This is a genomic window from Arsenophonus apicola (assembly GCF_020268605.1).
Lineage (GTDB): Bacteria > Pseudomonadota > Gammaproteobacteria > Enterobacterales > Enterobacteriaceae > Arsenophonus > Arsenophonus apicola.
Genome location: NZ_CP084222.1, coordinates 519,045 through 576,715 on the forward strand (window position 1 = coordinate 519,045; position 57,671 = coordinate 576,715).

Below are 57,671 nucleotides of genomic sequence, written 5' to 3' on the forward strand. Positions count from 1 at the left end.
GTCGTTTTGTACTTTCTTCATCTATTACAATCGTACCGGGCACTAATCGCTCGTCACTTTCGACTAAGATCTCCATTTGCGTACGAATATCAGCGCGGAGGGTTGGGCTTCGCTCTGCCACTAATTGTGTTGCTAGCCCACTTTCAATGATACTGTGCGCCACATCTTGTGTGATTGACTGTCGGTTATTACACAACTTTGGCTCATTGCCGGAGTTGAGCGTAAAGTTTCTGTCAGTAATTAATAAATCAAAGTAGCGTAAATTATCCATTTTCAAGCGCAGTCCATTCCGCTAAATCCGAGGGTGACATTCCATTTGTCACATTGATATTTACTGTATCGTATCGCTTGCTATTATCAACCGATTGGGTTCGGTTATTGCTGATTTGCCGACTAATGCCACCTTTTTCGACGTCTTTTAGTTGGCCACCAATCAATAAACCTGCCGCGCTGGCTGTGGCTGGCGCACCGTCAACGGTTCCGGTTAATTTGGTTCCAATATTGATACCCGGCAAGTAATTGAGTTTTTCAACAATGCTGTTCCATATCCCTGAAAAAGTATCGGTTATTGATTGCCAAACACCTGAAAAAATGGCTTTAATGTTGTCTCCCATCGCTGCAAATACAGTATCTATAGGGGAATTACTGAAGAAATCACAAATAGAATTCCAATTTTCATAAATATAATTACCCACTTCGAACATCATGTTACTTAATTGCCTAAAGGCATCAAAAACCAACGAAAAAGGAAGGAGGATCACTTTAATTGCACTCGCCACGATAAAACCAAACGAACTGCCCGCTTCTGTGACGCCTTTTAGTTCATCTGAGGTGTATTGAATGGGTTTAAGTAACCGAGTGAACAAAGAGAAGACGTACTTAATCCCATCCCATATCAACTTTATTGCGCCACTGATTTCAACAAATGCATCAGAAATAGGGGGCAGTACGCCAAATGCTTTACGAAAGCCCTCAATAAACCCAGCAATAAAGGCTTTAATGGGTTGCCAGAATTGCACAACAGCCACGGTTAATGCTGCTATAACAGCAATAATGGCAAGGATAGGCCACGAGATAGCTGTAAATCCTGTTGCAGCACCCAATGCCGCAAACTTTATTAAGTTAAGCAAAGGCAGTAAGCCCGTCATAATGAACTTTGAAACCCCCATCACGATATTGGCAGATGCGCCAGCCGCTGCAAAAGCGAGCATTCCCATCGTAAGATATCCGACCCATCGCGCAATATTGGGGAACAAGGTAAACCAACGCACAAGGGTTTGAGTGCCCTCCGCCAATTTATTGATTAGCGGTGTAATGACAGGTAATAGCGTCATGCCGATAGCAATGCGGATGGATTGCCAAATTGACATAAGCCGTTCCCAAGGGTTGGCTAACTTTTCCGCTTGTTCCGTCGTGCGTTTCATACCATCACTCGCACCCAAGAAACCGATATTTTTACGCAAAATATCGACATTACCGTAAAGCCGTTTAACGACTACCGCTGAATCACCAAAGGCGGCTTCAATTTCTTTTTGGGCTTTTAAATTGCCCTCAATACTTGCGCCATATTTGGTTTGTAATTTATCCAACATTTCAGGCATTGAGAGCATTTGGCCAGAAGCATTGACAAACGATAGTCCTAAATTTCTAGCACCATCAGCCGCCGTTTTCATAAAGGCTTCATAAGCACTGGATGACTCGCCGCCAAGGGTTCTTTGTAGCTCCCCAAGTACAGCCAACTGTTCATCAATGCCGACACCAAATTGTGTCCCTGCATTTTTTGCGCCTTCCATGAGTCCGGTAATGTCTGCCATGGACACGCCAAAGGCTTTCGACATAGTCACGGCTTTTCCCGCAAATTCTTCCGCAAATTGCACTTGACCCACTTGGTTCGCGTAACGTTCAAATTGATTGAACATTTGCCCCATGTATTGGGATGCTTCCTCCGGTGTGCTTTTGAGTGCGGCGGCAGTCGTGTTGGTAATACGAGTGAGTTGCGGCAAATCTTGCTGAGTGACATTGTTTATCGCTCGGCTTATTGCGGTTGTGGAGTGAACAAAATCAATAGACGATTTCCCGTATTGCGCCGCAAATTTTAGGGCATCTTTTGATATTTTATCCATGACACCGCTATCAATACCCTGTAATGATGCAGTCATCATGGCATCGTTCATTTCAATGGCCGGGTCAAGAATACTTTTAACAGACCAAAAAGCCCCGGCAAGACCTGCTCCGCCCACGGCAATTTTGCCAAATGCGACTTGGCTATCACGGGCAAAGTAGAAACGGCAGATTGTACCTGCCGAATGGGTTTTGTGATGTTGTCGATAAGACTGAGTGTGAAATCTAATTCGCTCATGAATCCCCCTTAAAGGCGGTTGTTATGCCATTTGCGATAGATATTCTGTGGTTTTCCCAATAGCGATTATCTAGCCAAATCGCGGCGGCAATATTATCTTCCGTGTCTGGTTCATGCGGTAAATACCGCTGTCGCAGGATTAAAAACTGTTGCAGCGGATTATTTTCAATCGCAGTGACACGGTTGGTTAGTTTTTTACGCTGATCTCCAGTTTAGGCGCATATTCTTTGTTAACGGATTCAACGATTTGCATTGCTGCACTTGGAATGGCAAGTAATTCATCCAATAATTCTTTGCTTTCAGGGCAAACAATACGTTTTAGATAAGTGGTGACGGGGGCGACTTTATTATCCATGGCCATATCATTAATCATGCTGTTATACGCGGTGATGTTTGGCTCAAAGCTAATGTCTTTTTCGTTAATCGTTAAAGTGATAATTTTTTTAGTCATGAGACAATTCCTTTCTCTGTTTAATTTCGTCCGTTAATACATTATGTCGTGCGGCGCATTCGCCATATAAAAAAGCTAAATCTATTAACGCTATTGATAAATCACAGCCTGTTGTTCCTGTCAACTTCGGGATTTCTGTCGAGCATTTTTTTAGCAGGTTTTCCTGATAATTCACGTCCGATAATGTCGAGCGTTTTGTTGTACATGCTGACAAACTCATCACTAACACAAATGTTAGTAAATACAGGCTTAATAATCTCAGTACGTATTTCTCTAGGGGCAGCATTGGCGATCCCCTCCAATTTTGTTTCTAGCCGTTGGCCTGATTGGCTAGAAATTTCTTCAAGGTTAAGACGGGTCTTATCAGCCACTTTTTGAGCGGTCAGTTCTAAGCTGTCGTGATAAAGCCCGTTGACCTTCCAACCCGCACCAAAGGCACAGAGCAATAAAGTCATTATCAGTGCGAGTTGTTTAGTCATAATAATGCAAATGCCTTTTCAAAAATCTCATCATCGTAAGGCTGTTGACCGTTTTCATGAAAGATGATCGCTTTTGCCAACTCTATTACAGTTTTATTATCAAATGGGTTTACACAATCTGTTGGTTTAACATTTAGAGCTTTGGCTACACTATAAATATAACTATGCGTTTTATTTTCAACGGGCGGTGCCCATCGATTAATCATCTTTTCAATGGTATTGAAACCGGAAAGATTATAATTTTGAAGCAATTTCATTAAAGCTCGAATACCATATTCAGGACTAACAAAACGACAAAAACGTGATTCAATACTTTTATCTACGGGCAATTGTCCTTGCCATTTATTTACAGGATTGTAATCAATATTACCGGGATTATTATTTCGAATTCCTCGCGCTGCTTTCACATTCATTGTTTAAATTTTCCTTTTAATAGTGCGCTTCCACGTTTTTTTAACCACAGTTCAATTAATTGATAACCAACGATGCCAAATGCTGACCCAAGGCCAGTAATCGCAAGCGGTGAAATATCCGGTATCCAAATTAAAACTGCGCCTGCTAACATTGAAACTGCCGACCCCAAAATGACCCGACCAAAAAACAGGCGGGTAGTAATTTGCTCTTCACTGGTTAAGATTTTACCAATCGCAATAAATATACCGATAAAAAATAGCGCAATGAATGTCTTTTCGTGCTCTTCCATGAACAGTTTTCCTTATCCAATAAGGGATTGCGTCAATTCTGATTCTAAATAGGAAATCCCATTGATGCGCACAAAGTCAGGGCTAGTGACCAAGAATTTGATTTTATGGGTAGTGACCGCACCACCTTTCGGATCAATATCTAAAATATCACTGACAATTAATTTGCAACCAAACGCTTCCACTTTCATTTCTTCATTGCCAGCCTTGGCATACCAAAGAAAGTCTTGCGGTTTAATACCACGCCATGACCCCGCCGCCCGTGCTTTTGCGGTAATAATCGCAAAATATTTTGCGGTTAGTTCTAGCTCACCCTCTGCGCTCACATCACCCGAGATAAAACCGTCAGGCATGCCGCGCGTTTGAGCTGCTGCTGAATTATCCGTAATAGATAAATTTATTTTTTCGACGTGAATTAAATCACCGTCGATATTAACGTCAAAACTTTGACCCGATAAACGCTGGCTCATTAATTCGCCTCCAAGCTGGCATCCAGTAAGATGCTGACGGTAATCCCTTTCGGACATTCATAGGTACGCACAGTAATATAAATTTCCACTGTTTTTTTGGTTTTCCACACAATGACGACATCATCATCACGCGGTGGCAGACATTCGCCGGGGAACGTGACACCGTTAATTTCTGCACTGCGTGACATTTCACGTAGGGTACGTGAGAAATAGGACTTATGACTTTCAATGCTGTTTGGCGTGCTGTTTAAGCTACGATCTGCAATTTTTGCGATGGCTTGCAAACGTACACGACGCGCGACTTTATCGACGATGCGTAGACTTTCGATAGATTGATAATCGCCTCCCTCAACATCTAACGTTCGCCCATCTGACCAATACATACCGTCATAATCTGAGTACCACATCGGCACGCTATAACGCAGTTTTTCCAGCGCTTGAAGCGTGGCCAAATCAATTTCGACACCTTTACTGTCTTTGGGTAAATCAACTCTACCTAAATCAATTAACGCGCCTGTTTTCACTCGCGCCGGACTATCGGCGATAGTTACCGCACGGTTACATAAACGACCCGCTAATACTCCTGCCTCATGCCCCCAAATGATCGGCACGAGTTGAATAGACGATTCGGTTTCGGTTTTTTGCAGATCACATAAACGGGTCAATGCTGTTTGCCATGTTTCTTTATCTTGTAACCCTGCAACAGACAATAGCGCCCACACCCAACGTCCATATTTAGCCAGTAACGTTGCTCTGAGTGTTTGCGCGGCCTTGATGGTTTTTTTGGTAGTTTCCCCAATGTAAACATAACCCTCTACACTGGCGATTAACTGTGCTTTGAGCACACCATCGACAAAATCGGTGTCAGTGGCATTTGCGGGAAGAATATGAACATAACCAAACCAGTTCTGCCCCGCATTCGCCATTGCTGCCTTGATATTCGACTTTAAAGGGCTATTTTCTGCTCCCAATAACGTGTCTAAATCCGTTTGAGTATTAATAGCTAAGGTTTCACCAATATGGTTTTTCCCTTTGCCCACAAACAGCAAAACACGTTCAATTTCTTTGGATTCGCCTTGTAACTGATTGACTTGATTAACCCGAACATTAGGCCACATAGTTAAGTCCTTTTATTTGATATCTTGCGCTTTGACATCCCAGCCAAAGCCTATTCCTTGTAACTGCCTTGCTAAGGTTTTATTAAAATCCGCATCATTAATGCCTAGAAATGGTCTTGCAGGAACTTTTACACGCCACGATTTTTTTGTTTTTTGGTTTTTCATTTTCCTTATAATGACCCCCGCTTGTTTATATGTCATTGTGGCGGCAATTTTCTTAGCGGAAATTGTTTTAGTTTTTGCCTGCGCTAACTTTATATCCAAGCGCTCTTAATCGTCTAGCTTGTTTGTCTGTAGCCATTTTACCGCTTTTTTGGGCACATCTTTGTCAGACTTGTTTTTTGTCTTCAAGCTCAGTCTTTTTTTTATTTTTTTTATAACTATTACTTGAAATCGTGACATCCATACCATTTTGCTGAGCATAACCAACAACACCTGCTGGCACGGGTTTTTTACCATTTCTATAGCCACCCCCTTGCATATAAATTTTTATTGCGCTGATAGCAGGCATTTCTTTAATGTGAAGGTGTGTCGGTAATTTCCTGAGCATTTTTACTCGCCATGGAGATTGCCTTGCAGCCCATTTTTTACCGTCAGGAGATTGTTGTTGTTTTGCATACCTCTTTGACGATGCGATAACGCCCATTTTTCCCAGTCGCCACAATAACCTTTGTTTTTTTTGCAGGGGAAATTCAAGGTCTTTCAATAATTTTTTAAGTTTTTTTAGTTGTTCATCATTGAGTTGACCATTAATCATTATGTTTCTATCTCACTATAAATTTCCGCCTGTTCAGCTAGCCACAAATCAGTTTTAGTTAAAGACCAGCGCTTACCATCAAACGGGACGATTCCTTTTTGGTCTTCCTTCATTACTATTGGTTCAGAAATCGACAAAGAAACGATAATTTCTGCATGCTCCCCATCTATGTCAATAGCCATACTGGGTGGCTCTTGTGCAATATTACTATCGCCTAATTCGTTATCTTGCTTTGCAAACCACGCATCAATCAAAAGGGGTATATAACGTGGATCAAGCTCACGATATGGGAATCGTCCCCACGCAATTATTGCAATATATTGCTGTATCATCATTTGATACTGTTCTAAGCCTAAATCTTTGTGAGCCGGAATGAACTGTATTTCATCCATTTCGCTGCTAAACTCGACCTTACAGACGCGGTCCGGCAAATTGGTTTTTAAAAATTGGGTGAGACGTTGTAATTTACTCATATCATTGCTACCGTTACACGTTTTAAGCCTTTCATATTACGAATAACAAAGGCGGCTTCTGCGAGTAATCTAATGCGGACTTCGGGGCTTTCTTGCTGTTGATTAGGTGCTCGGCTCACAATTGAAGTGTATTCGCCGATTAAATCCGCTTTGGCTCGAGCATAGACCGCTTTTTTATACTGTGCAGAAAGCGCATTTTGTCCATTGGCTTTTACACCTGGCACGTCATTAGCTGTTTTATACCCCATTACCATTAACTGCGATTTCAATGACGCCAGCGATAAATTAATCTCGGCAGCACTGGCTAATAGTGAGTCCGTTAGCAAATCGACATCTAAATCCAAGGGCACCTGCCGTTGTTTTTGAAAATCTTCCAAATTCAAATCAGGCCAAAAACCATCATTAATAATCGGATTATCCTGATAATTTAAGTCGTTGCCGTTAAACATAACACTCCTTGTAAAAAACGGGCTGTCCGGTTTCCATGGTCAATCGCAATCAATTTGCTTTGCCTCCACCGCGCCCGTTTGGCTTGCGGTAGTCGTTTTTATTCGGCGGTTAATGCTCGAATGCGCATAGCTATTCGTTTTAAGTGCGTATTAACACCCACTTTAGGATTAAGCTGTCGTGCTTTTGCATGTATGATGCGGCTTGTTCCAATGTATCAACACAATCAATGGCACTGGCTTTCGCATTTTCATTGATATTGCTTCTTAGCAAATTCAATGCTGCAAATTTGTAGTATTTTGCCCTGATTTTTTCATGCACCTTCCACTTTTCAGTGACATTTTTAAATGTGCGTGAAAAATAAGGTTCGATACTGTTCCCCGTTTCATTTTCTAAGTGTGCCCACGCTAATATGGTATCAGCGACAAAGGCCGGAAAATTACTGCGGAAATTGTCAGGGGTGAGCTGTCCTTGCTCTATAGCGATATCCGCCCAGTCCAATCCTTTATCGAACGCCCCCACATCAAATAGCCAAATTGTGCAGTAAGCAAAAATCGGGTTTCGATACACTTCGCCCTCGGACAAATAACGTTCAGCGGTGGGAAGATAAGCGGGGAGTAACTCCTGCTTTTTCATCTCTATTCTGTCTGCTGTTGTCGGTTGCTCACGCAGTCTTTTGACATCCCGCTCAATCGCCCTCGCTTGTAAGTGCATACTGCCACCATCGAAGATAGTGACGGCTTCTTGCCGTTCTAGCTTTTGGCGTAGCTCTACAGCTTGGCGGTGGCGCTGTGCGGGTGATAGCATTACTCTACGGTTTCCTTGGGTTCTTCTAATTTACCAATGGTTACCGCACTTTCATCATAAGCACCGTACAACTGCGGATATTCAAGCGCATACCCTTCATTACGCAGATATTTATTTTCAAATTGCTTGCGGTCTTCAACAAATTCAGCCTTACGCTGACCGGTACCACTTTGCGTGTACAGATGCAAGTTAGCTAATGGTGTAACTACCATACGTTTACCCGGCATAAATGGCGGAATAATGGCTGTACGACCTGCAATGGTTGAACCTAGCATTTGTGCCGCAATCTTCTCTGTTGGACGGTCTGCCGCTTGGTATAAGCGATATTGTTCTGCCGCGACCAAATCAGCCCCGACAAGTACTACCAAACGCGGGTCATTGCGAAACTCTGCTGGAATGCAGCTATTGACAATATCCTGTGCCATTGCATCCAACGATTTAAAATCACCTTTTTCATCTAATGTAATAGGTGTTGTGATAACTTGTTTACCACCATCCCATTTCTTAGCGATAGCATGCCAACCGATATTAACATCCTCACCGTTTGGATATTTTTTTCGGATCCGTATCATCGGCAACATGTGTTCCATTAAAACCAATACGTAATTGATCTAATGCAAAGGATTTCAGTGTAAAACCTTGCATTTTTTGGAAAAACTCATCTTCACTACCTGAGTTAGCCCAAACAGACAATAAATGCCATGTTAGCGCAGCGCACGAATCTGTTTCATAAAGTTGATAAGTATTACCATCAACATCTAAGTTACGTGAGAAACGACCAGATTTACGACGCCCTGTGTAAATACCGGGGTTACCTGTGGTCACTACTTGGCCTTGCAGCTGGTCGACGTATTGCACGTTGATCATGCTAAGAAAATCAACTGACTCTAACAACGCATCGCGCAATTGTGTTTCTTTTGGGTCAGTAATTGCAAAATAACGCGATACATCATCAACGCCAACTTCGCTAGCTAACGCAATTGCATAATTATGTAGAAACTCACGCGCTTTTTGGTTTAATAACATGGAAATCCCTCTCCTAATTTTTCCAATTTCAAATTTTTAGTTTAATTAAGCAGCATTAAACTAAGTGATTGAAACGTTTTTCTTTATTTTTATCACCGCGCGGGTTTTTGCTGGGTAACCTCGTTACCTTAGAGTCTAGTTTACTGAAATTTCTAACAATATTTGAAATATTGTCTGTTAACTGCTTGAATTCTGCGGTATCAACAACGTCTTTGACGACTTCAATGTCTTCTTGAACTTCTTCAACATCGGTTTCTGTTGTAGAAAGGCGCTGTTCAATTGCAATCAATCGTGTGTGGAGATCCTGAATTGCTTCTTTAATATTTTCCAGTGTGATTTCATCGGTAGAAGATGAACCACCATCGTTTGAATCTTCAATATTGAAAAAACTTTTCCAACCGCTTTTTTTTCTCTTTAGCCATTTTATTTTGTCCTTAAACTGTTTAACTTCATCGATAACAAGCGGTTTCAGTGAGCCGTATCGATATTGGTTTTTTCCTGATTTAAAGCGTAATCGTGTTGTTCCAATACTTGCGGGAGAACAGGTAACACCAAGCCCCTCTAAATACGTTTTGCCTGTGCCTCTAAAGTTACCATCAGGTGTAAACTCTGCAGAGGTAAATAGAAGTTGCCCGTCGCGATTGGCTTGTAATAGATGGTGATTTGGGCACAATTGAGCATATAACCTTAATACCCCATCTTTATCTCTCTCAGCCTTAACGGCTAATACCTCACCCATTGAACCAAAATAGCGCTCATGCTCAGGCCAAATACAGGCGGTATATACATTCGCATCGTAAAGTTCAGCGGCTTCCGCTATCCATGAAGCCTCAATTTTTCGACCGTCAACCGTGTCACCCTCAGTCGCGATGCAAATCCAATTTGTCATTAATTGAGACATATTTACATGTTGCTCCCATCCATGGGTAAATTTGCTTCCATTTCGTTAGGTTTTTAGTATCGCCCACATTTCTTTCACTGGCGACCCGTTCAATTCGGTTATAAATCCTTTGCCGAAAGCATCTTGATGCCAGCGATTAAAGGTCGAGGCACAATGTTTGCATTATGGCTAAATATAACGATGCAAAAATACAAGTCGCTAAATCCCTGTATTTACGACATTACACGCCTGCTGAAATTGCGGACGAATTAGGCTTGCCCAATCGACGGATCGTTTACTATTGGGCACAAAAATGGGACTGGGCAGCCATGCTCAGTCATGAAACGGTTATTGAGGCAATTAATCGTCGAATTGTGCTTTTAACAGGCCGTGATAAAAAGACAGAGTTAGAACAAGACGAACTCGATCGCCTTATTGCCCATCACGTTAAATTAATGGCGCAAGCCAATAAGCACACGGAAAAAATAGTTGCACTCAAAGCACAATCGGATGAAATGCAAGGGCGTGGCGATTATTTGTTGGATAGTGACGATAAACCTAAAAAGAAAAAGCGGTACAGGAAAAACGATATATCCGGTATTACTGAGGAAGATTTTCAGAAATTCGCTGATGAAATGCTATTTGGTTATCAAAAACATCTGCGCATTAACATTACAAAAGCGATCCGTAACATTCTAAAAAGTCGTCAAATCGGGGCGACATGGTACTTTGCTTTTGAAGCGTTTGAAAATGCCTGTTTAACGGGTGATCCGCAAATCTTTCTATCTGCATCACGCCCACAGGCCGAAGTTTTTCGGTCTTATATTGTCAATATTGCCGAGAAGTTTTTTGGTGTGACATTAACAGGTAACCCCATCCGATTAAGTAATGGTGCAGAGTTACGCTTTCTTTCTACCAATAAAATACGGCTCAATCTTACAGTGGTCATTTGTACTGTGATGAATACTTGTGGGTGCCTGATTTCAAACGCTTAAATGACGTTGCATCAGCGATGGCGACACACGACAAATGGCGTACTACATATTTATCAACACCGAGTTCTAAAACGCATGCAGGTTATAAATTTTGGATGGGTGATGAATGGCGCGGCAATGATCCAAAGCGTAAAAAAAGTTGAGTTTCCAAGTGAAGATGAAATGCGCGACGGTGGTCGTGATTGCCCTGATGGTCAATGGCGCTATGTTATTACCCTTGAAGATGCAATTAAAGGCGGCTTTAACTTAGCATCGATTGATAAATTACGCCAGCGCTATAACACTGACACCTTTAACATGTTGTATATGTGTGTCTTTATCGACAGTGGCGCATCCGTTTTTAAATATGATCAACTCGAAAAATGCGGTGTAGATATTAATTTATGGGAGGACCACAAGCCAAAAGAACCGCGCCCATTCGGTAACCGCGAAGTGTGGGGCGGCTATGACCCGCTCGCTCTGGCGATACCTCAACATTTGTGATTGTAGCGCCACCGATAATGGCACCGGAAGTTTTCAGAGTATTAGCGACATTTTACTGGCAGGGCTTTAGCTGGCGACACCAAGCCAAACTAATTGAAGATTTAACAAAGAAATATCGCTTTACTCATATCGGTATCGATACAACAGGGATAGGTCAATCTGTGTATGAAATGGTACAAGATTTTGCACCACGGATCACACAACCTATTCTTTACAGCTTACAAATGAAAACACAACTTGTCATGAAAATGATAGATATCGTTGATGAGCAACGTATCGAGTGGGATAGGGATCAGAAAGAAATCCCTGCGTCATTTTTATGTATCAGACACACCATGACGGGCAAAGGGGGCGCAATGACTTTCGTTGCCGATAGAACACAGGAAACAGGCCACGCTGACGTTTTTTGGGCAACGTCTCACGCCGTGATCAAAGAGCCGCTTAATACGGATAAAAAGCGCAAATCTAAATATATTTTATCGAAGGCGGCATAATGAAAAAGAAACGGAATTCAAATACTCAAATGGTGCAGTCAAAAAAAGCACCATCAAAAGGGTTTAGTATCACACTGGGTAAGCCTACGCCCATTCTAACAACGCATACTGACTATAAAAATATTTGGTATGACAACGAGTTTGACCACTGGACACCCCCGATTGACCGTGAAGCACTCGCACAGCTCGTTAATTTAAATGGACAGCATGGCGGTGTGCTTTACGCTCGTCATAATATGGTGACGAGTGACTATATCGGCGGTGGCCTAACTCATGAGCAATTAAAAGCGGCCGTTTTTAATTATTTTCTGTTCGGTGATGTGGCAATTTTAAAAGTGCGTAACGGTTGGGGGGAGATAATCGGATTAGCGGTTTTACCCTCACTTTACTTGCGACGCCGCAAAGATGGGGATTTTGTCATTTTACAAGAAGGTGAGCCGCTGGCTTATAAGCCTGACGATATTATTTACATCAAAATGTATGACCCACAACAGCAAGTCTACGGTTTACCGGATTACATCGGCGGTATTCATGCGGCATTACTAAACAGTGAAGCAACCATATTTCGTCGTCGTTATTACCACAACGGTGCACATACAGGCGGTATGATTTATTGCAATGACCCAAACATGACTGATGAAGTTGAAGAACAAATTATTCAAAAACTCAGCCAAAGTAAGGGAATCGGCAATTTTGAAACGATGTTTGTTAGTGTGCCAAATGGTGACCCTGATGGCATTAAATTTATTCCCGTTGGTGATATTTCAGCAAACGATGAATTTAGCAATGTAAAAAGTATCAGCGCACAAGACGTTTTAAATGCACATCGTTTCCCTGCTGGGCTTGCTGGCATCATTCCCGGCTTAGGCTCTGGCGGTTTAGGTGACCCATTAAAAGCAAGGGAAGCCTATCGACAAGATGAAGTAATCCCTGTTCAAAATCTATTCATGAATGCCATAAATAATGAAGTCGGTAGGAATGAATCACTTAAATTAATTTTTCGTCAAAATATCACCAAGGAAAATGAATAATGTCTAAAAATAAGGTAAAATTAAGTCGTTATTATCAATCGGAGGTCTGGAACGTGAGAGTATTAAAAATATTCTGCCCCATTTGCGGACAACGTGCGACAATTCGCAAATCAAATCGTAAACATCGTGAAATTTCAGACCTTTACTGCGCTTGTAATGATGTTGAATGTGGTCACACTTTTGTTTTAAATCTGACATTTAGCCACACGATAAGCCCTAGCGCCCATTCTAATGACTTGATTCAATCAATGATTGAGAATTTTAATACTAAACAGCGCCAGTTGGCGCTGGACTTGTTAACATCAAAAACTGCATGATTGTTTTATGCTTGATTCAGGACGGCTACAAAGCCGTCTAAATTTTTGGTTGTTCTTTTTGACTATTTTTTCTCTTGCATTGTCCGCAAGCTCGGTAATCAGTATGAGTACAACTTGACGCTCATAATGGTTGCAACACTCTAAACTCGCCAGTTTTGCAATAACACTAATACGCTCAAACACGACTGACTCTGAAAAAAAATCGCTCATACTCAAATTCCCATTTTTATACTGTACATATATACAGTATACATAAATAAAGTCATTAGAAAACACTATATTACAGAAATTAATAAAAATTTGTGCTAATTACAATTTCATATAATTTATTAATAAACTATCTGTTTTGTGACACGTCTAGACAAAATTATCTAACCTCAATTCAAGCTAACCTTTTGTTAGCCAACAAGCTGAATATACTCATTCATTTCGTAAGGCTATCGCGATGGTCTGCGGATCGCGCAATTATTTTTCAACATTATCTTTTTGCTTTTTACGTTGCTCTGCTATGCACTCTGATGTTGTTTTTGCCATTTTCTTCGATCCGTTGTTGGATACGAGCCATTGCATTAGTTAATTTCTCGCGGATTTTTAGCTGTTTATCTGATTTAATAACTATTTTTTGAATGTGGCCATTCGCATGAAACCTCACTCGCTGACCATTTCCAGTACAAATTGCCCCTCTGGCGACTGCATGGATCATAAATTTGTCCTTTTCTGGGTCTAAAATGATGCCAATTTCCTTCGCTTTTCTCACAATTTCCGTCACAGCATATTTTTTATCTTTAACTTTACTTAGAACCCCCGTACAGTTATTGACAGAACTCCTAGGTGATGCATTCGCATCACTAAAAGCAGACTCCGCTATCGCTTCGTCTAACTTCTTAACAATCTTCCAGCTTTTGAGTCGGGTGATAATGGGGCTATCAGAACCCACTAAAGACGAAAACACACCTTTTACCCGTATGATTTCCTCACCGTAAGCGTTGGTTTCTTCGCTTTCTTGATACCATAAACGAGCAATAAGATCGTCACGACGCACAAACGGACCACCTTGTGCGTTGATATAACCCGCCCAATCGCCTGAATCAGCAGCATCATGTACAGCGGCAAATTCCACATCTAGCCCCACCGCAGTATCATGATCGGCCATCTTGCGTAATTCACGATAAACGGTAACAGGTGCGCCACCAATAAATTGAAACTGACGTATTCGCCAGCGACCAGCCCATGCAGCGGCAGCCATTGCCGCTTCTTTCATAGGGCGTCCACTTTCATCGTCAAGCTCGCCGTCTAATGCGTAACCATCGACATTTTTAGAAATGTATTTAGCAACATAACCGGTTGCTGAACCTTTATCGGGATCAATGGCCTCAGCATGGAAACGTGCTTTCCTCGCTTTAAGGGTAGAAAGCTCGCTTTCATCTTCTTGGAATGCATATTCTCTGAGAATTTCACGGATACTATCCGCTTGTTCAGGCAACATAAAAAGGAGCATGTGCCAATGGGGTGTTGCATCATGATGGGGCTCTGCTACGCGAATACCAAAGATCCGTAAATCCTTACGATGCAATTTCGCTCTTATTTTACTCCATACTTGACTTAAATAGCGTTGAGTATCCGCAGGGCTACTACCGTTCCATTTTCTATTGCGATGACCATGGATCGTTGTTGCATGATATTTTGAAGGGGCGGTCAGTGTATAGAATTCAGCGATATAACCGAGTTCATTGCAGATATTTTCAAAACCACGAATTCGTACCATCATTTCAGTACGACGAATGGCAGGATTTGCTACGCTGCCATAGTATTTATCAATCAAACTAAAGCGATTACCTTCCTCGTCCTCTAATTCCATGGATTTTAAAAATTCACGGGTCCGCCGTTTCTGTTCTTTCCACTCACTCTTCGTCATCGCGCTTGCATAAATGCTGGTACGCTTGCTGACGTTTGTTAGCGCAATTTGTAAATGTTCTCGCCACTTTGCCGCATGTTTACGCAAACGGCCTAACCACCATTTTTCAGACGTCATTTGCGCAATAGCGATAAAAGCCTCTTTTTCGTTAAAACATTGTTTTAATAATTTAGCTGCGCGAGGGGGATCTTGACGGTATGCGCGTGTGATTGTCGCGGCTTCAAGATAAAGAAGATAGGCTATTTTCAAATCGCTTTCTTCGGTTCGGTTTTTACTGATATTAGTGAGTGCCAAAAACACAAAACCCGACAGATCAAACGCCAATGATTCTAGTGATTTTCGGGACATATCGGGTATCAGATTGAATCGACTGAAAAATCGATAAGTTTCTGCATTTTTTTTCCTTACACAATAACGATTAGTGACAAGTTCTATTCTTGGATATATCCGTTCACAAAAATTTTTAGCAAGATAAGCATTCGCACGCTCACGACCTTGTTCTTTTAATAACGTATCAAAGCGTTTATTAACGGTAATTTGAACAATTTTAGGTTGTTCTGAAAGTAGCGTTTGCGCATTTGCTAATGCTTTGGCTCTTTTTTCTTTTTCATAAAGTTCTGGATAGGTCGGAAATGGCCTTTTAATGGGTTTTAAAGGCTTGTAATAGGCAGTTTTCTTAACATTATTCATTGAAACGTTAATCATTTAAATCTCATGAAAATGAAAAATGGGATATTTTAAGTAGGTTAAGCGGCATAATATTTGTTATGCCGCTATTCGTTTTTGATGACGAGGTATTGCATGAGCAAATCTGATTACCTAACGCCTCTCATATTTTCCACATGATTAATTTCACTTTCTAATAACTGACTTATAGCCACATAATCAGGTTTTTCATTCAGCACATACATTTGTAATTTACGCAGGCGTGACGCATAACGGTCATTACAAACTTTGCGTTCATCTTGACGATTACAGTTAATGCAATCATAAATTAAAAATGCATCTGTTGAAGCGGCATCTAATACGGGGGTAAATGTTGGTTCTGTTATATTCATTTATTTATTTTCCTAAATTTAGCGTGTAAAAAGCTCTGACAAATCAATGTCATTAATTCTTTTCGGTTATTTAACTAAGGGGTAAGGCTAAGTTTTTTGGTAAAAATGCGCTAATGGCTTTTATATGATTAATGGCTTTGACGATATTAAAAATCTCTTTAGTGGTGAGATCTTCAAATTGGCAATCGTGGCGGCTTTTATCAATATTCGCCATATAGAAAATAACGCCTAAAAACTTTTTATTTTCTTCGTGATGCTCATTAAAACGGTCGCGCATTTCTTTTATAAAATATTTCAGCTCATCATTTTTTAAACCAAAGTGTTTTGATTTAATTTCTGATGTTTTATTAAGCCCATTAATGCGCTGGTCTAATTGCATGTATTGGGCGCGTTGTTCTAGCTCTATCGGGTTCTGGTACATAATTTTTCCCTATATTCTTGCTAGTAAATAGATAGTGGCAAAAACAATTACAGGGATGATCACTTTTAAATCATTGTTAGATTTTGTTTTAAATGAATCGCCTGTAACTTTGTATTTATATTGTTGCTTGTGTGCTTGAGTCATATTGTCCTCTCTTATGAATAAAGTGCCGGATTTTAGCCATGTCCGGCTCATGTTTTGTGGTAAGATTGAATCGCTTACAAACAAACCTACCAAAGGAAATACTTATGTCAGAAGACCGTAAGGATTATCATCGTATTCACCGTCCCGCTCCGGCTGAACAAGCACCACCTAAACAGCAGCAACAGCCAACCGAGGAGCAGGATAAAAAATAAGGATTTATCATGACCAAACAACCAGAAAGAAACCTCGTTTTTGAAGCTAATTACTCTCTTTACCTTGAAGAAATGACGGGTACTTTTAACCGCCGATGTAATCAATTTTGTTCTTTTACCCAGTTGTTTCTTGGTGCTTCTGTTTTCGCAAGTACACAACTCGGATGGCTGTTTGGTTTTATTATTGCTTTTGTCTCCGCGATGCAATTTGGTTTCAAATTTGGCGAAAAAGCGGGTAATGCCAAGGCTCAAGCGAATCGTTACCGTATTTTGATTGATGAAATCCCTCATCTGTCTGAAAGTGAAATCATTAAACAAATACAAACTATCGAAAAAAGCGATACGCAAGTGTTGACTTCTCTCTATAACCCCGCGAGAAAAAGAGCCAGTATTGCTATACATGGTTATGATTTGGAAAGTAAATATCCCCTCACGACATGGGAAAGAATCATTTCTATCCTCAGTGGTGGAATTCCTAAATAGTATTGTCATAATCACACCATTAATTGACTGAATCCCGCAACCGTATCTATTGCAGTAACAAACGCAGGAGATGATTGTAGACGAGCTGAAATTGTCACACCGACTAATGCTAAACAACGGATCGCATTATTAACACTCTGTTTAATTTCAGCGGAACGGGCATTATTAATTCGACCTGCCAAAACTACTTGGCTTGCTAGCTTTCCAACTTCGGCTGTTGCATTTAAAATATATGTAGGGAAATTTCCCCCACTGGCATTATTTAAAGGTACTGACGGCTGACATTGAAGTTGCTCTAACAAACCATCAATTAAAGTTGCATCTTCTGTTGCATCCGTTACGCTTACAATATCAGCACAAGTAAATTGATGCGGTTGTTCAGGATTTAACTTATTACGCAACATTTGCGCATTCATGCCGATTGCTTCCGCTATCTGAACAAGATCGCCTTTATGAGCAATCGCAAAAGCGCGACACGCATTATCAAAGTGATTTTGTTTGGAAACCTGATAATCAAACATAGATTTTACTCTTATCCAAATTCACTATTAGTGAATACGTTAACCACGAAACGTGAGGTAAATTAGATGTACCACTCTTTATAGTACGCATCCCAATCAATATATACTCGTTCATGAGAACTTTTTTTGGGTTTGATTTTTAGCTTTCCGTTACTCATCCATGTACGAGCAGTGCGAATTTTGATATTTTCACGCTCACAGAACTCAGATAACGGAATCCAGCGACGCTTGTCGCTCATATCTGTTGAACATTGTGTTTTCATGAGGCAAACTCTCTTGTTAACTGTAATTTTCGTTAGATATCGACAGATATCGTTATATTTTCGATATGAGAAATTTACTTTACGAATCGTGAATTGTCAACTCGATTTGTATTTTTAATTTCTTTAAGTGATAAATTCGGAGTGCTTGATGAGTGAATCTTTTGATTTTATTTCATGCCCAGACAATGCAAACGTCTTAGATAGAATAATGGAAGCCTATGGTTTTTCATCAAAATTAATGATGGCTGAACATTTTAACATGGGTGCCAGTGGAATATCAGGCCGCTATAAACGCGCTGTTTTTCCCGCAGATATGGTTGTTCGCTGTTCAATAGAAACGGGGGCAAATTTAGAATGGTTAACATTTGGTAAGGGTAAGCCATTTGATAATGAAAAAGTAGATATTCTCAAACTGCCTAATTTTCGTTTAGTGAATGGTGAATTAATACCTGCTAGCAATGTAATGTTTGATAAGGCGATGTTCAAGAATACCGCACCACTACCCGACGAACCAAAATCAATACAAGAAGATAACACTTACTACATCATTGATAATAAATTCAGTGATATTTTTGACGGTAAATGGTTAGTGGATATTGAGGGAAAAATCAGTGTTCGCGAATTGACTCGAATACCAATTAAGAAAGTTCGCGTATCGGGAGTTGGCATACCTTTTGATTGTGATTTAGAGGACTTAACTGTGTTAGGTCGTGTTATTACTATTATCGAAAACCAATAATAAAATGACTGTTAGAAAAATTGAATCTGGTGAATGGCTCTGTGACATTCGTCCTAATGGTGTTAATGGTAAGCGAATACGCAAAAAATTCGCCACGAAAGGTGAAGCTCTTTATTACGAGAAATATATTCTCGGGGAAATGGAAAATAAACCTTGGCTTGGTGAAAAACAGGACAACAGACGGTTATCTGATTTAATTAATCAATGGCATGATTTATACGGTAGGACATTAACAGATGTAGACCGTATGATGTCAAAGCTAAAAGCTATCTGTGCAGGGCTAGGCGATCCAATCGCATCACAACTAACCGCATCTGATTTTAGTTTATATCGTGAGGGTCGCTTAAAAGGTGAAATACCTGATGTTAATGGGCGGTGCATGGAAATAAAGCCTGTTACGGTTAATCATGAACAACGCAATTTATCAGCAGTCTTTGGTACTTTAAAAAAATTAGGTCATTGGTCTTTACCTAACCCTCTTGCTGGCCTACCTACTTTTAAAGTTGATGAAAGCATGGTCACTTTTCTATACAAAGACGAAATCAAAGTTTTACTAGATGCCCTTGCTGAATCTAAAAGCGATAGCGTTTTAATGATAGCAAAAATATGTCTTTCAACTGGCGCAAGATGGAGCGAAGCTGAAAACTTAGAAAGTAGCCAAGTAACTCCATATCGTATTACTTACAAAAACACAAAAAGCAAAAAAGTAAGAACTGTTCCTATTTCAAAAGAACTTTATAATGAAATTCCCAAAAAAAGGGGAAAGCTATTTACCCCTTGCCGTAAAACTTTCGAAAGAACAGTAAATAAAGTTGGCATCGAACTACCAGAAGGACAATGTACACACGTTTTACGCCATACATTCGCAAGCCACTTTATGATGAACGGGGGGAATATTTTAGTATTAAGAGATATTCTTGGGCATTCCGATATAAAGATGACAATGATATATGCTCATTTCGCCCCTAGCCATTTAGAAGATGCAGTCACTAAAAACCCACTATTTTTACTGGATGAATAATCATTGCTTTTAACATCGATTGCAATTTATTATGTCCACTTAGTGTCCATATAACTAATTAATTAACGCTAGACGTCGTTAGTTACCGTCAGTTATCGGTAGTTAAATAATTGATTTTTCTAGTAGCTCATTGTTTTACCTATACCTCTTTAGAGAATGTAGAAATTTCGGACGCGGGTTCAACTCCCGCCAGCTCCACCAAAATTCTCCATCGGTGATTACCAGAGTCATCCGATGAAGTCCTAAGAGCCCGCATGGTACAAGCCCTGCGGGCTTTTTTGTATCCTCAATTTGTCCAGCTAAGTCTGAAGCCAACTAATTAAATCCGAACCTTTTAGGCCCATAGTCCCAACGATAAGCTATAAGGTCTTCATTGGGTCTAAAGCATTGAGACTCATCATGGTAAGAAAAACTAAACCGTCAGGATACGGAAAACAAAATAGCTAAACCTAAAGATGCTGACTATATTCTGTAAAATGAGATTGACTCATTTTGCTTGTTAAATATAGCGGTAGTAAACTCTGGCAGTTCCGATACTACGATCTTTGACAAAGATGAAGTTGTCTCCTTTCTGGAAATGACGAAACCACTGAGTAATAATCAAAATTTATCTTTCCCAACCGCATCAAACCGGCTCAGTCCATTAACAATTAACAATCAAGTAGTAAATTTCCGCCTGATGTCATTGAAATAGCGCTTGCTCTTATAAACAAAAAAGAGGTATGTAGTGTTTATAACTGCAGCGATTACCTTTAACAGCGCCGTCCGATGATACAATGGTGGGCTGATTTTGTTATGGCTACGGATCGTGGAAATATGTTTGTGGGTGAGATGAAGGAAGGCAGCTTGTTGGATGATGTGTGTTAACTCTGTACTAATCTGGCCGTGTTTTGCGGCCAAATCAGACTGTCGGCTATGAACGAGGAGCAAACTTAATCATAAATTGAACTCAAATACGGAAAACATTAGACGACTTTGCTTTTCATTGATTTCTTCCAAGTAGCTAATACAACTTTCTCAGCGGAAAGTCCAAAAAGTGAGGTTAATTTCTGACGTTGAGATTCATTTTCAACATAGATATATCTTATATTAGCCAAAAAAAATCTGAGTGCATAAGGTGCTATTTTTTCATTGTATTTTATTTTATCTTCATTATATTTAGAGAAGTCCAATGATATTCTTCCACCCTTAATTTGCTGGATTGTTGGAACAAACCGCCACTCGTTCTCATACTTAAAATCAAAGTCTTCTTCACCAAAGTAACTATTGTAACCAGAGACATGCTTTATAAAACACTTCAACTGAATAACGGGAAGTCGAAGGTGTTTCGGTAACGTACCAACTTGGCGAGATCTTAGTAAAGCTATAAGTCCTAAAGCCGCTGGAGAATTTTTTTCAATATAATTTACAGGTGATAATCCATTTTGCTCAGCCCATTTTTTGCATAGAGCAATTCCATATCTACCGTATGTTATTATTTTTTTATATAATTCATTATGTTCATACTCACTAAATGAAACCATAGGGTGAGCAGATCGAGAAACTACTTTCCCTCTTTTATCACCAAAATATTCACCACAATAATGCAGTAAAAATGATTTAGATGAAATAATCGAAATTAGATTTTCAAATCTATTAGTAAAGTGAATGATCATGATCAATCCGTTTGTTCATCTTATTTAATTAAAATACCGAGAGTTAACTCTTTTGAAATTTGTTCATTAGCGATAGGTTTACTAGCGTCTGTGATAATCCTATTATCATTTAAAATAACGAATGATGAGTACTCTTTCAATGCTACTTTATCGAACTCATAGATTAATTCTCGCACCGGCATTTCTCGTGCTTCAATATTTACTCATTAATTGAATTGGTTGCATCACAGCATTAGATACAGAGTCTTGTATCTTGCCGTTTGAGAGCTCTCAAAGAATCACCTGAAAGTATGGTCATAAATTAGGACATAACTCAGTTTTCTCTTCTCTTTTATTTAGCGATAGGTATGCAGTAAATTAAGTCAGAAAGGTTAAAAGCACCGAACATTATGATAAATTTCTCACGATATATAGAGCATTTGAAATTTAAATATAGTCCGCGCATTGCCAGTTGGTTGATTTATCTTTCAACCTATCGTGCCCAATGTGATTTAAAAGCAAATGGCCCAATTGGTGTATTGGTCGATAATACAGTACTTGCGCATGCGACAACTCATAAAACAGCTTGGGTTTCCATGGGCCAGAAACTTTGGGGCAAGCATTCTATCGAAACTGGGTACTTAGCACGAATTCCGGTTCATCCAGTTAATACTAAAGTGCGCGAATATGATGAGATCGTCTATCTTCCGGGTCTCATCTTTCTTCAAAAGGCGGGATTCTTAACTCTTTATTCGTCTGCTGAACTATATAACGAGCAATTCTATCAGCCACTTGGGCGCTTTCGAAGGTGTGGGTATTTTGACTATAACCTGTTTGAGAACGTGTTGCTGGAGAGTATTGACGACCATATGTTTTCTTCTCTTGGCTCATCGTGGATGAGACCTCCAGATCAACGCGAACAACTATTCCAGCTGCTAAAGAAAATGGAAGCTGAAGATCCTGAATATGCATCCCTCGTTGCAGTCCTCGGCAAAAAAATAGTCAAGACGCATGGCATATACGGACCGCAGAAAAGTACAACCTTTTCTGCTTTCTCACGATGGATTTCAAGCTAATTAAAACCCTAAATGCACAACGGAACTCGCCACGAATTCAATCTTTGAAAACATCTGTTATGACGCCTGCCATGTTAGGAAAACGCCTGCGCCTTTTTCCAATAGCACCTCACATCCTGAGCTATAACAACGCGACTTTTCCTGTACGGAACGATTTTGTATGTATTGATTGAAAGCAGATAAAGACAGTATTTGCTTTTATTGAAATAGATATTTGATTTTTACCATTACCAAAAATGATTGCTTATTCCGCTGAAGTATTATTTAAAAAAGCTAAATTAAGGTTATCTAAACGATAAAAATCTTCCCATATTCTCATAAGACATCTCTATTTTTATGATGATTATTAGTATGTTAGATATTTCAGAATATCATCACTAAATAGAAGGAAGTATTAATTTTAATGAAAAAGATAAAGCTTAATAGGCTATTTTTGTTTATTTAATTTAAGCTAATTTTAATAAAAATTATTTGTTTAATTAATATTAAATTTACTAATAAATAATTTAATTTTGTTTAACTTGATGCTGTTTTTGTTGCCACACAAAATTCGTTAGCATTACCAAGCTGGCCACTTAAGCAATAATTATTTTATTTTTTTCAACGGAAAAACTTACTAACTACAAATTTAAATAACACTAATATATTGATACGAACGTTCATTTGAAGCTACCAATTTGCTCAATTAGCATAATAACCACACAAACAATAACCACCAAAACAATTAACATAAATGTTAATTTTATGTTAAGATTATAAGTGTGATATATATCATAATTTTTACCTATCTATCGGAGGATTAATTATGAAATCAACTATTAAAATTCTCATTATTACTACACTTTTGTCATCTAACTTTTTTGCTTTAGCCGGTGACAAAACACCTAGCAGTAGCACTGTAAAAGATAAAGATGCAATCTATTTTAAAGGTAATGATAAAGCAGTAGGTGATGATAACGCAGTAGATGATGATTACGCAGTAGAAAAAAACTGCAATCCTCCCACTCATGAATATAGCGGCGAAGGCTGTATTGATATTCGATAGTAAAATTTAATGTAAAGTTAAATAATATTAAGCAGACATTAACAGAGATAAGGCAAAACTTATCTCTGTCTTGAGCATTAATAGCTGGTAGCCTAATTAGCTATCTCTATTTAACTTGTTAAGTAATATCTTCTATTTTTCGCTGGAAAACTATCCACACAACAAAATAGTAATGAAAATGTTAAAAATATAATTATTATCAGTATTCATTTTTACGCTTTTAGGAGGATAGACGATGAAATGGCGATTGAAAATTTTTACTATTAGCTTGTTAGTCGGTTTTAACTCACTTTCTTTGGCAAATAATAGCGATACATTAATTTATACTACTGATAATCAAAATGACGACGTAATAGAGATAATAAACTTAAAAGAAAGTAAACGAGACGAAATGAAAGACCTGTGTAAGAAGAAATTTAAAAATTCACCAGAATGTGATAAGCAAAAATTTATTGACCGCTACGCCCTATTCCTAGAAAACTTTCCTGACAAGAAAGAGAATAATTAAAGCAAGCAAAATCGAAAAAAAAGCAAATTGGGTCAGTATTTGGCTAACTTGATTAATTGCAGTCCGATACAATTTTTAAACTAACAAATATAAACAACCCCAATTGGGGTTGTTTATCTGATTAAATAAAACCGTCAATCTTTATCTAACCTAAAGCGCTTTCACGCAGTTGTTTTTTCAACTTATGATATTCATCAATCACATATTGTTCAGCAGCACGTTGATCGGCGATAGACTCCAATCGAACAGCGCTGAATTTAAACTCTGGTGTTTTAGTTATCGGGCTTAAATTTTCCGCCACCAGTTCATTGCAAGCGCCAATCCACCACTGGTAAGTCATATATACCGCGCCTTTATTAGGACGCTCACTGACTTGCGCGCGGGTGATTACTTTCCCTTTTCGTGACTGGATCCAAACCAAGGCTTGATCTTCAATACCCAGCTTTTTAGCATCCGCGGTGTTAATTTGTACATAACCCGGTTCATCAGCCAAAGCGGCCAGTGCCGCGCAGTTACCAGTCATTGAGCGGCAGGAGTAGTGCCCCACTTCACGCACGGTGGAAAGTACCAGTGGATACTCTTCGTTGATGCGATCTAAGGGCGGCGCCCAGTCACAAGTAAAGAACTGTCCCAAGCCGTTGGGTGTGGAAAATGTCTTTTCAAACAGGTAATCTGTTCCCTGATCATCATCAGATTCACTACGACACGGCCACTGGATATAGCCTAGTTCACCCATTTTTTCATAAGTAGCACCATAGAAATCCGGGCATAAACGCCGCAATTCATCCCAAATTTGTTGCGTATTGTTGTAGTGCATCGGATAACCCATGCGAGTAGCAATTTCGCAAATAATTTGCCAGTCGGTTTTTAGATCCCATTTTGGCTCTACCGCTTTAAAAAAACGCTGAAAACCCCGATCTGCCGCAGTATAAACACCCTCATGCTCGCCCCAAGAAGTTGCAGGCAAGATCACATCTGCTGCCGCAGCGGTTTTGGTCATTGAAGATATCCTGCACAATGACCAATTCTAAATCAGCAAATGCTTGACGTACTGCTGGTAACTCAGCATCAGTTTGCAATGGATCTTCACCCATAATATAAGCGGCACGAACTTCGCCATGTTCCACTCTATGAGGTAACTCACTAATGCGATAACCAACATTTGCCGGTAGGCTCTCAACCCCCCAGGCTTGAGCAAATTTTTGCCGATGTTCTGCTACATTAATATACTGATAACCGGGATAGGTGTCCGGCAATGCTCCCATGTCACAAGCACCTTGCACATTGTTTTGCCCACGTACCGGATTGACACCAACACTGGGTTTGCCCAGATTGCCAGTTAGCAGTGCCAGGCTGGTTAGTGATCGCACGGTTTCTACCCCTTGATAGAACTGGGTTACTCCCATACCCCAGAGAATAGTGGCTCGTTCCGCTTGCGCATAGAGCCGCGCGGCCTGGCGAATATCCTGCGCGCTAACCCCGGTGACCACTTCTACTGAATCTGGCGTATAACCGGCAACAATTATACGATATTCGGCAAAACCTTCCGTTCGCGCAGCAACAAAGGCATGGTCGTAAAGATCTTCTTCAATAATGACATGGCCAATTGCATTGAGTAATGCGATGTTAGAGCCATTTTTTAATGCCAGATGCATATCGGCGATACGGGCAGTTTCAATTTTCCACGGATCGCAAACAATAATCTTCGCTCCTTTTTGCTTAGCTTTGATCACCCGATTAGCCACAATAGGGTGAGAATCAGCTGGGTTATAACCAAAAACAAAAACTAAATCAGTATCTTCGATACCGACAATAGAATTACTCATTGCGCCATTTCCGACCGACTGGTGCAGACCTGCAACCGATGGGCCGTGTCAAACACGCGCACAGCAATCAACATTATTAGTGCCGATAACCGCACGGGCAAATTTTTGCATAATGTAATTGGTTTCATTGCCTGTGCCACGGGAGGAACCGGTAGTCATAATGGCATCCGGCCCATATTGAGCTTTAATAGCACTCAACTTGTTGGCAACATAGTTCAGTGCTTCATCCCAAGAAACAGCTTCCAGCTTAGCGCCCCGTTGCCGACGGATCATCGGTGATTTCAGGCGCGGGGTAAGGATTTGGGTATCATTGATAAAATCCCAACCGTAATAACCTTTTAGGCATAAATTACCTTGATTGGTTTTCCCCTGCGCCGCCTCAGCTTTGACAATTTTGCCTTTATCAACCATCAGGTTGATTTTGCAACCTGATGCACAGTAGGGGCAAACCGTGACGACTTTTTTCATCCGTATTACTCCTGTTAATTTCATCATTGGAAAAGGATTAAACATTAAGATGCATGAAGCATGCCACACACACCAATATAATTAACTAAATGGAAAATAAAGAAAAAATATTCATTTTTACTAACAGTGTCATTCCTTTGACATAAATGACATGACAAACCAGCCACTAACAAACTGCCCTTATGTCAACGAGAATAAAAGCGCTATTATTATCACCTCACTGGCTGGGCAATCTTTTGACGTTTTGCACCGGGTATTAAGTAAATTTTGCTGCTGCAATCAGCGCTTGACCAAAAGCAATGGCGCCATCACCGGCAGGTAAATTCATCGGCAACAATAGTTGAAAATCAGTTAACCAAAACTTTAGCTGTTGCCGCAGTAAGCGGTTATGCCATACACCGCCACCACAAACAATGGTGGAGATTTTTCGCCACTGCGCATGATGGGCAGCCAAATCTGCTAATCCTTTCGCCAACGCATCATGAAAGGCCCAGGCACGCCAAGCTTTCGGTGCCTGCCAATCCAGCCATTGTTGCCAAAATGTCACCATATCTAATTGGTTATCTTTGACCGGTAGCGTCACTGGGTGATTGATATGATTTACCGTTAGCGCCAGAGCCTCCAATTTGCTAGCTGCTTCGCCCTGATAACTCTGTTGCGCCGGAGCACAATCTAGTGCTGCCGCAATCGCATCAAATAAGCGTCCGGCAGAAGAAGCCGGCGGGGCATTGATCCCTCGCTCTATTGCCCGTGCTAATGGCGGCCAAGGTTTATCGGCTAATATTTTGGCTTCCGATCGCATTTGCCAGTCTGGTACAAATGCCAACCACTGAGCCAATAGATTTCGCCATGGTTGACATGCGGCCAAATCACCACCCGGCAGCGCGACTGCCGGCAATCCTGCCAATTTTTCACATGCGTCATAATTGACGCGTAAACATTCCCCGCCCCATAACTGATCATGCTCTCCCCAACCAATTCCATCGAGGATCAATGCGATAACATCACCTGCATGCCGTGGCCAAAGATGCTCAGCCAAACAGGCGACGGCATGAGCATGGTGATGCTGCACCTTTACTATCGGCAAAGCCATCTGCTGCGCCAGTTGTTGTGTTCGATAGGCAGGATGTTTATCATTAACGATTTTTTGTGGCGTGAACTGCCAAATTTGTTGCATCCTGGTCACTACCTGCCACCACTGTGCTTACACATTTTGCTCATTGAGATCGCCCAGATGCTGGCTGAGTATCGCCTGTTGATCCCTTATCAGGCAGAAAGTATTTTTTAGATCAGCGCCTAAGCATAACAACGGCGGTACATTGCTAAAACCGGGCGGTAAAGACAAGCTGTCTGGTACAAAACCTCTGGCTCGACGCAGCATTTCACCGCAGGCGCGCATAACGGAATCATCCATCCGCTGTAAAATATCCCGATTGTGTAATAGCCAGCCGTCAGCAATATCAATCAGATCCGTCAATGCTTGTTCATTATTCAATGCCGGCGGACAGCCACTGAGATTGCCTGAGGTCATCACTAATGGACGCGCGACAGCTTGCATTAATAGATGTTGTAAGGGATTTGCCGCCAGCATGACACCGACTTCGTTAAGCTGTGGTGCTATCTCATCAACTAACGATAGCCATTGTTTATCCACTAACACAATTGGTGCCGCGGGCAGTCGCAAAAGTGACTGAGTCTGTTCAGGCAGCAGGCTGGCCATTGCATCGGTGATCATCACGGCTAAGGGCTTTGACGGTCGCCGTTTACGCTGACGCAAGCGCTTTACTGCCGTTCGATTGTTGGCATCACAAGCCAGGTGAAAACCACCTATCCCTTTGATGGCAATAATTTTACCCTTTTTCAATGCGCTAATAGCTGCCTGAATTGCTGCCTCTTTTTCTTGTCGCTCATTTTCCGCCAGCCAAGCTAGCTGCGGTCCGCAATCAGGACAGGCAATGGGTTGGGCATGGAAACGGCGATCAGCAGGATCACGATATTCTGCTGCGCAAGGCGCACATAGCGGAAAAGCAGCCATAACGGTAAACGGTCGATCATAGGGTATCGCGCGAATAATCGTGAGGCGCGGCCCACAATGAGTACAATTAATGAATGGGTAGCGATAACGACGTTGGCTTGGATCATTCATTTCTTGCAAACACGCCGGGCAAGTAGCCGCATCGGGAGCAACTTGGGTTGCCATCGTTGCCGGCACGCTATGCTGGATAGTGAAATCCTGCGGCAATTGACGCCAGTGCCAGGGAAATTGCTGCACCTGATCGATACGAGCTAAGGGTGGGCAATCGATTGGCAATAGATCAAGTAATCTATTGGCATCGCCAACAATACGCACCACCACGCCGGCACCGTCGTTATAAACCTCCCCTTTAAGGGTTAATCGCTGTGCCAATTGCCAAATCCAGGGCCGAAATCCGACCCCCTGAACTTTGCCATAGATCCGCAATAAGGTACCATTTTCACTCTTCATATTGGCTAATATCGCGCTGGCTAGTTAGAAAATTTGGTTAGCCATACCATTTAACGCCGCCCGCCGACGCTTCTCAAGATTGAGTTGTTCCAGTTTGTTACGATCAACACACATAATTGCGTTGGTAGGACAAGCCTGAATACAAGCCGGCCCTTCAGACCGATGATGGCAAAGATCACATTTATTTGCTTGCGCCTTCTCAACCACAACATTCAACCCAGCCCCACTATTGCGTACTACTGGCCGTAAAACCACCTCCATCGCACCATAAGGACAAGCGACAACACAAGTCTTACAGCCAATACAACGCTCTTGATGAACGTGAACAAAATCGCTCTCGCGCATAATTGCACTATTAGGACAAACATTGGCACAGGGCGCATCTTCACATTGGCGGCAGGTAGTGGCGGTAGAGACACTAACACCTTTAATAACTTGACATCCTCCCCCACCTTCACACTTCGTGACTCAGGAGGGGGATTCCCGTTAGTCGGAGACTATCTGATCGCTCAGAAGCCTGGTTCCTGCTGCTGACGGCATTACTGCACCGTTCACTTCACAGGCTAACACGGCATGTCCTGCCGCTAAAATGTTACGAGCTCCGTTGATATCTGCGTTCTCTGTATACCCGCACTCAAGGCACTCGAATCTACTTTGTGATTGACGATTTTCTTTCGCTGTATGACCACAACATGCACACCGTTGACTTGTATATGCCGGAGGCACAGCTAATACCTGACCACCGCGCCATAGCTGCTTGTACTCAAGCTGACGGCGCATTTCATACCAACCCTGATCCAGTATCGAACGGTTAAGTCCTGATTTTGCCCTGACATTCCGTCCGTGCTGCTCTTGTGTACCTTTTGCCGATTTCGACATGTTACTGACCTTTAAGTCCTCAATGACGATCATCGCGTGGTTTTGCTGATTTCACTGGTGACTTTGTGAAGGTAGTCTTTGCGGATATTGGTTATATGCGAGTGGAGACGTTGGATTTTTCGCTTCTGTTTTTCCAGTTATTGCTGAATTTAACTTTACAGCTTAACTGACGCTGGAATTTCGCCAGCTTTTTTTGGTTGGTTTTAAAACTGTTTACAGGTTCAAACACTGTGCCGTCTGACAGCGTGGCGAGTCTGGTTACACCTGCATCCAAACCAATCATTGTTGCTGACGAATGAGGCTGAATGTCCATTTCCAGTTCGACCTGAAACGATATATACCAGTGTCCCGCATGTTGGCTAACGGTTGCGTTTTTAATCTTACCGTACAGCTTTTGCGACTGCCGGAACTTTACCCATACCAAACCTGACGGTAATCTCACTCTGCCATTATCGAGCTGACAATATTTATCAAAATTAACAAAACGAACTGAATCACGCCCGTCATTTTTCCTTTTAAATACAGGAGCTTTTGCTGCCAGTTTTTTATCAAAGCAGCGTTTCCATGCCCCGTGCAGATCTTTGAGTTTCTGCTGAAGATTATCCGTGTAGGCTTCTTGCAAAAGGAATGTTCCGGCTTTTTTTTCCATTCTGTGAGCATCCGATTTAGTTCAAACGCTGACGGTAGTTTACCGCCGGATTCAATAATGCGTTGCGTCTCTGCTAGCCCGTAATTCCAGATAAAACGAGCGCATCCGCACAACTGCCGCAAACGTTGCGACTGTTTTTCGGTTGGTTCGAGTCTGAATTTGTAGGCTTTTAGAATTAGCATTATTACTCAGTGTGTAGTAAATTATCTCACTATCTTACCGTATATCCGGTTAATTTCAATGCAAAAATATAAAATCAACCGTTCAAGACATGCAGCGTTTCTTTTACATGTTCACCTTGTCTTTGTGACTAAGTACCGAAAGAAAGTACTCAGTGGCTTGCACTACAAAGCATTTCATCAGTATGCAGGTGAAGTGTGTCGCGACTTTGGGGCTGATTTAAAGGAAAGTAACGGAGAGTCCGATCACGTTCATATGCTGATCGAGTACCCGCCCACAGTGCAGTTGTCAGTACTAGTAAACTCGCTGAAAGCGGTAACGTCTCGTCGTCTGCGTAATGAGTTTCTAGACTTGCGTGGGGCTTACGGCAAGCCAGTGTTGTGGTCTCGATCATACTTTGCAGGTTCGTGCGGGGGAGCACCGCTGGAAGTTGTTAAGCAATACATTCAAAATCAGCGTGGCTGATCATTCTTCGGGCTTTTCAAGCCCGACCAAATTCCCCTCCCACCTTATGTCGGTGGGAGTACCCTTTGGAGGTTAAGATGGATAATATTTTTTAAGCTCTTTCGGTGTAATTAAAATCTTTTCATCAGAAATATTAACATTATTAAGCTCATCTTTTTGCATGATCATTTTCTTTACCTATTTAACTTTTTATCCTGCATTGCATTACACCGATTTGAGGTACAGCTATACGATAACATGAACTGTAAATATTACAATCCATTGGCGACAACATATAGTAACATTTGCTTTACTAATGAAATTAAAGCGGAAAAAAAATATATAATTGAATGAAAATAAACAAAAAAAATTATACCTACATTAAAGAAAAATATTTTTCTGTTTATAAAAAATTACACAAAAGATTTAATAAAACAATGTTTGATAATGTAATTAAGCTGAAAATAGATAATAAAAAAGCTCGCAAAAACTGCGAGCTTTAAAGATTGTTAGGATGTAGCGAAGAGCGAATTATTTAGTATTCAAGCGCTCTTTGATACGAGCAGCTTTACCCGAACGCTCTCGCAGGTAATACAATTTAGCTCTGCGAACAGCACCACAACGTTTAACTGTGATACTATCTATAACTGGTGAATGTGTCTGGAATACCCGCTCGACACCTTCACCATTAGAAATTTTACGAACCGTAAATGCTGAATGCAAACCGCGGTTACGAATAGCGATAACCACGCCCTCGAATGCCTGCAGACGTCTTTTAGAACCTTCAACCACCCATACCTTAACTTCTACGGTATCACCTGGACGAAATGAAGGAATATTTTGCTTCATTTGCTCTTGTTCAAGCTGTTTAATAATGTTGCTCATAATTACTCTCTTACCCTAGGTAAACTGATATATACAAGACAGTGTGATACAGTGTCTCAATTAATACGTTGTTGTTCTTCATATTCCTGTTGGAATTCTGCCAACAACATTCTCTGCTCGTCAGTCAGAGCTAGGCTTGTTAGAAGTTCAGGTCTTCTAAGCCAAGTTCGGCCTAGTGACTGTTTTCTTCTCCAACGCTCTATTTCTGCATGGTTGCCCGACAATAAGACACTCGGAACTTCCATACCTTCTAACACCTCAGGACGGGTATAGTGAGGACAATCAAGTAACCCAGTCATGAAAGAGTCCTCTTCCGCTGATGCATGATGACCTAATACACCAGGAATAAACCGGGAAATTGAATCGATCATTAACATTGCTGGTAATTCTCCTCCACTAAGAACATAATCACCAATTGACCATTCTTCATCAATTTCGGTTTCAATGATCCGTTCATCAATACCTTCATATCGACCACAAACTAAAATAAGCTTTTTATTTGCCGTTAATTGGCAAACTCCTTGCTGATTAAGTTTGCGCCCCTGTGGTGAAAGATAAATTACTTTAGCATCTTCACCGATCACAGATTTTGCTGCATGAATGGCATCTCTAAGAGGCTGCACCATCATCAACATACCTGGACCTCCGCCATAAGGGCGATCATCTACAGTGCGGTGCCTGTCGTGAGTATAATCTCGCGGATCCCAACACTGTATATTCAATAGGCCATTTTTTACTGCGCGACCTATCACCCCATACTCGGTTATTGCGCGAAACATTTCTGGAAACAGGCTAATAATCCCAATCCACATCTTGCGTTCCACTCATAAAACCTGCAATTGGCGTTTAAAAACCAGGATCCCAATCTACTTCAATTGTCTTAGTAGTAAGATCAACGTTTTTGATCACCTGCTCATCAAGAAACGGTATTAACCGCTCTTTAATACCGAATGCATCTTTCAGATTTGCTTTAATTACCAGCACATCATTTGAGCCTGTTTCCATTAAATCCTGAACATAACCCAAACTATAACCTTTAATAGTTATGACCTGGCAACCAATCAGATCTTTCCAATAATACTCATTACCTTCAAGTACAGGTAGTTGCGCTGAATCAACGATAATTTCGCAATTAGTCATTGAATTAGCCGCACTTCTATCATCAATATGCTTTATTTTGATGATAATATCTTGGTTATGATGTTTCCAACCTTCTAACTCCAGTCGTTGCCACTGACCAGAACGTTGAATAAACCAAGGCTGATACTCAAAAATATCTTCGGTATATTCGGTGGATGAAAAAACTCTGAGCCAACCACGAATGCCATGGGCAGAGCCTAATTTTCCTAATACAATAGGATTAACAGGGATCTTAAGGCAAACCTCTTTGCTCATCACCACCACCGTAGTAAATTAAGCTGCTTTTTTTGCTTGTTTGATCAGTGTTGAAACACGATCAGAAACTGTTGCACCTAAACCAACCCAATGCTCAACACGATCTAAATCTAAACGCAACTCTTCCGCATTACCTGATGCGATAGGGTTAAAAAAACCTATACGCTCAATAAAGCGACCATCACGTGCATTACGGCTATCTGTGACAACGATTTGATAAAATGGACGCTTCTTTGCGCCACCACGAGCTAAACGAATTGTTACCATAACATCCTCATTAGTTAACAAAACAACCAGACCCTATCGAGGAATAGAGTCTGGTTGTTATATAAAAAGCCCCAAGATTCTACTCTTTTTAAGATAAAAAGCAATCAAAAGTACGAATTGTTTATTTAATGTTGGTTGTTAAGCACCAGGGAAACCCGGTGGCATCATCCCTTTCATTCCACGCATCATCTTAGCTAATCCGCCTTTTTTCATTTTCTTCATCATACGTTGCATATCATCAAACTGCTTAAGTAGCCGATTAACATCCTGTACTTGTGTGCCAGAACCGGCTGCAATGCGCCTCTTGCGTGATCCTTTAATAATTTCGGGTTTTTGTCGTTCTTTAGTAGTCATTGAGCTAATAATTGCTTCCATTCTGACCAACATTTTATCATCCATTTGTGACTTAACCGCATCAGGAACTTGGGATATACCTGGCATTTTACTTAACATACTGGCCATACCGCCCATATTGCGCATCTGTTTAAGCTGCTCAAGAAAATCATTTAGATCAAAACTATTCCCTTTTTTAAGTTTATGAGCAAGCTTCTCCGCCTTTTCACGGTCAACTTTGCTTTCTATCTCTTCAATCAGCGATAAAACATCTCCCATACCAAGGATACGGGAGGCAATCCTGTCAGGATAAAAAGGCTCTAAGCCATCAATTTTCTCCCCTATTCCCAAAAATTTAATGGGTTTACCAGTAATATGGCGGATTGATAATGCGGCACCACCACGAGCATCACCATCAATTTTCGTTAATATAACACCGGTTAATGGCAATGTTTCATTAAAAGACTTAGCAGTATTAGCCGCATCTTGCCCAGTCATTGCATCAACAATAAATAGGGTTTCAATTGGATTAACAGCACGATGGATTGTCTGAATTTCTTCCATCATGGCTTCATCAACATGCAGACGCCCAGCGGTATCGATGATTAGCACATCATAAAATTTTAATTTTGCATGTTGTAACGCATTAATCGCAATCTCAACGGGTTTTTCGCTTGAGGTGGATGGAAAAAAATCAATTCCTACCGTTTGAGTGAGTGTTTCTAATTGCTTAATGGCAGCAGGACGATAAATATCAGCAGAAACGACTAACACTTTTTTCTTCTGTTTTTCTTTTAATATTTTACCTAATTTAGCCACAGTGGTGGTTTTACCCGCACCTTGCAAACCCGCCATAAGAATAACAGCCGGAGGTTGTATGGCTAAATTTAAAGCGCTATTCTCCTCACCCATTGCTTTGGTGAGCTCATTTTGCACAATTTTAACAAATTCTTGCCCTGGTGTTAGACTTTTATTGACATCTTGACCTACTGCACTTTCTTTTACCGATTGAATAAATTCGCGTACGACTGGCAAAGCAACATCCGCTTCTAATAGCGCCATGCGAACTTCACGTAAGGTTTCTTTAATATTGTCTTCAGTCAATCTTCCACGGCCACTAATATTGCGCAAGGTACGCGAAAGTCTGTCAGTTAAATTATCAAACATGTGCTTAACTCAATTCTGTTAAAGGGATCTGCTGTCAGTTAATTTTTTATTATAACACGATGATAATTCAATCTCTGCATCGAGTTTAATAAGAATAGTGAACAACAGTTGGAGGCAATGCTGGCAAACGCTATACTAACTTACTCACATTTAATAAATTAGCTAACAAATAAAAACATTATGTCAGTATTCGCTATTATCGCCATTAGTACCTATTTTTTGAGTGTGCTACTTATTATGCCAGGTTTAGCTGGTAAACAAAAAATTTATGCCAGGCTGACTCTGGTATTAGCAGTTATTGCTCTGCTAAGCCATGGTATCGCATTAAAAACATTGATCTTTGTTAGCGGAGGTCAAAACTTAACCTTATTAAATTTAGGCTCTACCGTCAGTTTGTTAGTCAGTATCATTATGACCATTGTTGCTTTTAACGGTCGCGCCTGGTTTCTACTACCGATCGTTTATAGTTTATCTATTATTAATTTACTATTAGCAACCATTATGCCTGGTGAGTTTATTACCCACTTAAAAGCAAGTGTGACTACTTTTATTCATATCGGGTTAGCATTATTAGGCTATGCAACCCTGATTATTGCTGCTTTATATGCCCTACAATTAGCTTTATTAGATTATCAATTAAAAAATAAAAAATTAATATTTACACCGGATATACCACCATTAATGGTTATTGAACGTAAAATGTTCCATATTATCCAAGTTGGGGTCATTTTACTCACTCTCACCCTCGGGACAGGAATGATTTTTATGGATAATGTTTTTAATAAAGAAAACATCCATAAAGCTATTTTATCCATTTGTGCTTGGGTTATTTACCTTATTTTGTTATGGGGTCACTTTCATCACGGATGGCGCGGTAGAAGGGTTATCGTGTTTAATCTGATTGGCGCTTTTATTTTAACATTGGCTTTTTTTGGTAATCGATTGCTACAGCATGTAGTAACCATTTAATTTTTAGACTATTTTACAATTAACTGATGAACAATATAGGAATTTTACCTTGGAGCAAGTCTCAACCAGTACTTTAATCATTATACTTATAGTCATGATTATTTTATCAGCCTATTTTTCTGCCTCAGAAACAGGAATGATGACCCTTAATCGATATCGATTACGCCATTTAGCCAAACATGGCCATCAAGCTGCTCGTCGCGTTGAATCACTATTAAAACAGCCAGATCGCCTAATCAGTCTTATTTTGATTGGTAATAATTTGATTAATATATTAGCCTCATCGCTAGCAACCATTGTCGGAATGAGACTTTACGGCGATGTTGGTGTTGCTATTGCTACTGGTACCTTAACTTTTGTGATCCTGGTTTTTGCCGAAGTGTTACCCAAAACCATGGCGGCACTCTATCCAGAAAAAGTGGCTTTTCCTAGTAGTATTCTGCTTAAACCGCTACAGAAATTGATGTTACCCGTTGTTTGGTTATTTAACACAATCACCCTTATGTTCATGCATTTCTTTGGCATTAGATCACCCATTATCAGTAGCGATGCGATTAGCAAAGATGAATTGCGTACGATTGTTAATGAATCTAAAAGTAAACTTTCTCGCCGTAATCAGGATATGTTGATCTCAATTTTAGATTTAGAAAAAGTTACCGTCGGCGACATTATGGTTCCTCGCAATGAAATCGTTGGCATTGACATTAATAGCGAATGGAAATCGATTATCCGCCAATTAACACACTCGCCACACGGGCGAATTGTTCTTTACCGAGATACCCTTGATGATATTATCGGCATGCTACGTGTTCGTGAAGCCTATCGATTGATGGTCGAAAAGAAAGAATTTAACAAGCAAAACCTAATCAGAGCGGCGGATAAAATTTATTTTATTCCAGAGAGTACGCCATTAAATATACAACTAATAAAATTTCAACGTAATAATGAAAAAGTAGGGATTATTGTTGATGAATATGGTGATATTCAAGGACTGGTGACGGTAGAAGATATTATTGAAGAGATTGTTGGTGATTTTACTACCTCAATGTCGCCCAGTTTAGCCGAGGAAGTTTTACCCCAAACCGATGGCTCTGTATTAATTGATGGAACTGCTAATATACGAGAACTCAATAAAGCTTTTGATTGGCACTTATCTGTTGACGGCGCCAGGACTATCAATGGTTTGTTATTAGAAGAGCTAGGTGACACTCCCATGCTAAATACTGAAATCCTGATAGGTAAGTACCGTTTTGAAGTATTAGCTATCAATGGTAATGTTATCAAACAAGTTAGAGCAATGCCGATTGATTTAGCCTTTACGACAGAACAAAAATCATCCTAGCTAACGTTTTAGCCGCCTTTTATTAAGCTATTTTATGATGATAACTGAGTTAATTTTTCTTTCGATAACATCAATTCGCCATTTTTATTAATAACTATACCACTTTCAATCACATTGCAAGCAATTTGCTGCGCTTCAATTAAAGAGTGCATTTCATAAGTACCACACTGATATTTATTTAACTCAGGTATTTGATTTTGAGCTGTGACCTTCAATACATCTTGCATGGCCATTTTCCAAGCGTCAGCAACACATTGTTCATTAGGCTGACCAATTAGACTCATATAAAATCCTGTTCGACAACCCATCGGTGAGATATCAATAATTTCTACATCACTACTATTAAGGTGATCACGCATAAAACCGGCAAATAAGTGTTCTAATGTATGGATGCCTTTCTCCGTTAATAGCTGTTTGTTTGGCTCACAAAAACGAAGATCAAATACTGTGATCGTATCACCATGAGGAGTCTTCATCATTTTAGCAACACGCACAGCAGGTGCTTTCATCTGGGTATGATCAACCATAAAACTATCAAGTAGTGGCATTATTGTAACCTCTAAAAATTAATTTTTTACAAAATAAATGGAACTTCTCACCATATTGCAAGTCTTACTTAGGCAAGACGCGAAAATTGTTATCATCCTATTCTCTAAGAGATTTATTTTGGCCACTTTGTAGTGGCCATTTTCTTTTATTATCACCCTGCATGTTTCTGCAAGTAGCGCTCAAAACTTATTTTATCTGCTTGTTCAATTGCTAATTGTTTGCGAATTGAGGCGTGATGAACATTAGTAAACTCAGTCGCTGTTATCACTTCATAAGGTTCATTGATTAATTGCTGATAATATCTTTTGGCTAACTGTAAGCCATATTGACTAATGCTTTGTTCAATCATTGGCGATAATATTTGGCCAGAATAAGTAAGCTCTGGATTTTCAAACATTGCTATCAATTGAGAACAAATTTCACGATATCGGGTATTACCGCTCACATCTAACACATCAGCAACTCTAATTAAATCATCAAATAATATCTGCCCTACTTCTTTTAAAGGTCTCATTGATTCACCGCAACCAACACCGATTATTTGTCCAGGTTTACGACCTTCAAGGATCACTCTATTCCAATTCGTTCGACAACAATTTAACTCTTTTTCATCCATCAAGGGTGCATCTGCTAACCCACACCAGATTAAAAACAGATCAAGAAAATGGATCTGAGCTTCATCAATACCAATGGCAGTAAATGGGTTAATATCCAAAGCTCTAACTTCAATATATTCGATTCCTCTTTTTAACAGTGCATCGGACGGCGACTCATCACCAATGAGCACTCGTTTGGGCCGAATAGGCGCATATAATTCATTTTCAATTTGTAAAATATTGGTATTCAGCTGCAAATGTTTGCCATCTTTATTGTATATACCTAATTTTGTGAATTCAGGCGATGGCTGTTTTATCGCTTGTTTAAGGCCAGTAACATAAGTCGATAGATCATTAAAGGTAATACTCAGATCACTTTGGAATTTATTGGTATATCCCAAATCACTCATTCGTAGTGATGTAGCATAAGGTAGATAATAGGTTCCTTTAGCTGTCTTCTCAAAAGGAAGATGCCTGACCTTGCCGTGCAAAAAAGAACCACAAATTGCAGGCGACGCGCCAAATAAATAGGGGATCACCCAACCAAAACGGTAATAATTACGAATGAGCCGAAAATAACCAGCAGAAATTTTATCCTTACCAGTTTCGGCATTTTTAACACCAACCCATGCTTGCCAAAATTCAATCGGTAAAGAAAAATTATAATGGATCCCTGCAATTGTTTGCATTAACGCACCATAACGATTTTTTAATCCTTCCCGATATAAAGTTTTAAAACGGCCAATATTAGAAACACCATATTGAGCAAGTTTAATGTTATCTTGGCGCTTTATAAAACAAGGCATACTCAATGGCCACATCAATTCATGATCAAGATGACGTGCGGTATAACGATGTAGATCTCGTAAAAATGCCAAAACGTGCCCAATATTATTATCAACCGGGGTGATGAATTCCAACAAAGCTTCAGCGAAGTCAGTCGTGATCCATGGATGAGTTAACGCTTTCCCTAAACTATTAGGGTGTGGAGACTTAGCCAAATCGCCTGTTGGCGTAATTCTCAATGTTTCACGTTCAATACCTCGACGAAGACCCTGTAAAATATTAGGCCGTGCCTCTAACCATGATAGCGCTTTTGATACATTCGGGATCAAATCGACCTCCCGTTATCCGTTCGTTATTTTTACTTTTAGAAAAGTTACTTTAGCGTAAATAACTAGAATTGTCGCCGTCTAGATCATTTAGACCAAATGACTAAAGTAATAGGTATATTTTATTAATAAACACATTTTAATTATAAAACAAAAAACCCTGTCGTTGATTGACAGGGTTTTATTATATGGCGCATCCAGAAGGATTCGAACCTCCGACCGCTCGGTTCGTAGCCGAGTACTCTATCCAGCTGAGCTATGGATGCAATTTCGATTTTGCTTTTATTAAAGATACGCTAGTTATCCCTAATAAACAATATTCTTTATTCTAAAATTAATGGCGCATCCAGAAGGATTCGAACCTCCGACCGCTCGGTTCGTAGCCGAGTACTCTATCCAGCTGAGCTATGGATGCACTATCAAAATGGCGGTGAGGGAGGGATTCGAACCCTCGATGCAGCTATTAACCGCATACTCCCTTAGCAGGGGATCGCCTTCAGCCTCTCGGCCACCTCACCATCGAATAGCAACGAGAAAATATTAAACCATCTCTCTGTTGCGTGGCGCTCATATTACTTTCCCAGACTTAGAAGTCAAATAATTTTTCCAATCTTTTTACGTTCTTTAGTCCGTTTGCACATTTCACAATCAAGATGAGTAGTTTAACAACGAAATAAAACAATATGGCATTTTATGTTCACCACTAAAAAATTGTCGAAGTTGGAAGATTAGCAGAAAAAAATAGATCAAAAGTAGTTTCTTATCCTTCAATAAAAGAAACTATTCCAGAGTAGAATAGTTAACCTAAGCATTTCCTTTTTATAAGCTTATGTTAGCTAATAACTTAATGATTTATTTATAAGCAGGTTAAAAATGCGTTGATATCCAACCATTAAAATCCAGCATTTTATTAACAAATATAAAAAATACTAAAAAAAAGACATTTTTTACAATCTCTGTAATTGGTTTTATAGGATACTAAGCTTGAAAAAATACAGTCATGAAATAGACGGCAATAAGAAACAGCGCTCATTCTATAAATATAATTAACATATACCTAAGAATGAACGCTTTACTAAAAATTACTGATTATTTGGCTGGCTTTTTTCAGCTTGGATCCGTTGATAAATTTCTTCACGGTGAACAGAAACCTCTTTGGGTGCATTAACCCCTATACGTACCTGGTTGCCTTTTACCCCCAGCACCGTTACTGTTACCTCATCGCCTATCATGAGCGTTTCACCAACTCGACGAGTCAGAATAAGCATTCTTTGCTCCTTGAAAATTAAAAAGAGTCGGGTCTCTAGGTTTCCCCGCTATTATCCATCACACACCGTGAAAACGTAAAGCAATGATATTCACCTAAAGTATTTAACCTAAAGCAATCATCATACTAATATTGTAGCTAAAAATATAATTTTGTACTTAGGTCATTTAAAAACAATCCGTTAAAGGTTGCATAATTAAGTTATGCAACCTTCATGGTTAACTCATGCCAAGCGTGAATTAACCCACTCTTCAACTGATGCTAATGCAGCAGGAAGTGCTGTTATGTTAGAGCCGCCGGCCTGAGCCATGTCAGGGCGACCACCCCCTTTCCCGCCTACTTGCTGCGCAACATATGAAATTAAATCACCAGCCTTTATTTTAGCAGTCAAATCATTGGTTACACCAACAATTAGACTGACTTTATCATTACTTATAGTAGAAAGCACAATAATTGCTGTTTTTAATTGATTTTTTAAGTCATCAACAATGATACGTAGCTGTTTAGGTTCAGTGTTATTTAATTGAGTAACCAATAAATTAACTCCGTTAATTTTTTTGACTTGTTGGCTTAAAGAAACGCTTTCTTGAGCTGCTTGTTGCCCTTTCAATTGATTTAAGGATCTTTCTAATAGCTTAACTTTATCTAATGTCGCTTTAATTTTTTCCATTAGACTATTAGCATCGCCTTTCATTAGTTGGCCAATTTCTGCCAATAACTGGGTTTGCTGGTGAACCTCATCTATAGCAGCTTGTCCGGTTATTGCTTCGATCCGACGAATTCCAGCTGCTGTACCCGATTCGCTGCTAATGCGAAATAATCCTATATCACCAGTCCGATTGGCATGAGTACCACCACACAACTCAATTGAAAAATCCCCAATACTAAGAACGCGTACCTGAGCATCATATTTTTCACCAAAAAGCGCCATCGCGCCTTTTTCTTTTGCCGTCTCTAAATCCATTAATGTCGTTATAATAGGATCATTTTTACGAATTTGATAATTTACGATATCTTCAATTTGGCGTATTTGCACAGGCGTCATTGCGGCAAAATGGGAAAAATCAAATCGTAAATATTTCTCATTCACTAAAGATCCTTTTTGGCTAACATGATCCCCTAATACATCACGCAAAGCCGCATGCAACAAATGGGTTGCAGAGTGATTGAGACGAATAGCGTTACGACGTTCAATATCAATTTTTGCTTCAACTGAATTATTTATCGTTATTGAGCCAATTAACACCTTACCAATATGTCCAATTGCGTGGGCGTATTTTTGTGTGTCAGACACAGTAAATTGTCCATGACTATTACTGAGTATGCCGCTATCACCAACCTGACCACCTGATTCAGCATAAAAAGAGGTTTTATCCAGAATAATAACCCCTTCCTCACCTTGGTTTAATACATTGACGGGCTTACCGTGATGAAAAATAGCCGTTACTGTAGCTTGTTGGCTGTTATTTTCATAACCTGAAAAATCACTATGACTATCTACTTTAATAACATCATTATAATCAGTCGCAAATCCACTCGATTCGCGAGCCCGATATCTTTGCTGCTCCATCGCCGCATTAAAACCTAACTCGTCAACCTTAATATTACGTTCACGACAAACATCAGCGGTTAGATCTAATGGGAAACCATAAGTATCATAGAGACGAAATGCGATTTCACCCGCTAAAGTATCCCCTTGTAATTGAGCTAATTCATCATCTAACAGTTGTAGTCCACGCGCTAAAGTACGAGCAAACTGTTCCTCTTCATTCTTCAATGTTTTTTCAATTGTTGCTTGTTGAGATTTCAGATCATCAGCTGCGTTACCCATTACCTGAATCAATGGTGCAACTAATTTATAGAAAAATGTCTCTTTTGCTCCTAGCATATATCCGTGACGAACCGCTCGACGGATAATTCGACGCAACACATAACCACGTCCTTCATTAGCAGGAAATACACCATCACCAATAAGAAAAGCACTTGATCGAATATGATCAGCGATGACGCGTAATGATTTATTATTCAGATCCGATAAAGCGACCACTTTAGCAATAGAAGCAATTAATTGACGAAATAAATCAATCTCATAATTTGAGTTAACATGTTGTAATACAGCGGCAATACGTTCAAGCCCCATACCGGTATCAACAGAAGGCGTTGGAAGGGTTTTTAAACTGCCATCAGACTGGCGGTTAAATTGCATGAAAACAATATTCCAGATTTCAATATAGCGATCACCATCCTCTTCAGGTGAACCTGGCGGTCCGCCTAAAATATGTTCACCATGATCATAAAAGATTTCTGTACAAGGACCGCAAGGACCGGTATCCCCCATTTGCCAGAAATTGTCAGAAGCGTATGGAGCCCCCTTATTATCACCTATCCTAATAATACGTTCAGCAGGAATACCAATTTCTTGCTGCCAAATATTATAAGCTTCCTCATCAGTATGATAAACGGTAACCCAAAGGCGCTCTTTTGGTAAATTAAACCACTGCTCACTTGTCAGTAGTTCCCAGGCATATTTGATAGCATCCTGTTTAAAATAGTCACCAAAGCTGAAGTTACCTAACATTTCAAAAAAAGTATGATGGCGGGCAGTATAACCAACATTCTCTAGATCATTATGTTTGCCTCCAGCACGAACACAACGTTGCGCAGTTGTTGCTCGAGAATAAGCTCTTTTATCCAATCCCAAAAATACATCTTTAAATTGGTTCATGCCTGCATTAGTAAACAATAATGTCGGGTCATTATTTGGTACTAATGAACTACTAGGTACAATTTCGTGCCCTTTAGTATGAAAAAAGTCGAGAAACGCTTGACGGATCTCAGCGGTGCTTTTACTACTCATAATTATCCTGAAATCAAGCTGGAAAAACAGATTTATGACTTGATGTGATAAACGTATTTTTATCATCAAACAAGTTACCGGCGGCGTTTTTACCTGACAAAGCTGAGAAATCCTCAAATTGTTTTATGACTAAATCGCTGACAAGGATCTACTAACTGATGTGTATTAATACATCGCTCAAATGTCCAGGCTTTATAGGTACACCTTTCCCTAAATATATCGTTTTCTAACTAACACAACAACGACTAGTCTGGTTAGTTTAACACAAAAAGATTTAGTTATTATGCAGTGAAACTAACAATACATTAACATTATTTCATTATATTTATTTTCCAATTACAGCAACAAAACTGTTAAATCTTGTCTCCATCTACATTTAGCAAGATAGCTTTCAATAGATAACCCCACTGGCTAATTTCACTTAGTTTAAATTACGTATAAGCTATTAATTATTAGCTAAATAGAAGATTGAGAAAAACAATAGCCTAAGTCTAACATAAGTTAATTAAAAACTGCGCCTGAATATATTAAGCCAATAATAACAATTTACTTTATATAACAAAACAAAGCACTTTTTGTAAAAAATAAACTAATCATGTTCATTAATTGCTAATAATATTGTAAATCCTAAGGCTATTTTATTAAAGTGCGTTTCAAATCATAATTTAATCTAACTTATATTAATAACTAATTTATAATAAGCAAAAGGCTATATCCAAATCGAATATAGCCCATAGATTTAATGAATTTTATTTATTAAGTTAAAATTCTTCTGGTAATGAAGTTTCCTCTACCGCTTCTGTGACAAAATCAGAAGCCGCACTACTAAATTCACCAGCATGATTAAGCAACATAGCCCGTAATTTTTTATCTAGCTCAGTGTAAATTTGCGGGCGTTCTTTCAAATAGACGGTCGCATTTGCTTTGCCTTGACCTATCTTTTCGCCATTATAGCTATACCAAGCCCCCGCTTTTTCAATCAATTTATATTTCACACCTAGATCGATAAGTTCACTATAGATATTAATCCCTTCTCCGTACAGGATTTGAAACTCTGCTTGTTTAAAAGGAGCCGCAACCTTATTTTTTACTACTTTAACGCGAGTTTCGCTACCAATAACTTCTTCACCATTTTTGACGGATCCAATACGGCGAATATCAAGACGCACTGAAGCATAAAATTTTAACGCATTTCCACCGGTTGTTGTTTCAGGATTGCCAAACATAACGCCAATTTTCATTCGGATCTGATTAATAAAAATTAATAGCGTATTAGAGTTTTTTAAATTTCCGGCTAACTTACGCATCGCTTGACTCATCATACGAGCAGCTAATCCCATATGTGAATCACCAATTTCACCTTCAATTTCAGCTTTTGGTGTTAAAGCCGCTACAGAATCAACAATAATAACATCTACCGCCCCAGAGCGTGTTAAAGCGTCACAAATTTCCAGTGCTTGTTCACCCGTATCTGGCTGTGAACAAAGTAAATTATCAATATCAACGCCAAGTTTTTTGGCATAAATAGGATCTAAAGCGTGTTCTGCATCAATAAAAGCACAAGTCTTACCTTCACGCTGAGCTGCAGCAATAACCTGTAATGTTAACGTGGTTTTACCGGAAGATTCAGGGCCATAAATTTCAACAATGCGGCCTAATGGCAAGCCTCCCGCACCTAAGGCAACATCAAGAGATAATGAACCGGTAGAGATAGTTTCTACATCCATAGAACGATCTTCACCTAAGCGCATAATTGATCCTTTACCAAATTGCTTTTCAATTTGACCCAATGCGGCAGCAAGTGCTTTCTGTTTGTTTTCATCAATAGCCATTGTTTAACTCCCCCGAGCAATGAAATGAAGATAATACTTCACTGCAGATAAGACGATTTGATATCGGTTGTTGATAATTATACTGTATAACCATCCAGCATCAAGTTAATTTTTGATTATTTCTTTTACTAATGTAGTCAGTGAAAATATCACGGCTTGGCGTCGGATCTGAATACGATCGCCTTTAAACAAGCAACAACGGGTTACTACCCTGGCGACAGAAAGAGACTGGCTAGCAAAACCAAACCACACTGTGCCAACCGGTTTCATCTCAGTACCGCCATCAGGACCGGCAATACCACTAACTGAAAGCGCAAAATCAGCATTAGCCAGAGCTAACGCTCTTTCTGCCATCTCTATGACAACTTGTTCACTAACAGCACCATATTTATGCAAGGTGTTTTTACTCACACCGAGCATGTCATGCTTAGCTTCATTGCTATAAGTAACAAAACCTCGCTGAAAATAAGCAGAACTACCTGAAATATCAGTTATGACTTTAGCAATCCATCCGCCAGTACATGATTCCGCACAGGTTATTGTTTTACCCTGTTCCTTTAAGCTATTAGCCAGACTATTACTTAATTCGTAGAGCAATTGCTCACTATTCATTTTAGCCATTTCCCTTTTTCATACATCTTGCGATACAGATACCAAATCCACAAGATGCCGATTGCTATCGCAAAGGTTGCACCAAATACTATTCCTACAGTAATAATAGAAATACCTGCTTTAAGCGCTAATGAATAAACCCCTAAAATAATTAGCATAGTGGTATTTTCACTTAAATTCTGAATAGCGACAGCGTTACCCGCACCAATCGTCTGTTTACCTTTTTCTTGTAGCAGAGCATTAAGCGGAACAATAAATAAACCACCTAGGACACCTAATATAATAAGGATCAAATAAGTAGATAAAAGGTGTTGTTGCATTGACAAAATAATAATAATTACACCAACAAAGATGCCTACTGGCATACAACGACTCACCTTATTAAGTGTAATAACACGTGCTGCCAATCCGGCGCCAATGATGATGCCAATTGCCACCACGCCATTAAGTAATGTGGGTGTCGTATTATCGGTAATATTAAGTGCGATTGGCACCCAGAGTACTAATAAAAAACGTAGTGTTACTCCGGCGCCCCAAAAAAGACTGGTACCAATTAAAGAAAATCGCCCTTCATAATTATGCCAAAGTGTTTTAAATAGACAGATAAAATTCAAAATTAACTGACGAAAAACCCACTTTTGTTTATTTTTAGCCGGCACTAATTGAGGAATATAAAAGTTAATCACTACAGCTGTTGCATAAAACAGTACACACATCGCTAAAGCAAATAACAGATTAATATCGGAAAAAAAACCGCCCGCAACAGAACCCAATAAAATGGCCGCTATCGTCGAAGCCTCAATAAAGCCATTGGCCTTAATTAAATTATTGCCAGTCGTGATCTCACCTAAGATACCATATTTTGCAGGTGAGTAAGCAGCGGCACCAATGCCAACTAAACCATAGCAGAGAAAGGGATCCAATCCTAACAGAATGCCTACTGCTCCGATCAATTTACTAATATTAGCCAATAACATGACTCGACCTTTAGCAAAACAATCGGCTATTTGTCCAACAAAAGGCGCTAATATAATATAAGTAAAAACAAATACTACTTGTAAGATAGGTTGACTCCAAGCCGGATAAAACGCGGCTTTGAGTTGGGCTAAGATAACAAATAATAGGGCATTATCAGCAAAAGCAGAAAAAAATTGAGATAAAAGTAGCGCTTTCATACCCCTAGTTAATAGAGGCATCGATGCTATTAAATCATTCATCAAGATTCCTCTGCCGCGATTTTATTTAACGCCACAAAATCAGGTTTTCCACTGCCAAGTAAAGGAAATGTTTTTAGGTAGCGAATATCTCTGGGTACCGCTAATTCTGGTAATCCTTTTTCTTTCGCCGCCGCTAATAATCGACGACGATCTAAGGTGTTATCAGTGGTATATAAGATCAGGCTTTCACCTTTATTATTGGTAGTTTTGATCACCACGCCATGCTGGGCATGGGGCGATATACTAGCAACAAGATGCTCGACTGTTTCTAGTGAAACCATTTCTCCCGCGAGTTTTGCAAAACGTTTTGCTCTTCCACGGATGATACAATAATCGTCACTATCAAATTCAACAATATCACCGGTATCATACCATCCCTTCTCATTCTCTCCTTGGCTATTTTCTGCATGAGGCAACTGTAAACGATTAGGATCCTCAACGCGTAAATAGCCTTTCATGATATTTGGACCACGTAACTGTAAACGACCGGCTTGCTTGATACCTGGTACCGGCACTAGTCTGGTTTCTATGCCAGGTAAAATTTGACCAACCGTATCAACTTTGGCTGCCATCGGGACGTTGATTGAGACAATTGGAGCACATTCTGTTACCCCGTAGCCTTCAAGTATTCGGATACCAAATTTGTCGAACCAAATTTTTTTTGTGCTTTCAATCAGTTTTTCAGCTCCGGCAACAACATAACGCACGCGCGCAAAATCATAAGGATGGGCAAAACGAGCATAATGTGCCAGAAAAGTAGGAGTAGCGAAAAGTACCGTGCAATTTTTTTCATAGACCAACTCTGGGATCACCCGATAATGCAGTGGACTAGGATAAAGCAATACACGACTACCGGAAAAAATAGGAATAAACAAACCTACCGTCAGCCCAAAAGCATGGAAAAGAGGTAAAGCGGACATAAATCGATCTTTAGGCGTAAAATCAGCCACTGTTTTAACTTGCTCTATATTAGCTAATAAACTGGTATGGCTATGTACCACCCCTTTAGGCGTTCCCTCCGAGCCTGAGGTAAAAAGGATCAATGCCGCATCATCCGGTTTTGCTGGTATAAGCGCTTTTTTGGGCAATAGTAAGTGATAGAGGATCCATTTTTTGTCTTGCCATGTCAGGGAGTCTTGCAGATCTTCTAAATAAATCCAGTTAACTTCAGTAACCTGTTCAGGCAAATGTGACAACTTACCTTTTTCAATAAACTGACGAGAACTAAAAATGGTCTTAATGGATGCCGCTTTGATAGCATTTTTTACCCCATTGCTACCAGCTGTATAATTCATCATGGCCGGGATCCGGCCCCGCAATATTGCTCCAAAAATAGTCGCCGCTGTCACTGTTGCATTAGGTAAAAGCAAGCCTATATGTTCATGCTGTTTAGTATAACGTTCAATAATACGCCCAAGCGCTAAGATTTTCTTGAGAAAACTTTGATAACTGTCTTCTTTAAAACTAATATCTTCGATACAACCAGTAAAACGGCCAAAACGTTTCATCGCATCAAAATAAGCTTCCATCAATGTTTGCTGGGGGCGATTACACAACCGAGCTTCTTTCATAATCTTATAAAGTTGCGATCCCGCCAGCCGACGACGCTCTGCTGCTCGTTTCGCCTCAGGCATGGTGATATTTGTTGCTGGTAAAATCGTTAGTGTCATTTTAGGAAAATATTTGAGCTTAAAAATCCCTCTCAACCGACTAAAATAACTCAATTCAGGTCCATCAATTCTAATAGGAATAACTTTAGCGCCGGTTTTTGCTGCCACAAACGCTGCACCATCATAAATTTTCATCAAAGAACCATGAACGCTAATTCTTCCTTCAGGGAAAATGACGATCGGGCGTCCTTTTTCTATTTCTCTAACTAAAGTTCGAATGGCCATCGGGTTGGCAGGATCAAGCGGAACAACATCGGCATAGGGTTTTAATAATTTAATAAAGCGTGGTGTACCGATAGATGAATAAACAGCAAAAAGTGGGCGAATAGGTAAGAATAGAGCGAGCAGGATCCCATCTAGAAAAGAGACATGATTAGGTGTTATTAAACATCGCTCATATTTTTTAAGTTTTATTTCACCAACAACTGTCACACGGAAAAAAAACTGGAATATTGCGCGCAATAATTTTATCAGCATATCTCTTTCCTTACTCCTTAATGTTATTGATCATTTTAGAGTACATCTATCAGCAAAGATGCCTAACATAGCAAAATTGAGATCATACAAAGTATTTTTTGTCGTTTTGTAAAAAGCGGTCTATTTGGTAAACAATTTCTGTCGTAGGTAAAGCGGCATCAATAATGTAATCAGCGTTATCTAAATAGTAGCCTTCTCGTTCTTTCATTACTTCAACTATCTCTTCTGCTAAAGGTTTACCTGTTAATGTTGGTCGTTGCGAAGTTTCAGGATCAGCAGACAAACGGGTAATCAATACATCTGATGGCGCTTGTAAATAAATAATACAGCCATTTTTTTTCATAAAATCACGATTTTCTTGCAGTAAAATAATGCCGCCACCCGTTGATATCACTGAATTTGGCTGTTGTATTGATCGCAAAACACTGGATTCTAAATCACGAAAGCGAGCCCAACCATCTCGTTCAACTAACTCGGCAATACTTATTTTAGCATTCTGTTTAACTAACCAATCGGTATCAAAAAAATGACACATCCTAAATTCAGCTAACGTTTTTCCTACTGTTGTCTTCCCTGCGCCTCTTGGTCCAATAAGATAAAGCATGTCAAATTGTCCTAATCGAAAATTTATTTAATTAGTCAGAATATATAAGTCAGCTTACAAGCGTGATTTAAAATTTACAAAAGTAAAAATCCTAAATTACCGCGATTAAAATAAAGCCACACAACAACAGTGTGGCGCAAAAAATCGTGAAGTAATAACTCAAGAACGCATTAAATTATCGCCATAACCAATCCATTTATAGGTTGTTAATGCATCTAATCCCATTGGGCCGCGGGCATGAAGTTTCTGCGTACTTACCGCAACCTCCGCACCTAATCCAAATTGCCCACCATCAGTAAATCGTGTACTGGCATTAACATAAACAGCCGCAGAATCAACATGCTGAACAAAATAATCTGCTTGTTGAATTGATTGGGTCAAAATAGCATCAGAATGGGCCGTTCCATAATCCCGAATGTGGGTAATCGCGGCATCAATATCGTTAACGACTTCAACGTTAACATCAAGCGATAACCATTCATCACGGTAATCCTCCTCGATCACTGCAACAACTTTTGCCGGGCTTGATTTTAAATAGGACATTGCATGCCGACTGGCATGTAGTGTCACATTTTGCTCAGCCATTTTCTCAGCCAGTAGCGGTAGAAATGTCGCCGCAATACTTTTATGGACTAATAAAGTTTCTAATGAATTACAAGCACTTGGGCGCTGCACCTTAGCATTGACAATGAGTGGAAGTGCTTTGTCAAAATCAATATGCTGATCGACATAAATATGACAGACACCAATCCCGCCAGTGATAACGGGAATAGTTGATTGTTCACGGCATAGCTTATGTAACCCTGCACCTCCACGCGGGATCAACATGTCTATATAACGATCCATTTTCAGTAATTGTGTGACTAATTTTCTATCTGGATCATCAATAGACTGAACTGCTGCCTGCGGAATAGCATTTTGTTGCAACGCTTGCTGAATAACTTTAACGATTGCTTGATTAGTCTGTGAGGTTTCTTTACCCCCACGTAAAATTACCGCATTACCAGTTTTCAAACATAACGAGGCAACATCGATCGTTACATTTGGCCGCGCTTCATAAATAACGCCGATCACACCCAATGGGACACATCGCCGTTGTATATTTAAGCCATTTTCTAATATGCCGCCATCGAGTATACGTCCAACCGGATCAGCTAATTGACATACCTTTCTTACATCATTTGCAATGGCAGCTAATCGCTCGACAGTTAGCAATAATCTGTCTTGCATAGCTGCACTCATATGACTAGCTTTCGCTGCCACCATATCTTGAGCATTCGCGGCTAAAATTGCATCACTCTGTTGTTGCAAGCTATCTGCAATATCCATTAAGACATTATTTTTCTGTTTTGTGTTTAGCCCTGCCAGGTACCATGAAGCCTTTTTAGCCGCTTTGCCTATTTTTTCCAACATCATTTACTCACTATCATATCGTCACGGTGCACAGCAACAGCGCCATACTCATAACCCAAAATTTGACTAATTTCTTGCGAATGATGCCCGGCGATTAGGCGTAGAGCATCGCTATTATAATGAGTTACTCCATGAGCTAAATCGTTACCTAATAAATTAAGAATAGGCACCACATCGCCGCGCGAAAAATTACCACTAATTTTCTTTATTCCTTTTGGTAATAATGAGCTGCCTTTCTGTTGGATCGCCAGAGCAGCTCCCTCATCAACAACAATTTCACCCGCCAAAGGCGCACCAAAAATCCACCGTTTTCGGTTTTCCATTGGCGTTTTTAAGCGATGAAATTTTGTTCCTACCTGCTGACCTTCGAGCACATTTGCGATCACATTAGGCTTATCACCGGCGGCAATAACGACTTCTATTCCTGCTCGACTCGCAATACCTGCGGCTTGCAGCTTTGTTGCCATTCCACCGGTGCCTAAACCGCTGACACTATCACCGGCAATGCATTTTAGTTCATCATTAATATCATGAACTTCAGTGATTAATTGTGCATTTGGATTGTGGCGGGGGTCTGCGGTACATAGTCCCTCAATATCCGTTAATAATAGTAACTTATCCGCATTAGCTAAAATTGCAACCAATGCCGATAAATTATCATTATCACCAACTTTAATTTCGGCTGTCGCAACGGCATCATTTTCATTGATAACCGGAATAATACAGTTATCCAGTAAGGCTTGTAATGTATCTCGTGCATTTAAAAAACGTTCACGATCTTCAATATCTGCTCGGGTTAATAACATCTGACCAATATGAATACCATAAATTGAAAATAATCGTTCCCAAAGCTGGATCAGATGAATTTGCCCAACCGCGGCAAGCAATTGTTTCGAGGCAATTGTCTCAGGTAATGTTGGATAACCTAAATGTGCTCGACCCGCCGTAATGGCACCCGAAGTAACAATAACAATCTGGTGACCTTTTTCATACTGCTGTGCACATTGCCTTACTAATTCAACAATACGCGCCTGATCGAGACAAAGCGAACCACCCGTTAATACACTTGTTCCTAATTTTATCACCAAAGTTTGGCTGTTGTTCATCATACTTCTGCTATTAACTCTCTATAACAATAAAAATTTAGCTATCAGTTTTATCAAGTAAGAAGCGTTATGCCAACCGGCATAACGCAATTTTAGTGAAAAGTTGATTTTACAATAGCTGCAAATAATACAAACTATAAATTAATTGCAACCATTTTGGGGCAAGGGGTTAATGTTAGTTCCAATGTATTCAGTGAATCACTTAAACGTTTATGGAACTCTTGCAATGTATCTTCAAGTGACTTGATAATGTTTGATTTGTTAATTTCGATATGCTGCCAATTACCGGCTTTATCAAACATACCTAATTTATAATGATATACAAATCCGTTAAGTTCTCGTCTTAATTCCAACCACCATCCCCAAAATTCACGCTTTTCTGGAGCAGTTTTTGCATTAACACAAATAGCAAGACAATCGAAAAAAAAGAGATCATCCTGACATTGAGATTCACGGAGATAAGGTCCTAACCTGGTAAAATGCTTCAATAATTTACTTTTAGAATAATTTGAAGTTAAAGCCATAATAAGGATCTCCTTGTTGTTAAGCTACCTTTTTAGCAAATAAGGAAAAATAATCAAGTAATCACAACAATTATTCAATTTTGCTTTTCAGCCAACTCACTACGGCTGAAAGTGACTGATGAAAATTTTGATATAACGGCTTGGTGGGTAAGGTCAATAGCTTACCTTCAATGGAGGAGCGCACGATAAGCAATGCGTCTTCCTTAGGGCTGAAAACATCATTTTGCCAATTAACTACCATAAATGGTACAGGACAACGACGCCCCAACAATCCCTTTTTTTAATGAGTAACAACTAAGCTCTGAACGTAAAACTGCTTCATCTACCTGATAAAAGCCTAGTCGACTGGCAAAGATATCAATATTCATTACCGGTATTTGATCCTGATATTTTTGCTCATTAAATAAGCTATGAACAATTGGCCCTGAAACTGCAACACCTTTTAAGCGCTTGGGCTCTAAATAAGCTAAACGAAGCGCAATATTGGCGCCAAAACGCAAACCAATTACCCCTATTCGAGTATGATCGATCCATGGAATATTCGCCAATTGATTAAGTACCTGTTGATGCAGCGCGCTAGTATCCTGAGAAAGGATATATTTAATAGAATAGCTAATTGATGGCATATCTAAGGTTAACATAGCAAACCCCTGCGGCGCTAAATATTGGCTGAAAAGGCGATAATAATCTAGTTGCAAACTATCTAATGTGCCGCAAACTAAAATTGTAGGACACGGGCCTTGGCTGGTATTAGGTAAATGTAAAAAACCAATCACCTCTTTTTTACCACCCTCTATTTTGAAAGAAATTTTTTTTAGTCTAAAATCGGTCAATTGCGCAGCATTTTCATAAGCTTTATTGGCTAATAATACCGCTTGTTCGGCAAGATGATCACCTTTAAGATGCGGATAAGCGGCAATACTATATAAATTAGCTGCTCGTAACCAAGCCTGGCTAGCTGCTATTTTGGTTGGTAATTGAAGCGCTTTTTTCTGCCAAACCATTGCCTGTTGTGACCATTCATAAGTCCAATTTCCTGGCTGATAACCAATTACGGTATCGAGTAAATTTTCACAGCTACGAACACGATTATTTGCCGCAATTCGACTTAGTACCGCTTCAATCTCCAACCCATCGTTGCCACGCCAAATCCATATTAGCCGGTTAATCATACGATACCAGCTAACATAACTGGTGCCTTCGAATGTTGAGCTATGCTTCAATAAGTGGGTTTTAGGTACACTATAAGTCACCAGAACAGAGGTCTCAGTTTGTTTCAATTTTGATTTAGGCTTAAACAGCTTTTCTGACAGATTTTTTTCACTCATATCGACCTTATTCTGTTAAAAAACTTCAGCAATAAAAAAGGGATGCGAATAGCATCCCCTATATCATATACTTTATTTAGTGATTAAAGCGAAATAAATAAAACAATTATTATTGTTCACAAAGCGGCTTAATAAAAACCTCTTTTTCCATATCCCAAGGCTGTTCTATCCAGGTATTTTGCGGTATATCAATAACATAATTATCAACTAATGGACGCCCCGCGGGTTTTGCAAAAATAGTCACAAAATAGCCTTTAGGAAACATATCCCTGATAGCTTGTGCTGTCCCGCCGGTATCGACCAAATCGTCGACAACAATATAACCTTCACCATCACCTTCCACTCGCTTGATAACTTTGAGTTCTCTTTGGTTATTATGGTCGTAGCTTGAAATACAGACAGTATCGATATGGCGTAAACCTAATTCACGAGCAAGAATAGCACTTGGAACAAGCCCACCGCGGCTAACAGCAATAATGCCTTTCCATTGCTTGGCAGGTAATAAGCGTTGTGCCAAAGTACGGGCATGCATTTGCAACATATCCCATGTTACGATGTATTTTTCACTCATAAAATTCTGATCCTAACGACTAGAGACTATTTTAGCAAAGCACATTAGTGGAAAAAATATTGCGCGAGATTATAGTGATTTGTCATAACAAAAACCAGAAATTAATTAATATTATCACAATTAACTAAAGGCATAGATGTCAGAAGGTGATATTCTGATTAATAAAATAAATAATATTTACCAAGACGGTAGAATTAATTAGCAATCTTAATAATACGGTAGTAATAGGAGATAAAACGTGTCTGAGCTTTCACAACTTACACCACAGCCGCTTTGGGATATATTTGCACAAATTTGTGCAATTCCTCATCCATCTGGACATGAGGAAGCACTTGCTTCTTATATTATGCAATGGGCAGAGAGAAAAAAACTTAGTGTTGAACGCGATAAGGTCGGTAATATTCTTATTCGCAAACCGGCAACTGTCGGCTTGGAAAATCTCCTGCCGGTTGTTCTTCAAGCCCATTTGGATATGGTGCCACAAAAAAACAGTGATATTCAGCACGATTTTACGCAGGATCCTATCCGTCCCTACGTAGATAATGAGTGGGTAAAAGCGCAAGGTACCACATTAGGTGCAGATAATGGTATCGGTATGGCTTCCGCTTTAGCCGTACTGGATGATGAGAATGTCAAACATGGCCCGCTAGAAGTTTTACTCACCATGACAGAAGAAACCGGTATGGTTGGGGCGTTTGGCATACAGCCAAATTGGTTACAAGCGGATATTCTGATCAATACCGATTCGGAACAAGAAGGCGAGATCTACATGGGTTGCGCCGGCGGCGTTGATTTTACTACCACCTTTACATTGGCAAGAGAAGCTATTCCTGCTAATCATAAAGTATACAAAATAACACTAAAAGGGTTAACTGGTGGTCATTCGGGTGGTGATATTCATTTAGGATTAGCGAATGCCAATAAACTATTGGCACGTTTTCTCGCAGCCCATGCGAGTGAATTACAATTAAAGCTCATTCATATTCAAGGTGGTAGTTTACGTAATGCGATCCCACGTGAGAGTGAAGCGATTGTTGCAGTGCCAATATCAGTAGCGGCTAATTTAGAAACCAGCAAAAATCACTATCTAGCACTACTAAAATCAGAATTTGCCGCAATTGAAAAAAACTTAATTATTACCCTTGCTGAGACAACAACAGAATTATTAGCACTATCCGTGGATTGCCAATCTCGTTTATTACACTTTCTCAATGCTGCGCCTAATGGGGTTATTCGGATGAGCGACGAAATAAAAGATGTTGTTGAAACCTCACTCAATACTGGCGTTGTTGATATGGATGAAAAAAAGGCCGAAATTACTTTTTTAATTCGCTCATTAATCGAAACGGGCAAAGATTATGTCGTTAATATGCTGACATCATTATCGATGCTTGCCGGGGCAGAATTTAAACATAAAGGCAGCTATCCTGGCTGGAAACCCGATCCGCAATCGCCCGTCATGGCACTTGTTAGCAACACCTATCAGCAACTATTTGGTAAAGCTCCAAAGATCATGGTGATCCATGCTGGTTTAGAATGTGGGCTATTTAAAAAACCTTACCCGCAAATGGATATGGTCTCCATTGGGCCAACGATATATGGTGCCCATTCACCCGACGAACGCGCCAATATTAAAAGTGTCGCTAAATATTGGCAGTTGTTAACATCCGTACTCAAATCAATACCTGAGAAAAGTTAGCACTCATTGCAGGCTAAACTTAGCCTGCTTTTCACCAATTCAGTATTAACTGCTTTTCTAATTGTGGATTTTGTAAAGTGACATGCAGTCCAACTAATCTAACTCCACGATCCGCTCGCCTTTGTTGCCAAATCTGTTGCGCTATTTGAATAAGATCAGCTTTACTTAAAATTGGATAACTATGCTCTTGAGTCGTTAATTGAAAATCAGCAAATTTCATCTTAACCCCTTGACTGGCAATGCTAAGCTCCGGTTTAATTTTTGCTAATCGGCTCTCAAGCTCTGGGTAGAGTCGTTCAATAATTTTCATACAGTCATCCCATTGATAAATATCTTTAGCAACCGTCCGCTCTACCCCAATTGATTTGCGTAAACGCTCACTATTAATCCTACGCTGATCTACGCCATGGCTAAGATCCCATAAAACTTGACCAAACTTACCTAATTCTTTCACTAATCTAATTAAATCAAATTGTTGTATATCGCCGCAGGTTTCCAACCCCATTTTTTGTAACCGTTGTGCAGTAACTTTACCCACCCCAGGAATTTTTCTTAATGGTAATGGATAAATAAAATTGGCCACTTGCTCAGGCGTAATAACATATTGGCCATTGGGTTTA

At 39.8% G+C, this 57,671-nt stretch carries 50 protein-coding genes, 3 tRNA genes and 11 pseudogenes (2 of these 64 cut by a window edge); 15 read left to right on the forward strand and 49 right to left on the reverse strand.

What is annotated here, in order from left to right; genetic code table 11:
- The 16 genes and pseudogenes from LDL57_RS02210 to LDL57_RS02285 all read right to left on the reverse strand — a co-directional run.
- A protein-coding gene (locus LDL57_RS02210) for a DUF2590 family protein (protein WP_225506926.1) crosses the window boundary here: on the reverse strand, positions 1 to 271 show its 5' portion. The gene continues 65 nt to the left of window position 1, outside the view; only the first 271 of its 336 coding nucleotides appear in the window; the start codon lies at positions 269 to 271; its stop codon lies off the left edge, out of view.
- A complete protein-coding gene (locus LDL57_RS02215; RefSeq protein WP_255653914.1) occupies positions 264 to 2,174 on the reverse strand; it encodes a phage tail tape measure protein in 1,911 nt (636 codons plus the stop codon). Before LDL57_RS02215 ends, LDL57_RS02210 begins: the two co-directional genes overlap by 8 nt.
- A complete protein-coding gene (locus tag LDL57_RS02220) occupies positions 2,171 to 2,359 on the reverse strand; it encodes a hypothetical protein (RefSeq protein WP_225506929.1) in 189 nt (62 codons plus the stop codon). The genes LDL57_RS02215 and LDL57_RS02220 overlap by 4 nt, the downstream gene beginning before the upstream one ends.
- On the reverse strand, positions 2,356 to 2,529 hold the full coding sequence (locus LDL57_RS18050) for a DUF6890 family protein (RefSeq protein ID WP_375141956.1): 174 nt from the start codon (positions 2,527 to 2,529) through the stop codon (positions 2,356 to 2,358). The genes LDL57_RS02220 and LDL57_RS18050 overlap by 4 nt, the downstream gene beginning before the upstream one ends.
- Before the next feature lie 17 nt (positions 2,530 to 2,546).
- On the reverse strand, positions 2,547 to 2,810 hold the full coding sequence (locus LDL57_RS02225; protein ID WP_225506931.1) for a putative phage tail assembly chaperone: 264 nt from the start codon (positions 2,808 to 2,810) through the stop codon (positions 2,547 to 2,549).
- A gap of 101 nt (positions 2,811 to 2,911) precedes the next feature.
- Complete coding sequence (locus tag LDL57_RS02235) at positions 2,912 to 3,289, reverse strand: hypothetical protein (protein ID WP_225506935.1); 378 nt, start codon at positions 3,287 to 3,289, stop codon at positions 2,912 to 2,914.
- A complete protein-coding gene (locus LDL57_RS02240; protein ID WP_225506937.1) occupies positions 3,286 to 3,702 on the reverse strand; it encodes a structural protein in 417 nt (138 codons plus the stop codon). The genes LDL57_RS02235 and LDL57_RS02240 overlap by 4 nt, the downstream gene beginning before the upstream one ends.
- The gene (locus tag LDL57_RS02245; RefSeq protein ID WP_225506939.1) at positions 3,699 to 3,992 is read right to left on the reverse strand and encodes a phage holin family protein; all 294 of its coding nucleotides are present in this window, start codon (positions 3,990 to 3,992) and stop codon (positions 3,699 to 3,701) included. The genes LDL57_RS02240 and LDL57_RS02245 overlap by 4 nt, the downstream gene beginning before the upstream one ends.
- Positions 3,993 to 4,004: 12 nt before the next feature.
- A complete protein-coding gene (locus LDL57_RS02250) occupies positions 4,005 to 4,460 on the reverse strand; it encodes a DUF2597 family protein (protein ID WP_225506942.1) in 456 nt (151 codons plus the stop codon).
- Positions 4,460 to 5,578: a DUF2586 domain-containing protein gene (locus LDL57_RS02255; RefSeq protein WP_225506943.1), complete on the reverse strand. Its 1,119-nt coding sequence runs from the start codon at positions 5,576 to 5,578 to the stop codon at positions 4,460 to 4,462. Before LDL57_RS02255 ends, LDL57_RS02250 begins: the two co-directional genes overlap by 1 nt.
- 12 nt (positions 5,579 to 5,590) lie before the next feature.
- Positions 5,591 to 6,338: pseudogene (locus LDL57_RS02260) on the reverse strand (hypothetical protein).
- On the reverse strand, positions 6,335 to 6,808 hold the full coding sequence (locus LDL57_RS02265; RefSeq protein WP_225506945.1) for a phage tail protein: 474 nt from the start codon (positions 6,806 to 6,808) through the stop codon (positions 6,335 to 6,337). The pseudogene LDL57_RS02260 and the gene LDL57_RS02265 overlap by 4 nt, the downstream one beginning before the upstream one ends.
- Entirely contained in the window at positions 6,805 to 7,257 is a 453-nt protein-coding gene (locus LDL57_RS02270; protein WP_225506947.1) for a head completion/stabilization protein, read from the reverse strand. Before LDL57_RS02270 ends, LDL57_RS02265 begins: the two co-directional genes overlap by 4 nt.
- Before the next feature lie 98 nt (positions 7,258 to 7,355).
- Positions 7,356 to 8,062: pseudogene (gene gpM, locus LDL57_RS02275) on the reverse strand (phage terminase small subunit).
- Positions 8,062 to 9,088 (reverse strand): annotated as a pseudogene (locus tag LDL57_RS02280) (phage major capsid protein, P2 family). The pseudogenes gpM and LDL57_RS02280 overlap by 1 nt, the downstream one beginning before the upstream one ends.
- 55 nt (positions 9,089 to 9,143) lie before the next feature.
- On the reverse strand, positions 9,144 to 9,989 hold the full coding sequence (locus tag LDL57_RS02285) for a GPO family capsid scaffolding protein (RefSeq protein WP_225506948.1): 846 nt from the start codon (positions 9,987 to 9,989) through the stop codon (positions 9,144 to 9,146).
- A 164-nt stretch (positions 9,990 to 10,153) separates the two neighbouring features.
- Between LDL57_RS02285 and LDL57_RS02290 the strand changes: the two are divergent.
- From LDL57_RS02290 to LDL57_RS02300, 3 genes and pseudogenes are all read left to right on the forward strand, one after another.
- Positions 10,154 to 11,940 (forward strand): annotated as a pseudogene (locus LDL57_RS02290) (terminase large subunit domain-containing protein).
- Positions 11,940 to 12,971 (forward strand): phage portal protein, encoded by a 1,032-nt coding sequence (locus tag LDL57_RS02295; protein WP_375141948.1) that lies wholly within the window; start codon positions 11,940 to 11,942, stop codon positions 12,969 to 12,971. The pseudogene LDL57_RS02290 and the gene LDL57_RS02295 overlap by 1 nt, the downstream one beginning before the upstream one ends.
- Positions 12,971 to 13,288 (forward strand): Ogr/Delta-like zinc finger protein, encoded by a 318-nt coding sequence (locus LDL57_RS02300; protein WP_225506950.1) that lies wholly within the window; start codon positions 12,971 to 12,973, stop codon positions 13,286 to 13,288. The genes LDL57_RS02295 and LDL57_RS02300 overlap by 1 nt, the downstream gene beginning before the upstream one ends.
- A 493-nt stretch (positions 13,289 to 13,781) precedes the next feature.
- On the opposite strand, the gene LDL57_RS02305 is transcribed toward LDL57_RS02300, so the two are convergent.
- The 3 genes from LDL57_RS02305 to LDL57_RS02315 form a co-directional block, all read right to left on the reverse strand.
- Positions 13,782 to 15,908 carry a replication endonuclease gene (locus tag LDL57_RS02305; RefSeq protein ID WP_225506952.1) on the reverse strand — a complete coding sequence of 709 codons (2,127 nt, stop codon included), beginning with the start codon at positions 15,906 to 15,908 and terminating at the stop codon, positions 13,782 to 13,784.
- A gap of 110 nt (positions 15,909 to 16,018) precedes the next feature.
- The gene (locus LDL57_RS02310) at positions 16,019 to 16,261 is read right to left on the reverse strand and encodes a DUF2732 family protein (protein WP_225506954.1); all 243 of its coding nucleotides are present in this window, start codon (positions 16,259 to 16,261) and stop codon (positions 16,019 to 16,021) included.
- Positions 16,262 to 16,331: 70 nt separating this feature from the next.
- Complete coding sequence (locus LDL57_RS02315) at positions 16,332 to 16,682, reverse strand: DUF5347 family protein (RefSeq protein ID WP_180559249.1); 351 nt, start codon at positions 16,680 to 16,682, stop codon at positions 16,332 to 16,334.
- A gap of 365 nt (positions 16,683 to 17,047) precedes the next feature.
- On the opposite strand from LDL57_RS02315, the gene LDL57_RS02320 reads away from it, so the two are divergent.
- A complete protein-coding gene (locus LDL57_RS02320; RefSeq protein WP_180559248.1) occupies positions 17,048 to 17,521 on the forward strand; it encodes a hypothetical protein in 474 nt (157 codons plus the stop codon).
- An 11-nt stretch (positions 17,522 to 17,532) separates the two neighbouring features.
- On the opposite strand, the gene LDL57_RS02325 is transcribed toward LDL57_RS02320, so the two are convergent.
- On the reverse strand, positions 17,533 to 18,042 hold the full coding sequence (locus LDL57_RS02325; protein ID WP_180559247.1) for a phage regulatory CII family protein: 510 nt from the start codon (positions 18,040 to 18,042) through the stop codon (positions 17,533 to 17,535).
- Between the two features lie 62 nt (positions 18,043 to 18,104).
- Complete coding sequence (locus LDL57_RS02330; RefSeq protein WP_180559224.1) at positions 18,105 to 18,305, reverse strand: hypothetical protein; 201 nt, start codon at positions 18,303 to 18,305, stop codon at positions 18,105 to 18,107.
- A gap of 148 nt (positions 18,306 to 18,453) precedes the next feature.
- On the opposite strand from LDL57_RS02330, the gene LDL57_RS02335 reads away from it, so the two are divergent.
- From LDL57_RS02335 to LDL57_RS18060, 4 genes and pseudogenes are all read left to right on the forward strand, one after another.
- Positions 18,454 to 19,044 (forward strand): phage repressor protein CI, encoded by a 591-nt coding sequence (locus LDL57_RS02335; RefSeq protein ID WP_180559246.1) that lies wholly within the window; start codon positions 18,454 to 18,456, stop codon positions 19,042 to 19,044.
- 4 nt (positions 19,045 to 19,048) lie between these two features.
- The gene (locus LDL57_RS02340) at positions 19,049 to 20,065 is read left to right on the forward strand and encodes a site-specific integrase (RefSeq protein ID WP_180559245.1); all 1,017 of its coding nucleotides are present in this window, start codon (positions 19,049 to 19,051) and stop codon (positions 20,063 to 20,065) included.
- A gap of 399 nt (positions 20,066 to 20,464) precedes the next feature.
- Positions 20,465 to 20,605, forward strand: a pseudogene (locus LDL57_RS18055) (integrase); the annotation flags it as partial.
- A gap of 129 nt (positions 20,606 to 20,734) precedes the next feature.
- A pseudogene (locus LDL57_RS18060) lies at positions 20,735 to 20,932 on the forward strand (integrase); the annotation flags it as partial.
- A gap of 98 nt (positions 20,933 to 21,030) precedes the next feature.
- Here the strand turns inward: LDL57_RS18060 and LDL57_RS02345 are convergent.
- Positions 21,031 to 21,720, reverse strand: coding sequence for an abortive infection system antitoxin AbiGi family protein (locus tag LDL57_RS02345; protein WP_180559244.1), 690 nt, complete (start codon positions 21,718 to 21,720; stop codon positions 21,031 to 21,033).
- Positions 21,721 to 22,109: 389 nt separating this feature from the next.
- On the opposite strand from LDL57_RS02345, the gene LDL57_RS02350 reads away from it, so the two are divergent.
- The 3 genes from LDL57_RS02350 (at position 22,110) to LDL57_RS02360 (ending at position 24,328) form a co-directional block, all read left to right on the forward strand.
- The gene (locus LDL57_RS02350; protein WP_180559243.1) at positions 22,110 to 22,775 is read left to right on the forward strand and encodes a hypothetical protein; all 666 of its coding nucleotides are present in this window, start codon (positions 22,110 to 22,112) and stop codon (positions 22,773 to 22,775) included.
- 805 nt (positions 22,776 to 23,580) lie between these two features.
- A complete protein-coding gene (locus LDL57_RS02355; protein WP_180559242.1) occupies positions 23,581 to 23,820 on the forward strand; it encodes a hypothetical protein in 240 nt (79 codons plus the stop codon).
- A gap of 235 nt (positions 23,821 to 24,055) precedes the next feature.
- Positions 24,056 to 24,328 carry a hypothetical protein gene (locus tag LDL57_RS02360; RefSeq protein ID WP_180559241.1) on the forward strand — a complete coding sequence of 91 codons (273 nt, stop codon included), beginning with the start codon at positions 24,056 to 24,058 and terminating at the stop codon, positions 24,326 to 24,328.
- 145 nt (positions 24,329 to 24,473) lie between these two features.
- Here LDL57_RS02360 and fdhF read toward each other — a convergent pair.
- The 4 pseudogenes from fdhF to LDL57_RS02380 all read right to left on the reverse strand — a co-directional run.
- Positions 24,474 to 26,622, reverse strand: a pseudogene (gene fdhF, locus LDL57_RS02365) (formate dehydrogenase subunit alpha).
- Between the two features lie 256 nt (positions 26,623 to 26,878).
- Positions 26,879 to 29,107, reverse strand: a pseudogene (hypF, locus tag LDL57_RS02370) (carbamoyltransferase HypF).
- A gap of 24 nt (positions 29,108 to 29,131) precedes the next feature.
- A pseudogene (locus LDL57_RS02375) lies at positions 29,132 to 29,542 on the reverse strand (4Fe-4S dicluster domain-containing protein); the annotation flags it as partial.
- Positions 29,543 to 29,665: 123 nt separating this feature from the next.
- A pseudogene (locus tag LDL57_RS02380) lies at positions 29,666 to 30,817 on the reverse strand (RNA-guided endonuclease InsQ/TnpB family protein); the annotation flags it as partial.
- A 58-nt stretch (positions 30,818 to 30,875) separates the two neighbouring features.
- Between LDL57_RS02380 and tnpA the strand changes: the two are divergent.
- On the forward strand, positions 30,876 to 31,280 hold the full coding sequence (gene tnpA / locus LDL57_RS02385; RefSeq protein WP_225505529.1) for an IS200/IS605 family transposase: 405 nt from the start codon (positions 30,876 to 30,878) through the stop codon (positions 31,278 to 31,280).
- Positions 31,281 to 31,790: 510 nt separating this feature from the next.
- Here tnpA and rplS read toward each other — a convergent pair.
- From rplS to ffh, 5 genes are all read right to left on the reverse strand, one after another.
- Positions 31,791 to 32,144, reverse strand: coding sequence for a 50S ribosomal protein L19 (rplS, locus tag LDL57_RS02390; protein ID WP_026822674.1), 354 nt, complete (start codon positions 32,142 to 32,144; stop codon positions 31,791 to 31,793).
- Positions 32,145 to 32,200: 56 nt separating this feature from the next.
- Entirely contained in the window at positions 32,201 to 32,956 is a 756-nt protein-coding gene (trmD, locus tag LDL57_RS02395) for a tRNA (guanosine(37)-N1)-methyltransferase TrmD (protein WP_180560666.1), read from the reverse strand.
- 34 nt (positions 32,957 to 32,990) lie between these two features.
- Positions 32,991 to 33,539: a ribosome maturation factor RimM gene (gene rimM / locus LDL57_RS02400; RefSeq protein WP_370520694.1), complete on the reverse strand. Its 549-nt coding sequence runs from the start codon at positions 33,537 to 33,539 to the stop codon at positions 32,991 to 32,993.
- An 18-nt stretch (positions 33,540 to 33,557) separates the two neighbouring features.
- Entirely contained in the window at positions 33,558 to 33,806 is a 249-nt protein-coding gene (gene rpsP, locus LDL57_RS02405; RefSeq protein WP_026822677.1) for a 30S ribosomal protein S16, read from the reverse strand.
- A gap of 138 nt (positions 33,807 to 33,944) precedes the next feature.
- Positions 33,945 to 35,306, reverse strand: a complete 1,362-nt coding sequence (ffh, locus tag LDL57_RS02410; RefSeq protein WP_180560481.1) for a signal recognition particle protein — start codon at positions 35,304 to 35,306, stop codon at positions 33,945 to 33,947.
- A 180-nt stretch (positions 35,307 to 35,486) separates the two neighbouring features.
- Here ffh and LDL57_RS02415 point away from each other — a divergent pair, with 180 nt between their 5' ends.
- Positions 35,487 to 36,275 carry a cytochrome C assembly family protein gene (locus tag LDL57_RS02415; protein WP_225506956.1) on the forward strand — a complete coding sequence of 263 codons (789 nt, stop codon included), beginning with the start codon at positions 35,487 to 35,489 and terminating at the stop codon, positions 36,273 to 36,275.
- A gap of 49 nt (positions 36,276 to 36,324) precedes the next feature.
- On the forward strand, positions 36,325 to 37,617 hold the full coding sequence (locus LDL57_RS02420) for a CNNM domain-containing protein (protein ID WP_180560483.1): 1,293 nt from the start codon (positions 36,325 to 36,327) through the stop codon (positions 37,615 to 37,617).
- A gap of 32 nt (positions 37,618 to 37,649) precedes the next feature.
- Here the strand turns inward: LDL57_RS02420 and luxS are convergent, their stop codons facing one another.
- From luxS to gpt, 17 genes and pseudogenes are all read right to left on the reverse strand, one after another.
- Positions 37,650 to 38,165: an S-ribosylhomocysteine lyase gene (gene luxS / locus LDL57_RS02425; protein ID WP_180560484.1), complete on the reverse strand. Its 516-nt coding sequence runs from the start codon at positions 38,163 to 38,165 to the stop codon at positions 37,650 to 37,652.
- A gap of 152 nt (positions 38,166 to 38,317) precedes the next feature.
- A complete protein-coding gene (gshA, locus tag LDL57_RS02430) occupies positions 38,318 to 39,877 on the reverse strand; it encodes a glutamate--cysteine ligase (RefSeq protein ID WP_180560485.1) in 1,560 nt (519 codons plus the stop codon).
- 186 nt (positions 39,878 to 40,063) lie between these two features.
- Positions 40,064 to 40,140: transfer RNA gene (locus LDL57_RS02435), tRNA-Arg, on the reverse strand.
- Positions 40,141 to 40,212: 72 nt separating this feature from the next.
- Positions 40,213 to 40,289: transfer RNA gene (locus tag LDL57_RS02440), tRNA-Arg, on the reverse strand.
- Positions 40,290 to 40,299: 10 nt separating this feature from the next.
- Positions 40,300 to 40,392, reverse strand: a tRNA-Ser gene (locus LDL57_RS02445).
- Between the two features lie 564 nt (positions 40,393 to 40,956).
- Entirely contained in the window at positions 40,957 to 41,142 is a 186-nt protein-coding gene (gene csrA, locus LDL57_RS02450; protein ID WP_026822683.1) for a carbon storage regulator CsrA, read from the reverse strand.
- Positions 41,143 to 41,364: 222 nt separating this feature from the next.
- Positions 41,365 to 43,998: an alanine--tRNA ligase gene (gene alaS, locus LDL57_RS02455; RefSeq protein ID WP_225506958.1), complete on the reverse strand. Its 2,634-nt coding sequence runs from the start codon at positions 43,996 to 43,998 to the stop codon at positions 41,365 to 41,367.
- Positions 43,999 to 44,759: 761 nt separating this feature from the next.
- Positions 44,760 to 45,830 (reverse strand): recombinase RecA, encoded by a 1,071-nt coding sequence (recA, locus tag LDL57_RS02460; protein WP_026822685.1) that lies wholly within the window; start codon positions 45,828 to 45,830, stop codon positions 44,760 to 44,762.
- A gap of 105 nt (positions 45,831 to 45,935) precedes the next feature.
- The gene (gene pncC, locus LDL57_RS02465; protein ID WP_180560487.1) at positions 45,936 to 46,442 is read right to left on the reverse strand and encodes a nicotinamide-nucleotide amidase; all 507 of its coding nucleotides are present in this window, start codon (positions 46,440 to 46,442) and stop codon (positions 45,936 to 45,938) included.
- Complete coding sequence (gene lplT / locus LDL57_RS02470; RefSeq protein ID WP_180560488.1) at positions 46,439 to 47,659, reverse strand: lysophospholipid transporter LplT; 1,221 nt, start codon at positions 47,657 to 47,659, stop codon at positions 46,439 to 46,441. The genes pncC and lplT overlap by 4 nt, the downstream gene beginning before the upstream one ends.
- On the reverse strand, positions 47,659 to 49,806 hold the full coding sequence (gene aas, locus LDL57_RS02475; protein ID WP_225506960.1) for a bifunctional acyl-ACP--phospholipid O-acyltransferase/long-chain-fatty-acid--ACP ligase: 2,148 nt from the start codon (positions 49,804 to 49,806) through the stop codon (positions 47,659 to 47,661). Before aas ends, lplT begins: the two co-directional genes overlap by 1 nt.
- 82 nt (positions 49,807 to 49,888) lie before the next feature.
- The gene (gene aroL, locus LDL57_RS02480) at positions 49,889 to 50,410 is read right to left on the reverse strand and encodes a shikimate kinase AroL (protein WP_180560490.1); all 522 of its coding nucleotides are present in this window, start codon (positions 50,408 to 50,410) and stop codon (positions 49,889 to 49,891) included.
- Positions 50,411 to 50,569: 159 nt separating this feature from the next.
- Positions 50,570 to 51,823, reverse strand: a complete 1,254-nt coding sequence (gene proA, locus LDL57_RS02485) for a glutamate-5-semialdehyde dehydrogenase (RefSeq protein WP_180560667.1) — start codon at positions 51,821 to 51,823, stop codon at positions 50,570 to 50,572.
- Positions 51,823 to 52,929 (reverse strand): glutamate 5-kinase, encoded by a 1,107-nt coding sequence (proB, locus tag LDL57_RS02490; RefSeq protein ID WP_445661344.1) that lies wholly within the window; start codon positions 52,927 to 52,929, stop codon positions 51,823 to 51,825. Before proB ends, proA begins: the two co-directional genes overlap by 1 nt.
- Positions 52,930 to 53,063: 134 nt before the next feature.
- Complete coding sequence (gene crl, locus LDL57_RS02495; protein WP_180560492.1) at positions 53,064 to 53,453, reverse strand: sigma factor-binding protein Crl; 390 nt, start codon at positions 53,451 to 53,453, stop codon at positions 53,064 to 53,066.
- A gap of 70 nt (positions 53,454 to 53,523) precedes the next feature.
- A pseudogene (frsA, locus tag LDL57_RS02500) lies at positions 53,524 to 54,781 on the reverse strand (esterase FrsA).
- Between the two features lie 109 nt (positions 54,782 to 54,890).
- Positions 54,891 to 55,352 (reverse strand): xanthine phosphoribosyltransferase, encoded by a 462-nt coding sequence (gene gpt, locus LDL57_RS02505; protein ID WP_180560493.1) that lies wholly within the window; start codon positions 55,350 to 55,352, stop codon positions 54,891 to 54,893.
- Positions 55,353 to 55,590: 238 nt separating this feature from the next.
- Between gpt and LDL57_RS02510 the strand changes: the two genes are divergently transcribed.
- Entirely contained in the window at positions 55,591 to 57,051 is a 1,461-nt protein-coding gene (locus LDL57_RS02510; RefSeq protein ID WP_180560494.1) for an aminoacyl-histidine dipeptidase, read from the forward strand.
- Positions 57,052 to 57,082: 31 nt separating this feature from the next.
- Here the strand turns inward: LDL57_RS02510 and dinB are convergent, their stop codons facing one another.
- On the reverse strand, positions 57,083 to 57,671 hold the 3' portion of the coding sequence (dinB, locus tag LDL57_RS02515) for a DNA polymerase IV (RefSeq protein ID WP_225507448.1). 467 nt of this gene lie beyond the right edge of the window; the window shows 589 of its 1,056 coding nt (coding positions 468–1,056); the start codon falls outside the window, past its right edge; it ends in the stop codon at positions 57,083 to 57,085.

Bases quoted from the DNA above. Each gene is read 5' to 3' on its own strand.
- LDL57_RS02215 (WP_255653914.1), bottom strand. From the start codon at position 2,174: ATGAACGATGCCATGATGACTGCATCATTACAGGGTATTGATAGCGGT.
- LDL57_RS02220 (WP_225506929.1), bottom strand. From the start codon at position 2,359: ATGAGCGAATTAGATTTCACACTCAGTCTTATCGACAACATCACAAAA.
- LDL57_RS02225 (WP_225506931.1), bottom strand. From the start codon at position 2,810: ATGACTAAAAAAATTATCACTTTAACGATTAACGAAAAAGACATTAGC.
- LDL57_RS02235 (WP_225506935.1), bottom strand. From the start codon at position 3,289: ATGACTAAACAACTCGCACTGATAATGACTTTATTGCTCTGTGCCTTT.
- LDL57_RS02240 (WP_225506937.1), bottom strand. From the start codon at position 3,702: ATGAATGTGAAAGCAGCGCGAGGAATTCGAAATAATAATCCCGGTAAT.
- LDL57_RS02245 (WP_225506939.1), bottom strand. From the start codon at position 3,992: ATGGAAGAGCACGAAAAGACATTCATTGCGCTATTTTTTATCGGTATA.
- LDL57_RS02250 (WP_225506942.1), bottom strand. From the start codon at position 4,460: ATGAGCCAGCGTTTATCGGGTCAAAGTTTTGACGTTAATATCGACGGT.
- LDL57_RS02255 (WP_225506943.1), bottom strand. From the start codon at position 5,578: ATGTGGCCTAATGTTCGGGTTAATCAAGTCAATCAGTTACAAGGCGAA.
- LDL57_RS02265 (WP_225506945.1), bottom strand. From the start codon at position 6,808: ATGAGTAAATTACAACGTCTCACCCAATTTTTAAAAACCAATTTGCCG.
- LDL57_RS02270 (WP_225506947.1), bottom strand. From the start codon at position 7,257: ATGTTTAACGGCAACGACTTAAATTATCAGGATAATCCGATTATTAAT.
- LDL57_RS02285 (WP_225506948.1), bottom strand. From the start codon at position 9,989: ATGTCTCAATTAATGACAAATTGGATTTGCATCGCGACTGAGGGTGAC.
- LDL57_RS02295 (WP_375141948.1), top strand. From the start codon at position 11,940: ATGAAAAAGAAACGGAATTCAAATACTCAAATGGTGCAGTCAAAAAAA.
- LDL57_RS02300 (WP_225506950.1), top strand. From the start codon at position 12,971: ATGTCTAAAAATAAGGTAAAATTAAGTCGTTATTATCAATCGGAGGTC.
- LDL57_RS02305 (WP_225506952.1), bottom strand. From the start codon at position 15,908: ATGATTAACGTTTCAATGAATAATGTTAAGAAAACTGCCTATTACAAG.
- LDL57_RS02310 (WP_225506954.1), bottom strand. From the start codon at position 16,261: ATGAATATAACAGAACCAACATTTACCCCCGTATTAGATGCCGCTTCA.
- LDL57_RS02315 (WP_180559249.1), bottom strand. From the start codon at position 16,682: ATGTACCAGAACCCGATAGAGCTAGAACAACGCGCCCAATACATGCAA.
- LDL57_RS02320 (WP_180559248.1), top strand. From the start codon at position 17,048: ATGACCAAACAACCAGAAAGAAACCTCGTTTTTGAAGCTAATTACTCT.
- LDL57_RS02325 (WP_180559247.1), bottom strand. From the start codon at position 18,042: ATGTTTGATTATCAGGTTTCCAAACAAAATCACTTTGATAATGCGTGT.
- LDL57_RS02330 (WP_180559224.1), bottom strand. From the start codon at position 18,305: ATGAAAACACAATGTTCAACAGATATGAGCGACAAGCGTCGCTGGATT.
- LDL57_RS02335 (WP_180559246.1), top strand. From the start codon at position 18,454: ATGAGTGAATCTTTTGATTTTATTTCATGCCCAGACAATGCAAACGTC.
- LDL57_RS02340 (WP_180559245.1), top strand. From the start codon at position 19,049: ATGACTGTTAGAAAAATTGAATCTGGTGAATGGCTCTGTGACATTCGT.
- LDL57_RS02345 (WP_180559244.1), bottom strand. From the start codon at position 21,720: ATGATCATTCACTTTACTAATAGATTTGAAAATCTAATTTCGATTATT.
- LDL57_RS02350 (WP_180559243.1), top strand. From the start codon at position 22,110: ATGATAAATTTCTCACGATATATAGAGCATTTGAAATTTAAATATAGT.
- LDL57_RS02355 (WP_180559242.1), top strand. From the start codon at position 23,581: ATGAAATCAACTATTAAAATTCTCATTATTACTACACTTTTGTCATCT.
- LDL57_RS02360 (WP_180559241.1), top strand. From the start codon at position 24,056: ATGAAATGGCGATTGAAAATTTTTACTATTAGCTTGTTAGTCGGTTTT.
- tnpA (WP_225505529.1), top strand. From the start codon at position 30,876: ATGCAAAAATATAAAATCAACCGTTCAAGACATGCAGCGTTTCTTTTA.
- rplS (WP_026822674.1), bottom strand. From the start codon at position 32,144: ATGAGCAACATTATTAAACAGCTTGAACAAGAGCAAATGAAGCAAAAT.
- trmD (WP_180560666.1), bottom strand. From the start codon at position 32,956: ATGTGGATTGGGATTATTAGCCTGTTTCCAGAAATGTTTCGCGCAATA.
- rimM (WP_370520694.1), bottom strand. From the start codon at position 33,539: ATGAGCAAAGAGGTTTGCCTTAAGATCCCTGTTAATCCTATTGTATTA.
- rpsP (WP_026822677.1), bottom strand. From the start codon at position 33,806: ATGGTAACAATTCGTTTAGCTCGTGGTGGCGCAAAGAAGCGTCCATTT.
- ffh (WP_180560481.1), bottom strand. From the start codon at position 35,306: ATGTTTGATAATTTAACTGACAGACTTTCGCGTACCTTGCGCAATATT.
- LDL57_RS02415 (WP_225506956.1), top strand. From the start codon at position 35,487: ATGTCAGTATTCGCTATTATCGCCATTAGTACCTATTTTTTGAGTGTG.
- luxS (WP_180560484.1), bottom strand. From the start codon at position 38,165: ATGCCACTACTTGATAGTTTTATGGTTGATCATACCCAGATGAAAGCA.
- csrA (WP_026822683.1), bottom strand. From the start codon at position 41,142: ATGCTTATTCTGACTCGTCGAGTTGGTGAAACGCTCATGATAGGCGAT.
- alaS (WP_225506958.1), bottom strand. From the start codon at position 43,998: ATGAGTAGTAAAAGCACCGCTGAGATCCGTCAAGCGTTTCTCGACTTT.
- recA (WP_026822685.1), bottom strand. From the start codon at position 45,830: ATGGCTATTGATGAAAACAAACAGAAAGCACTTGCTGCCGCATTGGGT.
- pncC (WP_180560487.1), bottom strand. From the start codon at position 46,442: ATGAATAGTGAGCAATTGCTCTACGAATTAAGTAATAGTCTGGCTAAT.
- lplT (WP_180560488.1), bottom strand. From the start codon at position 47,659: ATGAATGATTTAATAGCATCGATGCCTCTATTAACTAGGGGTATGAAA.
- aas (WP_225506960.1), bottom strand. From the start codon at position 49,806: ATGCTGATAAAATTATTGCGCGCAATATTCCAGTTTTTTTTCCGTGTG.
- aroL (WP_180560490.1), bottom strand. From the start codon at position 50,410: ATGCTTTATCTTATTGGACCAAGAGGCGCAGGGAAGACAACAGTAGGA.
- proA (WP_180560667.1), bottom strand. From the start codon at position 51,823: ATGTTGGAAAAAATAGGCAAAGCGGCTAAAAAGGCTTCATGGTACCTG.
- proB (WP_445661344.1), bottom strand. From the start codon at position 52,929: ATGAACAACAGCCAAACTTTGGTGATAAAATTAGGAACAAGTGTATTA.
- crl (WP_180560492.1), bottom strand. From the start codon at position 53,453: ATGGCTTTAACTTCAAATTATTCTAAAAGTAAATTATTGAAGCATTTT.
- gpt (WP_180560493.1), bottom strand. From the start codon at position 55,352: ATGAGTGAAAAATACATCGTAACATGGGATATGTTGCAAATGCATGCC.